The organism is Streptomyces viridochromogenes DSM 40736 (assembly GCF_000158955.1).
GTDB classification, from domain to species: Bacteria; Actinomycetota; Actinomycetes; order Streptomycetales; family Streptomycetaceae; genus Streptomyces; species Streptomyces venetus.
This window is the reverse complement of sequence record NZ_GG657757.1, coordinates 2,280,891-2,337,922: the sequence shown is the minus strand read 5'-3', so window position 1 is coordinate 2,337,922 and position 57,032 is coordinate 2,280,891. Positions and strand designations below refer to the sequence as shown.

Here is a 57,032-nt window from a genome sequence, read left to right as displayed (position 1 = left end):
GGTGTGGTTCGGGGCGGCGGCGCCGCTCGGCCTCATGGCACCGGCGCTGCGCGACGCGGGCGCCGAGCGGCTGGTGGCCACCACGCACGGGCACGAGGCCGGCTGGGCCCAGCTCCCCGCGGCCCGGCAGCTGCTGCGCCGCATTGGGGACTCCACGGACACGATCACCTACCTCGGCGAGTACACCCGCTCGCGGATCGCCACCGCGCTGACGCCTCAGGCGGCCTCGCGCATGGTGCAGCTGCCGCCGGGCGTGGACGAGAAGACGTTCCACCCCGGGTCGGGCGGTGACGAGGTGCGGGCGCGGCTGGGGCTGACGGACCGCCCGGTGGTGGTGTGCGTGTCCCGGCTGGTACGGCGCAAGGGCCAGGACACCCTGATCCGGGCCATGCCCCGCATCCTGGCCGCCGAGCCGGACGCCGTGCTGCTGATCGTCGGGGGCGGCCCGTACGAGAAGGACCTCCGCAGGCTGGCCGAGGACACGGGCGTCGCGGGCTCCGTCCGCTTCACGGGCCCGGTGCCCTGGTCGGAGCTGCCCGCGCACTACGGCGCCGGTGACGTCTTCGCCATGCCGTGCCGCACCCGCCGGGGCGGCCTCGACGTCGAGGGCCTCGGCATCGTCTACCTGGAGGCGTCGGCGACCGGGCTGCCGGTGGTGGCCGGCGACTCGGGCGGGGCGCCGGACGCGGTCCTGGACGGGGAGACCGGCTGGGTGGTGCGGGGCGGCTCCCCAAAGGACGCGGCCGACCGCGTCGTCACGCTCCTCTCGGACCCCGAACTGCGGCGCCGGATGGGGGAGCGGGGGCGCGAGTGGGTGGAGGAGAAGTGGCGCTGGGACCTGCTGGCGGAGAAGTTGAAAACTTTGCTGTGAGCGGGGTTCCCGCACTCTAGGCGGAACGTGGAAATCCGCACATGCTGCGCGCATGACAGTAAAACTGATGCAGCGTCAGCTGACGAGACGTCAAATACTCGGAATGGTGGCCCTTCAAGGGGCAGCGGCGGCGGGCCTGACCCGTATCGGCCTCCAGGTCGCCTCGGCAGCCGAACCGGCCGCCGTGGACAACGCCCCCGCCATCGTCGTCGGTTCCGGCTACGGCGGCGCCGTCGCCGCCCTCCGCCTCGGCCAGGCCGGTATCCGCACCCTCGTCCTGGAGATGGGCCGCCTCTGGAACACCCCCGGCCCCGACGGCAAGGTGTTCTGTTCCACCCGTACCCCGGACCAGCGCTCCATGTGGTTCCGCACCCGCACCGAGGCCCCGCTCGCCACCTTCCTCTGGCTCGACCTGGTCAACCAGGACATCAGCTCCTACCCGGGCGTCCTGGACCGTGTGCACTACGACCACATGTCCGTGTACGTCGGCCGGGGCGTCGGCGGCGGCTCCCTGGTCAACGGCGGCATGGCGGTGACCCCGCTCCGGTCCTACTTCGCCGAGCAGTTCCCGACCGTGGACACCGCGGAGATGTACGACACCTACTTCCCGCGCGCCCGCTCCATGCTCGGCGTCAACACCGTCGACCCGGCCTGGTTCGAGTCCACCGAGTGGTACCGCTTCACCCGGATCTCCCGCAAACACGCGGACAACGCCGGGCTGAAGACCACCTTCGTGCCCAACGTCTACGACTTCGGCCACATGGAGCGCGAGGCGGCCGGTACGGCGACCAAGTCGGCTCTCGCGGGCGAGGTCATCTACGGCAACAACCAGGGCAAGCGCAGCCTCGACAAGACGTACCTCGCCTCCGCGCTCGGCACCGGGAACGTCACCCTGCACACGATGGAGCGGGTGACGTCGATCAGCAGGGCGGCCGACGGGACATACCTGCTGACCGCCGACCGCATCGACGACACCGGCACCGTCGTCGAGACCAAGGAGTACGCCTGCACCTACCTCTTCCTCGGCGGCGGCAGCATCGGCACGACCGAACTCCTCGTCCGCGCCCGGGAGTCGGGCACACTGCCCCGCCTGGACGCGAGCGTCGGCACCGGCTGGGGCACCAACGGCAACGTGATGCTCGGCCGGGCCAACCACGTGTGGGACACGGTCGGCGCCAACCAGTCGACCATGCCGGTCATGGGCATCGACGACTGGGCCAACACCGCCAACCCCGTCTTCGCCGAGATCGCGCCCCTGCCCATGGGACTCGAACACTGGGTCAGCCTCTATCTGGCGATCACCAAGAACCCTGAGCGGGCGTCCTTCACGTACGACCCGGCGAGCGGCGCCGTGCGGCTCGGGTGGAGCGCCGCGCAGAGTGCCGTGTCGGTGGGCATGGCGAAGAAACTGTTCGACCGGATCAACAAGGCGAACGCCACGATCTACCGCTACGACCTGTTCGGCTCGTCCAACAAGGTCTTCGCCGACGACTTCACCTACCACCCGCTGGGCGGCTGCGTCCTGGGCCGCTCGACGGACGCCTACGGCCGGGTGAAGGGGTACTCACGCCTGTACGTCACCGACGGCTCACTGGTGCCCGGCTCGATCGGCGTCAACCCCTTCGTCACCATCACGGCTCTCGCCGAACGCACGATGGCGCGGGTCCTGGCGGAGGACACGGCGCCCTGACCATGGCCGGACCATGCCTCACATGTACTGGAAGTACCGGTCCAACCAGACCGGCGGAAGATCATCCTCCTCTTCCTCCTCCTCCCCGTCCGCGGACGCGGCCGCCAGCGCCGCCATGGTGGTGCCCTTCGTGGTGTTCGCCGTAGCCCGGCACTCAAAAGGTCCGCGCTGAAGACGCCGACCGGTGCCGCATCGCCGTTCAACGCGGCCTTGCCGGCCTCCGCGCGCCCCTCAATCAGGGTGCCGAAGGGATTCCCGGAGCCGCCGAGGCGGGCGACCGCTCCGGCGCGGACGTCGGAGCGGGTGACTTCACCGGGACCTCGGTCACCGGCCTGGCGATCGGCGCGCCCGGGGAGAACTCCGGTGACGGCACCGTCGTACATCTCGGTGCCGACGGCACGGGCGTCTTCATCGGTCCGGCCGTCGTGGGCACCCCCAGACGCGGGCCTGGGCGCCGTCCTCGCACCGTAGTCGGCGGCGGGACGGCTCTCCCGCTACTTCGCGTAGATCGCCTCGATCTCCTGCGCGTAGTCCTTCACGACCAGGTTCCGCTTCAGCTTCAGTGAGGGGGTCAGGTGGCCCGACTCCTCCGTGAACTGGGAGGACAGAATGCGGAACTTCCGCACCGATTCCGCCTTGGACACCGCGGCGTTGCCGTCGTCGATCGCCGCCTGGATCGCGGCCAGCAGGTCCGGGTCCTCGCACAGCGACGCCGCGGTGGAGCCCGCCGGCTTGCCGTGGTCCGCGCACCAACGGCCCAGGAACTCCTCGTCGATGGTGACCAGCGCGCCCACGAACGGCCGCCCGTCGCCCACCACCATGCACTCCGCGACCAGTGCGTGCGCCCGGATGCGGTCCTCGATCACGGCCGGGGCGACGTTCTTGCCGCCCGCTGTGACGATGATCTCCTTCTTGCGACCGGTGATCCGGAGGTAGCCGTCCTCGTCGAGGGTGCCGATGTCACCGGTGTGGAACCAGCCGTCGGCCAGCGCCTCGGCGGTCGCGCCGGGGTTGTTCCAGTACTCCTTGAACAGGTGCTCGCCGTGCAGCAGCACCTCGCCGTCGTCCGCGATCCGCACGACGGAGCCCGGCAGCGGCTGGCCGACCGTGCCGATCTTCTGGCGGTCCCACGGGTTGAACGCGGTGGCCGCGCAGGACTCGGTCAGGCCGTAGCCCTCCAGGACCGTGAAGCCGATGCCGCGGAAGAAGTGGCCCAGGCGCTCGCCCAGCGGGGCGCCACCGGAGATGGCGTACTCGCCCCGGCCGCCGAGGACCGCGCGGAGCTTGCTGTAGACGAGCTTGTCGAACGCCTTGTGCTTGATCCGAAGGCCGAAGGACGGACCCGACGGGGAGTCCAGCGCCTTGCTGTAGGCGATCGCGGTGTCGGCGGCCTTGTCGAAGATCTTGCCCTTGCCGTCGGCCTGCGCCTTCGCGCGCGCCGAGTTGTAGACCTTCTCGAACACGCGCGGGACGCCGAGGACCAGCGTGGGGCGGAACGATGCCAGCTCGTCGGTGAGGTTCTTGATGTCCGGGACGCAGCCGAGCTTGATCGGCGCCATCATCGGCGCGATCTGCACCAGCCGGCCGAAGACGTGCGCGAGCGGAAGGAAGAGGAGCACCGAGCACTCGCCCGTGCGGAACAGCGGACGCAGCCGCTCCACGATGTTGCCGCACTCGGCGAAGAAACTGCGGTGGGTCAGCACACAGCCCTTGGGGCGGCCGGTCGTGCCCGAGGTGTAGACGATGGTCGCCGGGTCGTCGGCCCGGGCGATCGAGCTGCGCTCCTCGATCGTCTCGTCCGTGACGTCCTGGCCGAGCCGGCTCAGCTCGTCGAGGGCGCCGCCCTCGATCTGCCAGACGTGCTTGAGCGCCGGCAGCCCGTCGCGCACCGACTCGACGGCGGTCGTGTGGGCGTCCGTCTCCACGATGCAGGCGGTGGCGCCCGAGTCGCCGAGTATCCACTGCACCTGCTCCGAGGAACTGGTCTCGTAGACCGGCACGGTCACCGCGCCCGCGCTCCAGATCGCGAAGTCCAGCAGCGTCCACTCGTAACGGGTGCGGGACATCAGGCCCACCCGGTCCCCCGGCTGGACACCGGCGGCGATCAGGCCCTTCGCCGCCGTGTGCACCTCGGCGAGGAAGGCGGTGGCCGTGACGTCCTGCCAGCTGCCGCCGACCTTGCGGGCGATGACGGCGACGTCCGGGTGCTGCGCGGCGTTTCTGCGGACGATGTCGGTCAGGTTTCCGTCCGCAGGGACCTCGTACAAAGCCGGAAGGCTGAACTCGCGCAAGACTGCTGCTCCTCATAGGGCGCCGGCGCCACGACGGTGTGTGCTGCGACGGTGCGGTCCAAGGCTCGGGCAGGTACTCAGACATTCACTTGTTGAAATGCAGAGCACGACTGGACTGCCCGGACGTTACCCGCCGGTATGGCTCTCCGACAGGGGGTCCCGTCGAGATGTTCGCTGCGTCACACAGTTGGGTATTCCTTCGCGCACAGTAGTCCAGGTGCTAAACGACGGGCCAGTAACCGCAGGTAGGGCCGCCACTGTTCACAAGTGTGGCGCTCCGCCTACCCTTGATCGTCATGGCACCCACACCAGCCGGAAACCGCAGGACGCGCGTGCACGTGGTGAGTGACGTGCACGGCAACGCCCGGGACCTGGCCAGGGCCGGCGAGGGCGCCGACGCCCTGATCTGCCTGGGCGACCTCGTCCTCTTCCTCGACTACGCGGACCACTCGCGCGGCATCTTCCCCGACCTGTTCGGCGTCGAGAACGCCGACCGCATCGTCGCGCTGCGCACCGCCCGCCGCTTCGAGGAAGCCCGGGAGCTCGGGGCGCGGCTGTGGGCCGGCGTCGGCGCGGACCGAGCCGCGGTGATCGAGAAAGCGGTGCGCAAGCAGTACGCGGAGCTGTTCGCCGCGTTCCCCACTCCGACGTACGCGACCTACGGCAACGTCGACATGCCACCCCTGTGGCAGGAGTACGCCGGCCCCGGCACCACCGTCCTCGACGGCGAGCGCGTCGAGATCGGCGGCCGGGTCTTCGGCTTCGTCGGCGGCGGCCTGCGGACGCCGATGCGGACGCCGTACGAGATCAGCGACGAGGAGTACGCGGCGAAGATCGAGGCCCTGGGCGAGGTCGACGTGCTGTGCACGCACATCCCGCCCGAGGTCCCGGAGCTGGTCTACGACACCGTCGCGCGCCGCTTCGAACGCGGCAGCCGTGCCCTGCTCGACGCCATCCGCCGCACCCGCCCCCGCTACTCCCTCTTCGGGCACGTGCACCAACCGCTGGTGCCGAGGATGCGGATCGGGGCCACCGAGTGCGTGAACGTGGGGCACTTCGCGGGGACCGGGACGCCCTGGGCACTGGAATGGTGAGGACGCCCCAGGGGACGCCCCAGGGGACGCCCCAGGTCGGGTGAGATCGGTGGGGCCCGTGCGCGGTAGCCTTCACGCTGCACACACGTGCGCACGACGACCTCATACCGGCCCTTATCTGGAGGAGCCACGGCGATGGCGGAACACACCAGCTCGAGCATCACCATCGAGGCGGCCCCGGCCGACGTCATGGCGGTCATCGCCGATTTCGCCCGCTACCCGGACTGGACCGGCGAGGTGAAGGAGGCGGAGGTCCTGAAGACCGACGCGCAGGGCCGCGCCGAGCAGGTCCGTCTCGTCATGGACGCCGGCGCGATCAAGGACGACCAGGTCCTCGGGTACACCTGGACCGGGGAGAACGAGGTGTCCTGGACGCTGGTGAAGTCCCAGATGCTGAGGTCCCTGGACGGCTCGTACATCCTCAAGCCGGCCGGGGCGGGGGGTACGGAGGTCACCTATGTGCTGACGGTCGACGTCAAGATCCCCATGCTCGGGATGATCAAGCGCAAGGCGGAGAAGGTCATCATCGACCGGGCGCTGGCGGGTCTGAAGAAGCGCGTGGAGTCGGCCTAGCCGCCCCAGGGGGCTCCTGCGGGAGCGTCGTGGCTGGTCGCGCCCACGCGGCGGAGCCGCATGTTCAGCACAGCCCCGCGCCCCTTCAGGGCGTCTCGGTTACCGTTCACTCCCATGCGCACCATCCTGATCATGGGCCCCGGCGGCAGCGGTCGTACCACCCTGGCGGCCGCGACCGCCCTGGCCGAAGCGGAGAAGGGCACCGACACCCTCGTTCTCAGCGCCGACCGCACCGACACCCTCGGTGCCGCCCTGGGTGTCGGCACCGGCCCCACCCCGGTCGAAGCCGCCCCGCGCCTCACCGCCTGGCGGCCCGATCCCGCCCGGGACTTCCGGAAGGACCTCGCCGCCCTCCAGGACCGCGCCTCCTCCGCCCTGGACCTCCTCGGCGCCTCCCGCCTCGACCCCGAGGAGCTCACCCCTCTGCCCGGAGCGGAGGAACTCGCCCTGCTGCGGGCCCTGCGTGACGCCGCGCTGGCGGAGCGGCACGACCTCCTCGTCGTCGACCTGCCGCCGCTCCCGCAGGCCCTCGCCCTCCTCGCCCTCCCCGAGGAACTCCGCCGCTACCTGCGCCGTCTGCTCCCGCCGGAACGCCAGGCGGCCCGCGCCCTGCGCCCCGTCCTGGGCCGGCTCGCCGGCGTCCCCATGCCCGCCGAGTGGCTGTACGACACGGCCGCCCGCTGGGACCTGGAACTCGCCGCCGTCGAGGCGGTCGTCGCCGACCGCGACACCGTCGTACGACTGGTCGCCGAGCCCGGTCCGGCCGGTGCCGACGCCCTGCGCACCGCCGGCCAGGGCCTCGCCCTGCGCGGTCTGCGCACCGACGCCGTCGTCGCCAACCGCGTCCTGCCCGAGGCGTCCCCGGACACCTGGCTGGCCGGTCCGGTCGCCCAGCAGCGCAAGGCGCTGGAGGAGTGGCGGGAGTCGTACCCGGTCCGGACCGTCGCCCACCTCGGCCGCGACCCGCGCGGCGCCGACGACCTCACCGCCCTGGAGGCACCCGGCGTCGACCGGGACACCCCCGTCGAGCCGGTCGAGTGGCCCGTGACCGACCGGCTCGGCGAGGACGGCGTGCTCGTCTGGCACATCCCGCTGCCCGGCGCCGTACGCGATGATCTCGACCTCGTCCGCCGCGGCGACGAACTCGTCGTCACGGTGGGGCGGTTCCGCCGCGTCGTCCCGCTGCCCTCCGCGCTGCGCCGCTGCACCGTCGACGGCGCAGCCCTGCGCGAGGGCGAGCTGCGCATTCGCTTCGCCCCCGACCCGAAGCTGTGGCCGCGGACGCGGTGACCGGTCCGTGAACCCGCGGGGCTCGTTCGGGTAACGTCGTAGAGACGAACCGTAGTCAGGAGTCCGTCATGAGCGAAGAGCTCCCCCCGCCGGACGAAGCCCGCGAAGAGGCCGTGGACGAGGTGCGGGCGACCGACGCCGACGCCTGGGCGACCGCGTGCGCCGAGGACCTCCAGGCGGAGAAGGCCCGCCGCCGTACCCAGTACGGCCCGCCCCCGGGCTCCGCGGCCGAGGAACTGAAGAAGCTCGTCGACGCCGTCTCCGACAAGCTGTCCGGGATCCAGTCACCGCTGTTCGGCGCGGTCGCCGGCCCCGCCGCGCAGCAGGCCGTACGGCAGGTCTTCCAGCAGGCGAAGGCCGCCGTGGAACCCGTCATCGAACGCAACCCGGACGTCTTCGACCACCTGGCCGCGGCCGGGAACGAACTGCTGGCCGCCTACCGCTCCGCCGTCGAGTCCCAGGAGCGCCGCTGGACCGGCCGCGACGACCAGGACGACCCGCGGGACCTGGACGAGCGCCGGGACCGGGGCGACGAATCCGGCCCCGGTGAACGCATCGACCTCGACTGAGTCCCCGGCCGGGTCCCCGGCCTCGCGAGAGCGGCGCCCTGCGTGAGCCCGCCGGGCCTGCCCACCGGTCGGACGAGCCGAACCCGGGGGCAGCGCCTCGGGTACCGTTGGCCGTAGCGGGGCTCGACCGAAACTGAGGGATTCATGGGACTCACCATCGGCGTCGACATCGGCGGCACGAAGATCGCGGCCGGCGTGGTCGATGAGGAAGGCAACATCCTCTCGACCCACAAGGTGCCGACCCCGGGCACGCCCGAGGGCATCGTGGACGCCATCGCCTCGGCGGTGGACGGCGCACGCGTCGGTCACGACATCGTCGGCGTGGGCATCGGCGCCGCCGGTTATGTCAACCGGCAGCGCTCCGAGGTCTACTTCGCGCCCAACATCCATTGGCGCAACGAGCCGCTCAAGGAGAAGGTGGAGGCCCGCGTGGGCCTCCCGGTGGTTGTGGAGAACGACGCGAACGCCGCGGCGTGGGGCGAGTACAAGTTCGGCGCCGGCAAGGGCCACCGCAATGTCATCTGCATCACGCTGGGCACCGGCCTCGGCGGCGGCATCATCATCGGCAACAAGCTGCGCCGCGGGCACTTCGGCGTGGCCGCCGAGTTCGGCCACATCCGCATGGTGCCGGACGGCCTGCTGTGCGGCTGCGGCTCGCAGGGCTGCTGGGAGCAGTACGCCTCCGGGCGCGCCCTCGTGCGGTACGCCAAGCAGCGCGCCAACGCCACCCCCGAGAACGCCGAGATCCTGCTCGGCCTCGGCGACGGCTCGCCCGAGGGCGTCGAGGGCAAGCACATCTCCGTGGCCGCCCGCCAGGGCGACCGGGTGGCGGTCGACTCCTACCGCGAACTGGCCCGCTGGGTCGGCGCGGGCCTCGCCGACCTCGCCTCCCTCTTCGACCCCTCCGCCTTCATCGTCGGCGGCGGCCTCTCCGACGAGGGCGAACTGGTCCTGGGCCCGATCCGCAAGTCCTACAAGCGCTGGCTGGTAGGCGGCAACTGGCGCCCGGTGGCGGAGGTCAGAGCGGCGGAACTGGGCAACAAGGCAGGCCTGGTAGGTGCGGCCGACCTGGCCCGCGAACCCGACCCGATCATGTAATCGCCTTTCTTTTTTGTTTTTGGGGGCACGGGGAACCGCGCGATCAGCCACGCACCACCGGCACTCGCGCACCATCCCCGTGCCCCGCCCTTTTGGGCGTAAATTGATCACATGTCGCTGCTCCCCAACTCGCGTACAGAACCCGACGGTTCCGCAGTCATCAGGGTCCTCAGCTACAACATCCGCTCGATGCGCGACGACACCGCCGCCCTGGCCCGCGTCATCAAGGCGTGCGAGCCCGACCTGGTCCTCGTCCAAGAAGCGCCCCGCTTCTTCCGCTGGCGCAAGAAACTCGCCCGCCTGGCCCGCGCGGCCGACCTGGTGATCGTCACCGGCGGCGCCACCACCACCGGACCGGCGATCCTCAGTTCGCTCCGGGCGGGTGTGGAACGCACCGAGGACATCCTCCTGCCCCCCACCCCCGGCCTGCACCGCCGCGGCTTCGCCACCGCCGTCGTCCGGTTCGCCGGCACCCGGCTCGGCGTCCTGAGCTGCCATCTGTCGCTCCAGAAGGACGAGCGCTACGAGCAGGGCGGCATGCTCCTGGACCGGCTCGCCGGCATGGGCGTGGAGCACGCGATCGCCGGCGGTGACCTGAACGAACGCCCCGACGGCCGCACCTTCCGCAGGCTGGCCGGCAGTCTGACCGACTGCCGGGTCGCCGCGCCCTGGGGCGGCGAGCACACCTGGACCCCCTCCGACCCCTACCAGCGCATCGACGCGATCTTCGTGACCGGGGGCATCGAGGTGCTGGGCTGCGGGGTGCCGGTCGGGCACCCCGGGGTGACCGGGACAGACTTGAGGGCGGCCACGGACCATCTGCCGGTCCTTGCCGCCCTCAGAGTGCCGGCAGTCCGCACGACCACCGTCTAGACACCACCGTCTAGACACCACCGTCTAGACACCGCCGTCTAGACACCGCCGTCTAGACACCGCCGTCTAGACGACCGCTCCGCGCCCCGGATCGTCGTCGTCCTCGTCATCCGTCCGCATCCGCACCACCAGCGTCGCGAACCCGCCGAGGAACCCGCCGATCCCCAGCGTCGCCAGCCACCAGGTCATCTCCCAGCCGAGCAGCACGGCCAGCAGGAGCAGCACCGGCCCGCCGAGCACGCCGAGCCAGGCGAACTTCGCGGTGACGTCGGCGGCCGGCAGCGGCGGCGGCTCCGGGGGGACGAAATGACCCTCGTCGTCCTCGTCGAAGTCACCCTCGGCGGGCTCGGGCGCGGAGTAGTCGCGCGGGCCGACGCCGGGGGCGAAGGAGACGGATCCGCCGAGAGGCCCGGCCGGCTTGGCACCGGCCCCCTTGGCCTCCGGCTTCTCCGGCTCAGCGGGCTTCGCGGCGTCACCGGCCGTGTCCACCCGGCCGTCGTTGGTCTCGGACTCCAGCAGCGCCAGGTCCTCGATGGACTTGAACGGCTTGGCGCCCGGCGGGTCCGGCGGCTCCTCGCCGTACCCGGCGACGATCGCCGCCCAGGCGGCCTCCTCGTCGAACGGGACACCCTTCTCGTCCGGCTCGCGGCCCTCGCGGTCGGAGTCGTGCTCAGCCACCTGCGGTCGTCCCTTCCTTGCCGAGACCGGGCTCCTCGCGGAGACCGGACGCGAGCCGGCCGATGAACGCGCTGCTCTCCTCGAAGATCCGGTCCGCGTCATGGTCCAACGTGGCGACGTGGTAGCTCTGTTCCAGCAGGACCTCTTTCACATCGGTCGACGAGATGCGGCTGAGGACACGGGCCGAGTCGGCGGGCGGCACCACATGGTCCTGCGGGCTGCGCAGCAGCAGCACCGGCTGGGTGACCTGCGGAAGCTCGCCGTCCACGATCCGGAAGAACTGGCGCAGGGAGTGCGCCGCGTGCAGCGGAACCCGGTCGTAGCCGAGCTCCCTGCTGTCCGGCTTGGCGATGTCACTGGCGATCCCCTTCGTCGCGGGGACCAAGTGGCGGAGCACCGGGAGGGCGTGCGCGGCCAGGCCGTGCACCTTGTTCGCCGGGTTGACGACCACCACGCCGCTGACGGCGTCGCCGTGCCGCGCGGCCAGCCGCAGGGCCAGGGCGCCGCCCATGGACAGACCGGCCACGAACACCTTCTCGCGGCGCTCGCACAGGGCACGCAGCTCGCGGTCCACCTCCGCGTACCAGTCCTGCCAGCCCGTGATCCGCAGGTCCTCCCAGCGCGTGCCGTGCCCGGGCAGCAGCGGCAGCGAGACGGTCAGACCTTGGTCGGCGAGATGCTCCGCCCAGGGGCGCAGCGACTGCGGTGAACCGGTGAAGCCGTGGCAGAGGAGGACGGCCGCCTCCCCGCCCTCGTGGCGAAACGGCTCGGCTCCGGCAAGGACCGGCACCTTCGGCCTCCTGGTCGTGAGAAGGGACTGACACGATCACCGAATGTCACGGAACGTCATGGAAGGGGTCGCACGTCGTTCGCGGGACCTTCACCGTACGCGACCGCACTGACACCGACCAGGGCCGTCGGCGCCTTTGACGGCGGTCCGGGTTATGGTCTGATCGACACATACAGGAGGCACTCGGTTGTTGTACGGCGCGATGAAGGTCGCTGTTGGGGGGCCGCTGAAGGTCGCCTTCAGGCCCTGGGTGGAAGGCCTGGAGAACGTTCCCGCCGAGGGCCCCGCGATCCTGGCGAGCAATCATCTGTCCTTCTCGGACTCGTTCTTCCTGCCTGCCGTCCTGGACCGCAAGGTCACGTTCATCGCGAAGGCCGAGTACTTCACCACGCCCGGAGTGAAGGGCCGGCTGACGGCCGCCTTCTTCAAGGGCGTCGGCCAGCTGCCCGTGGACCGCTCCGGTGCGCGTGGCGCGGGTGAGGCCGCCATCAAGAGCGGCATCGAGGTGCTGGAGCGCGGCGAGCTGTTCGGCATCTACCCGGAGGGGACGCGCTCGCCCGACGGGCGGCTCTACCGCGGCAAGCCGGGCGGCCTCGCGCGCGTGGCGCTCGCGACGGGCGCGCCCGTCATCCCGGTCGCCATGATCGACACGGAGAAGATCCAGCCGCCCGGGAAGGTGATGCCGAAGCTGATGCGGCCCGGCATCCGGATCGGCAAGCCCCTGGACTTCAGCCGCTACCAGGGCATGGAGCACGACCGGTTCGTGCTGCGCGCCGTGACCGACGAGGTCATGTACGAGATCATGAAGCTCTCCGGCCAGGAGTACGTCGACATGTACGCGACGGCCATGAAGCGGCAGCTCGCGGAGGCGGCGAAGGCGGAGAAGGAAGCCGAGAAGACGGCGAAGGCCGCGCTCGCCCGGGCGGAGAAGGAACAGGCCGCGAAGGAGAAGGCCGAGCAGGACCGGACGGACGAGCGGCGGACCGAGCCCTAGACGGGCCTGCGATCGGGGGGTGGGGCATGGCCAAGCGCGAGCGTGTCATGAGGATGTCGGTCGAGCAGCCGCTGTGGCGTGCGCTGACCGCCTACCGGGTGCTCACGATGCTCTACGCGGTCGGCCTGTTCGCCACCGCCTACGACGAGTTCGCCCGTCCCTGGATCGCCGTCGCCTACTACGCGGTGCTGGGCGGATGGACCCTGGCCACCCTGCCGCGGGTCGCGAGCGCCGTCCGCTGCACCAAGCGGTTCCTCACCGCCGACCTCACCATCGCCGTCACCGGCATCCTGCTCACGCCCGTGGCCGACGCGCACGAGCGGGTGCAGGCGGGCGGTCCGACGCTGCCGTCGATATGGACCGCCGGTTCCGTGCTGGCGTTCGCCCTCAAGGGCGGCTGGCGCTGGGCGGCCCTCGCCTCCAGCCTGGTGGCCGCCGCCAACCTGGTCGAGCGCGGCACCCCGGCCCGCGACACCGTCCACAACGTCATCCTGGTCTGCATCGCCTCCATCGCCATCGGCTACGTCGTCGAGGTCGCCCGCGCCTCCGAGCGCACCCTCGCCCGCGCCCTGGAGATCGAGGCCGCGACGCGGGAGCGGGAGCGCCTCGCCCGGGACATCCACGACAGCGTGCTCCAGGTGCTGGCGATGGTGCAGCGCCGGGGTGCGGTGATCGGCGGGGAGGCGGCCGAGCTGGGCCGGATGGCCGGCGAGCAGGAGGTCGCGCTGCGCACCCTGGTCTCCGGCGGACTGATCCCCGTCTCCAGGGTCTCGGAGGACGCCGCCGAGGGAGCGCTCGTCCGGGCCGTCGACGAGGACCCGGAGCAGAGCGGCCCCGTCGACCTGCGCGCCCTGCTCGCGCCGTACGCCGGGGCCATGGTCAGCCTCGCCGAGCCCGGCGCGCCCGTGCCGCTGACGCCGGTCGCCGCCCGCGAGGTGGCCGCCGCCGTCGGGGCCGCCCTGGACAACGTCCGCAGACACGCCGGAGAACAGGCGCGCGCGTGGATCCTGGTCGAGGACGAGCCGGACGAGGTGATCGTCACCGTGCGGGACGACGGACCCGGCATCCCCGAGGGGCGGCTCGCGCAGGCCGAGGGCGAGGGGCGGCTCGGTGTCGCCCTGTCGATCCGCGGCCGGCTGCGCGAGCTCGGCGGCAGCGCGGAGCTGATCTCGGTGCCGGGGCTGGTTTTTTTTTGTCGAGTTGAAGGTACCGAAGGACGTGACAGAGACACGGGGGAAGGCGGAGCGGCGATGACGGAGACCACGGAGAACCAGCGGGACCCCGTCAAGGACCCGATCAAGGTCATGGTGGTCGACGACCACCCCATGTGGCGCGACGCCGTCGCCCGTGACCTGGCCGAGTCGGGTTTCGAGGTGGTCGCCACCGCGGGCGACGGCGAGCAGGCCGTGCGCCGCGCCAAGGCCGCCGTGCCCGAGGTTCTCGTGCTCGACCTGAACCTGCCCGGCAAGCCCGGCGTCCAGGTCTGCAAGGAGGTCGTCGCCGCCGACCCCGCGCTGCGCGTCCTCGTGCTGTCCGCGAGCGGTGAGCACGCCGACGTCCTGGAGGCGGTGAAGTCCGGCGCGACCGGCTACCTGCTGAAGTCCGCCTCCACCGAGGAGCTCCGGGACGCGGTCCGCAGCACGGCCGTCGGCGACCCGGTCTTCACCCCCGGGCTCGCCGGGCTGGTCCTCGGCGAGTACCGCCGCCTGGCCTCCGAGCCCGCCCCGGCTCCCGACGCCGACGAACCGAAGGCGCCCCGGCTCACCGACCGCGAGACCGAGGTGCTGCGCCTGGTCGCCAAGGGCCTGAGCTACAAGCAGATCGCCGAGCGCCTGGTCATCTCCCACCGCACGGTGCAGAACCACGTCCAGAACACCCTCGGCAAGCTCCAGCTCCACAACCGCGTGGAGCTCGTCAGGTACGCGATCGAGCGCGGCCTCGACGACGAGTGAGGCGCACGTCACACTGACCCTTCGTCAGGCACCTGCGGCGAAGGGACTTTTCCATGCGCGTCGGAGTACTGACCGGAGGCGGCGACTGCCCCGGGCTCAACGCCGTCATCCGGGCCATCGTCCGCAAGGGCGTGCAGGAGTACGGCTACGACTTCACCGGCTTCCGGGACGGCTGGCGCGGTCCCCTGGAGGGCGACACCGTCCGTCTCGACATCCCCGCCGTGCGCGGCATCCTGCCCCGGGGCGGCACCGTCCTCGGCTCGTCGCGGACCAATCCCCTGAAGGTGGAGAACGGCATCCGCCGCATCAAGGACAACCTCGCCCGGCTGGAGGTCGAGGCGCTCATCGCCATCGGCGGCGAGGACACGCTGGGCGTGGCCGCCCGGCTGTCCGACGAGCACGGCGTGCCCTGTGTCGGCGTCCCGAAGACGATCGACAACGACCTGTCCGCCACCGACTACACCTTCGGCTTCGACACCGCGGTCGGCATCGCGACCGAGGCCATCGACCGGCTGCACACCACCGCCGAGTCCCACATGCGGGTCCTGGTCGTCGAGGTGATGGGCCGGCACGCCGGCTGGATCGCCCTGCACTCGGGCCTGGCCGGCGGCGCCAACGTCATCCTCATCCCCGAGCAGCGCTTCGACGTCGAGCAGGTGTGCGCCTGGGTGACCTCCCGCTTCCGGGCGTCGTACGCGCCGATCGTGGTCGTCGCCGAGGGGGCGATGCCGAAGGACGGCGACATGGTCCTCAAGGACCAGACGCTGGACTCCTTCGGGCACGTCCGGCTGTCCGGGGTCGGGGAGTGGCTGGCCAAGGAGATCGAGAAGCGCACGGGCAAGGAGGCCCGCACGACCGTCCTGGGGCACGTCCAGCGCGGCGGCACCCCCAGCGCCTTCGACCGCTGGCTCGCCACCCGCTTCGGCCTGCACGCCATCGACTGCGTCCGCGACGGCGCCTTCGGCACGATGGTCGCCCTGCGCGGCACGGACATCGTCCGCGTCCCCATCGCGGACGCGACGGCCCGCCTGAAGACGGTGGACCCGGCGCTGTACGAGGAGGTCGGGGTGTTCTTCGGCTGACCGGGAGCGGCTGACCGGGCGCGGATGCCCCGGGTGCGGATGCCCCGGGTGCGGCCGTCCGGAGGTGGCAACCCCCGGACGGCCACCCGGTCGGCTACACGGTCGTGTTGCGCAACTGCCCCACCAACTCCCGTATGACCGCTGCGCCGTTCAGCGTCAGGATCGACTCCGGATGGAACTGCACGCCGGCGAACCCGGGCCCGCGCATCGCGTGCACTTCCCCGTTCGCGGCCCGGCTGATCTCCACGCCGTGCGCGGCCAGCTCCTGGTGGGCCTCTTCGTCGCAGCGCGCCACGAAGCTGTTGTAGAAGCCGACGGTCTCCTGCCGCCCGAAGAGGTCGACCGTGGTCTGCTCCCCCTGGTACGGCACGTCCCTCCGGACGATGTCCAGCCCCAGTTCGGCCGCGATCAGCTCGTGCCCGAGGCAGACGCCGAGCACGCCGTGCGGGTGGCTGCGGATGACCTCGGCGGTGAGGTCCCGCAGGATCCGCATCTTGGGGTCGGTGAGATCGGCGGGGTCCCCGGGGCCCGGGCCGAGCACGACCGGCCCCTGGTGCGCGAGCACCACCTCCCGGAGCGCGTCCTCGTCGTACCGCCGGACGGTCACCTCCAGACCGCTCGACCGCAGCACGTGCGCGAGCATCGCCGTGAAGGTGTCCTCGCCGTCGACCACCAGCGCGTGCCCGCTCAGCTCCTCCGACCGCTCCTGCATCCGCAGCCAGAACGGCGCCAGGGACGCCCGGCGCCCGTCGAGGGCGGCCCGCACGCGCGGGTCGTCGGCCAGCCGGGGCCGGTTGGACTCCGCGCGCGGCCTTCCCGGCCGTACGCCCAGGGCCGCCAGGACACCCGCCGCCTTCGCATGCGTCTCCGCGACCTCGCTCTCCGGGTCGGACCCGCGCACCAGCGTGGCGCCGACCGGTACGCGCAGGTGCCCGCCGGAGGAGATGTCGGCGGTGCGGATGAGGATGGGGGAGTCGAGGGTCTGGGCTCCGCCGGAGTCCCGGCCGATCAGGGCCAGCGCACCCGCGTAGTACCCCCGCCCCCCGGCCTCGTGCCGCTCGATGACCCGGCAGGCGTTCTGCACCGGCGAGCCGGTGACGGTCGCCGCGAACATCGTCTCCCTCAGCACGTCCCGCACGTCCAGCGAGGACTTCCCGCGCAGCTCGTACTCGGTGTGCGCGAGGTGTGCCATCTCCTTCAGCCGGGGCCCGACCACGACCCCGCCCATGTCACCGACGGTGCACATCATCTTGAGCTCCTCGTCGACGACCATCGACAGCTCCTCGATCTCCTTGCCGTCGGCGAGGAAGCCGAGCAGGTGCTCGGGGGTGGGCCCGTCCGTGGGGTAGCGGTAGGTGCCGCTGATCGGGTTCATGACGACCGTGCCGCCGGACATCCGCACGTGCACCTCGGGGCTGGCCCCGACCAGGGTCCGGTCGCCGGTGTGCACGACGAACGTCCAGTACGCGCCCCGCTCGCCCTCCAGCAGCCGCCGGAACAGCGCCAGCGCGTCGGCCCGGCCGAACCCGCGGATTTCGCCCTCGTACGTCCGGCGGATCACGAAGTTCGCGCCCTCGCCCCGGCCGATCTCCTCCCGCAGCACGCGGCCGACGGTCTGCGCGTACTCCTCGTCCGGGACGTCGAAGCCGCCGTCCTCGACCCGCACCTCGTGCGCCGGGAGCTGCGCCAGGGCGTCGGCCAGCGGGACGCCGTAGGACTCCTCGGGGGTGAGGGCCACCAGGGGCGTGCCGTCGTCGCGGACGTCGAAGCCGCGCTCGCGGATCTGCCGGAAGGGGACGAGTGCCAGGCTCTCGTCGGGGAGGTCGGAGAGCCGGTCGTACGTCGCGGCCGGGCCGATCAGGACCTCGACCAGCTCGTGGTCGTGGCCCGGCGTGCGGCGGCGCAGCAGGGCGAACGGACGGGGATCGTCCAGCAAGCCGAGCAGGTTCATGGGTCCGTGCTCCTTCTCCGAGGATCCGGGGGATCCGGTGGGATGCAGTGGGAGAGGAACGACCCGGGAAACACCGAAGGCCGCCCCTCGGGCGGCCTTCGCGAAGTCTGTCGTACGCGCAGTCAGTGGGCCGCCGGATGAGCGGTCCACCACCAGTTCTGGGTCGAGTGCGCGAACATGCGACGCACCCTACCCCATGTCCGCAGGGCGTACGCGGTGTCTCAATTGCTGGGCATCGGTCGGGACGCCCTACACGACCCCGTAATGTTGAGGTCGTGACCGTGAACGCTAAGACCAGCGCGAGTGCTGGCAACACCTGGCGAAACCTGCCCGCGGCGCAGCAGCCCGAGTACCCCGACACCGAGGCTCTGCGCGCAGTCGTTGCGGAGCTGGAGTCGTATCCGCCGCTCGTCTTCGCGGGCGAGTGCGACCAGCTGCGCGCCCGGATGGCGGCCGTCGCCAAGGGAGAGGCGTTCCTCCTCCAGGGCGGCGACTGCGCCGAGGCGTTCGACGGGGTGTCCGCCGACCACATCCGCAACAAGCTCAAGACGCTGCTCCAGATGGGCGCCGTACTGACGTACGCCGCGTCCGTGCCGGTCGTGAAGGTCGGCCGGATCGCCGGCCAGTACTCCAAGCCGCGCTCCAAGCCGACCGAGACCCGCGACGGCGTCACGCTGCCGACGTACCGGGGCGACTCCGTCAACGGCTTCGACTTCACCGAAGAGGCCCGTATCCCGGACCCCGAGCGGCTGAAGCGGATGTACCACGCCTCGGCCTCCACGCTGAACCTGGTGCGCGCCTTCACCACCGGCGGCTACGCCGACCTGCGTCAGGTGCACGCCTGGAACCAGGACTTCGTGAAGTCGTCCCCGTCCGGCCAGCGCTACGAGCAGCTCGCCCGCGAGATCGACCAGGCGCTGAACTTCATGCACGCCTGCGGGGCCGACCCGGAGGAGTTCAAGACGGTCGAGTTCTACGCCTCGCACGAGGCGCTGCTGCTCGACTACGAGTCCGCGCTGACCAGGGTCGACTCGCGCACCGGGCAGCTGTACGACGTCTCCGGGCACATGGTGTGGATCGGTGAGCGCACCCGGCAGCTGGACCACGCGCACATCGAGTTCGCCTCGAAGATCCGCAACCCGATCGGCATCAAGCTGGGTCCGACGACGACGGCCGAGGACGCGCTGCAGTACATCGACCGCCTCGACCCGGAGCGTGAGCCGGGCCGGCTGACCTTCATCGTCCGCATGGGCGCAGACAAGGTCCGTGACAAGCTCCCCGAGCTGGTCGAGAAGGTCACCGCATCGGGCGCCACCGTCGCCTGGGTGACCGACCCGATGCACGGCAACACCTTCGAGGCGGCCTCCGGGCACAAGACCCGCCGCTTCGACGACGTGCTCGACGAGGTCAAGGGCTTCTTCGAGGTCCACAAGGCGCTGGGCACGCACCCGGGCGGTATCCACGTGGAGCTGACCGGTGACGACGTCACCGAGTGCGTGGGCGGCGGCGACGAGATCTTCGTCGACGATCTGCACCAGCGCTACGAGACGGCCTGCGACCCGCGGCTCAACCGCAGCCAGTCGCTGGACCTGGCGTTCCTCGTGGCCGAGATGTACCGGGACCAGTAAGAGTCCGCCCGACACCAGGGCATCGACTGGGGCGCGGATCACATACGATCCGCGCCCCTCTCGACTTTTCTGCCTCCCACCCGGCGGGTAAGGTTAGGTTAGCCTCACCGATCAACGGGGACGGCGCCAAGGAACGAACCCGCCGGGAGGTGAACCGCGTGTACATCTGCAGTTGCTTCGGGATCACCGAGCAGCAGGTCAAGCAGCACGCGGACAGCGGCGCCTGCACCCCTCGCCAGATAGCCTCCGCCTGCAAGGCGGGCACGGACTGCGGGTCGTGCGTACGCCGGATCCAGGCACTCCTCGGCAGGGGCTCGTGCCCGCGCCGTGAGCTGGCCGACCGGGGCGAGCCGGTGCTCGCGGAACTGGAAGACGCCGCCTAGACCCGTCTAGCTCGGCTGCTCGATCTGCTGCGCGATGTACAGCGCCTCGCCGAGCTTCTCGATCAGCTCCAGCTGTGTGTCCAGGTAGTCGATGTGGTGCTCCTCGTCCTCGAGGATCGACTCGAAGAGGTTCGCGGACGTGATGTCGCCCTTGGTGCGCATCACCTCGATACCGCGCTTGAGGCGGTCGATCGCCTCGACCTCGACCTGCCGGTCCGCCTGGAACATCTCGGTGACCGTCTGGCCGACCCGTACGTGGAAGAGCCGCTGGTAGTTGGGCAGGCCGTCCAGCATGAGGATGCGCTCGGTGATCTTGTCCGCGTGCTTCATCTCGTCGATGGACTCTTCACGCGTGTACTTGGCGAGCTTGGTCCAGCCGTTGTTGTCCTGGATCCGGTAGTGCAGCCAGTACTGGTTGACCGCCGTCAGCTCGCCGGTCAACTGCTCGTTCAGGAATTCGAGGACCTCGGGGTCGCCCTGCATCGCAGAGGCTCCTTCCACGCGGGGGAACTGGCAGGTTGCGCCGCATGATTCCACCGGCGGAGAAGATCGTCCAGTAAGTCTTCACTTAGTAAGTAAGGGCATGCTTAGTTCTAGTTGTCCCGATTTGATGTCGACCCTGTCAGGGGCATCACCCGGGGTCTGTCAGGATGGAGTCATGGGTCAGCCGGTGGGACGCGAATCGGGAGAAGGGCACGATTCAGCAGGAGCGACGCAGCCCGGGCTGCCGCCGGGACAGCGGTTGCAACGCGGCTGGCCGGTCACGCACTACGGACCCGTCCCCAAGTTCCGGCCCGAGCGCTGGGAGTTCCGGGTCTTCGGCGCCACCGCCGGCGGCGGCAAGCACTGCTGGACCCACGAGGAGTTCACGGCCCTGCCGTACACCACCGTCGTGGCCGATCTGCACTGCGTCACGAAGTTCAGCATGCTGGGCGCCGAATGGGGCGGCATCCCGGCCCGCACGATCCTCGACCTCGCCCCGCCCGCCGACGACGTCACCCATGTGATGGTGTGGGCCGAGTACGGATTCAGCTCCAACCTCCGGCTGTCCGACTTCGCCTCCGAGCAGGTCCTGTTCGCCACCCACAAGGACGGCGAGCTGCTCACCGCCGAGCACGGCTTCCCGCTGCGCCTGATCGTGCCCCACCTCTATGCCTGGAAGGGCCCCAAGTGGGTGCGCGGCGTGGAGTACATGACCGCCGACCGGCGCGGCTTCTGGGAGGAGCGCGGCTACCACAACATCGGCGACCCGTGGCAGGAGCAGCGCTACTCGTACCAGGAGGAGGCCGGGGACGGCCCCGGCCTCTGAGCCGTCAGCCGTCGCGCAGCTTCTTCAGCCGCTCCACGTCCGCCGCGTGCCCCTCCTTGCCGCCCGGTGTCTCGATCACCAGCGGCACGCCCTCGGTCGCGGGATGCGTCATCAGCGCCCGGAACGGGTCCTCGCCGATGTGGCCCACCCCGATGTTCTCGTGCCGGTCCTTGTGGGTGCCCGCCACGTCCTTGGAATCGTTGGCGTGGATCAGCTTCAGACGGCCCTCGCCGACCGTGTCCACCAGCAGGTCCAGCGTCTGGTGCATACCGGTGGGGCCGGTCAGGTCGTGCCCGGCGGCGAAGACATGGCAGGTGTCCAGGCACACGCCGAGCATCGGGTGGGAGTCCAGCGCCTCGAAGTACGGGCCGAAGTCCCACGTCCGTGAGCACAGGGAGGCGCCCTGGCCGGCGGTCGACTCCAGCAGCAGGTACGGGTCGTCGTCGTGGGTCAGCTCGTCGAGCAGCGGCAGCAGGTGCTCCCGTACCTGCTTCAGCGCCACGGACCGCTCCCGGCCGCCGGTCGCGCTGCCGGTGTGCACGACCACGCCCAGCGCCCCGATCTCCCGGCCCCGCCGCAGCGAGTGCCGCAGCGACTCCACCGACCGCTCCACGGTCGCCTCGGTGTGCGAGCCGAAGTTGATCAGGTAGGGGGCGTGCACGTACGCCGGGATCGACTCGGCCTCGCACGCCGCCCGGAACGCCTCGTCCTGCTTGGGGTTCCCGGGCGGGGTGGCCCAGCCGCGCGGGTTGGCGACGAAGACCTGGACCGTCTCGGCCTTCAGGTCACGGGCGTAGGACAGGCCGACGGAGTGGAGCCCGCCGGCCACGGGAACGTGGCCGCCCACCGGGTTGCGGGAGGGGCCGGACAGCTGATTGTTCACCCGTTCAGGGTGTCATGCGTCCGGCCCCGCTCCGTCCACGGGCTCCCTGCCGGCCGTCCTCACCTGATCTTGATGGTGATCGTCGAGCCCTTGGGCGCGGTCTGGCCGCCCTCGACGGACTGGCTCTTGACCTCGTCGCCGAACAGGCCGAGCAGACCGCGGTCCTCGTCGACCTGGAACCCGGCGCCCTCCAGCGTCCGCGTGGCGTCCTCGACGCTGTCGCCGACCACGTCCGGTACCTCGATCATCTCGGGGCCCTTGGACACCGTCAGCGTCACGGTGTCGCCCTCGGCCGCCCGGCCGCCGGGGTTCGGGCTCTGCTTGACGATCTGCCCCTTGTCGAACTCGGAGGAGTTGACCTGCTCGGCGGCGACCTTCACCTTCAGACCGGCGCCCTCCAGCTCGGAACGCGCGTCGGCCAGGTCCGCACCGGTGACATCCGGGATGTCGATCGGACTGCCCTTGCTGACGACGAGCGCGACGGCCGTACCCGCGCGCACCTTCGTGCCGTCGGCCGGCCGCGCGGAGATCACCGAGCCCTTCGGCACGTCCTCGCTGAACTCCCGGGTGACCATGCCCGGCTCGAGACCGTCGTCCTTCAGCAGGGACCGCGCCTCGTCCAGCTTCTGGCCGGCGAGGGCGGGCACCCGCACGTTCCGGGGGCCGTCGGAGATGGTGAGGGACACGGAGTCGTTGCCCCGGATGCGGGTCCCGGTCTTCGGGTCGCTGCTGATGACGGTGCCGCGGTCGACGGTGTCGCTGTAGGCGTGCTCCACCTTGCCGAGGTCCAGCCCGGCGTCCTCCAGCCGGTCCTCGGCCTGGGCCTGGGTCTTCGCCAGCAGCGGGGGCACCTCGGTGAACTGGCCCGAGTTGATGTACCAGACACCGGCGCCGAGGCCCAGCACGAGCAGGACGGCGACGACGATCGCCAACGGGCCGCGCCGGGGCCCCGAGCGACGCCGGGGCGGCGGGGGCGGCGGGGACTGGAAACGGCTGGTGCGGTGGTCCGCCGCCTCGCCCTCCTCGTCCTCGTTGACGGGCAGCGGGCGCAGCGTGGTGAGCGCGCGCGGGATCACGCTCGTACGGTCGTCGGCGTTGTCGTGGTCCGCCGTGAGCGCCTGCGGCGGCACGACGTCCAGCTGCTCCGCGGTCAGCCGGCCGCGCCCGTCACGGACCTGCGCCAGCAGCGCCACCGCGTCGTGCGGGCGGATCTCCGGGGCGCGGGCGGTCGCCGAGGCCACCATCTCGTCCAGCTCGTACGCCAGACCGGGCACGGCGGCCGAGGGCGGCGGGACGTCCTCGTGCAGGTGCTTGTAGAGGATCACGGCGGGCGAGTCCCCGTCGTGCGGCTTGTCGCCGGTCAGCATCTCGTACAGCATCACGCCGCACGCGTACACGTCGACGCGGGGGTCCGCGGTGCCGTTCTCTATCTGCTCCGGCGCGAGGTACGAGACCGTGCCGAGGACGGTGCCGGTGGTGTTCGTCACGGTGTCGACGGCCCGCACCAGGCCGAAGTCGGCGACCTTGACCCGGCCGTCGTCCCCTATCAAAACGTTCTCGGGCTTCATGTCGCGGTGCACGAACCCGGCGCGGTGCGCGGCGCCCAGCGCGGCCAGCACCGGCTCCAGGATGTCCAGGGCCGCACGCGGCTGCAGGGCCCCGCGCTCGCGCAGCACGTCCCGCAGGGTGCAGCCCGCGACGTACTCCATCGCCAGGTAGACGTACGAGCCGTCGTTGCCCTGGTCGAAGACCTGCACCACGTTCGGGTGGGCCAGCCGGGCCACGGACTTCGCCTCGCGGATGAACCGCTCGACGAACGAGGCGTCGACCGCCAGGGACGGGTGCATCACCTTGAGCGCGAGGATCCGGTCGAGCCGGGTGTCCACGGCCCGGTAGACCGTGGCCATCCCGCCGACCGCGATCCGCGCGTCGACGCGATACCGGCCGTCGAGCACCTGCCCGACCAAGGGGTCCTGAAGGGTCGTGTCCACGCAGGCGAGTGTACGAGCCACAACTGACACCCACTCGCCGCGCCCACTTTCGGGTCACGACTGAAGCGGACCTGTGACGTGTGTCCCACCCTGCCTGCGGGCAGTGGTGTCGCTGGGGCGGCACGGGTGGGCGATGGGGGTCCCCCTGCTCGAGCGAAGCCGAGAGCTTGGGGTGGGGGAGGCACCCCGCTACGCCGGGTTGCGGCCCCACCCCCACCCCAGCACAAGCGCCGGGTCACTGAAAAGCAGGCCGCTCCGGATCAAGCACGGCGACGCCCTCCGTCGGCGAAGACGCCTCCGCGAAATGCCGCCGAGGGATACGCCCGGCCCGATAAGCCAGCCGTCCCGCCTCCACCCCGTTCCTCATGGCGGAAGCCATCAGCACCGGCTCCTGCGCCCGCGTCACCGCCGAGGCGAGCATCACACCCGCACACCCCAGCTCCATCGCCAACGCCGCATCCGACGCCGTACCGGCCCCCGCGTCCAGAATCACCGGCACCCCCGCCCGCTCCACGATCAGCTGGAAGTTGTGCGGATTGCGAATCCCCAGCCCGGACCCGATCGGCGACCCCAGCGGCATGATCGCCGCACACCCGACGTCCTCCAGCTTCCGCGCCAGCACCGGATCGTCGTTGGTGTACGGCAGCACCGTGAACCCGTCGTCGACCAGCGTCTCGGCCGCGTCCAGCAGCTCGATCGGATCCGGCAGCAGCGTCCGCTCGTCGGCGATGACCTCCAGCTTGATCAGGTCCGTGCCGAGCGCCTCGCGCGCGAGACGGGCCGTGAGGACGGCCTCTCCGGCCGTGAAGCAGCCCGCGGTGTTGGGCAGCACCCGGATGCCGAGCCGCTCCAGGACGGACAGCACCGAGCCGTGCACGGAAGGGTTCACCCGGCGCATCGCGACGGTCGTCAGCTCCGTCCCGGAGGCGACCAGCGACCGCTCCAGCACGTCGAGGCTGGGCGCGCCGCCCGTACCCATGATCAGGCGGGACGTGAAGGACGTGCCACCGAGGACAAACGGATCGTCGGCCATGGTCAGCCTCCTTGGACGGCGGTGAGGACTTCCACGCGGTCTCCCTCGGCCAGGGGAGTGGACGGCCACTGCGCGCGCGGGACGACGGTCTCGTTGAGGGCGGCGGCCACACCGGAGGGTGACGTGGTGAGCGAGCTCACGACGGTGGCGAGAGCCGTGCCGGGCCGGACGTCCCGGGGCTCTCCGTTGACGGAGATGTTCATGCGGGCTGCTCCGTGAGTGCGGTGACGGTGCTGAAGCGCTTCGGTGTGAAGGGGCGGGCCTCCTCGGGCAGTTCACCCGTCGTCAGGGCGTGCGCCAGGGCGTCGCCGGTGACCGGCGTGAGCAGGACGCCGTTGCGGTAGTGCCCGGTTGCCAGCAGCAGTCCCTCAAGGCCGGTGGGACCGAGCAGTGGCGCGTTGTCGGGGGAGCCGGGCCGCAGCCCGGCCCGGGTCTCGGTGAGCGGCAGCTCGGTGATGCCGGGGACCAGCTCGTGCGCGTCACGCAGCAGCTCGTACACGCCGCCCGCGGTCACGGTGGTGTCCCAGCCCGTTTCCTCACTGGTCGCCCCGACGACCAGCTCGCCGCTCGCGCGCGGCACCAGGTAGACGTGGCTGCCGCGGACGACCGCGCGCACCGTCCGGCTCAGGAACGGCCCGTGCCGCTCGGGCATGGTCAGCCGTACGACCTGCCCCTTCACGGGCCGCACCGGTGGCAGCACGTCCTTGGGCACGCCCGCGAGCCGGCCGCTCAGGCTGCCCCCGGCCAGCACGACCTGACCGGCTCCCAGCTCGGTGCCGTCGGCGGTGACGACGCCCGTGGCCCGGTCCCCGGCGACGGTGAGCCGCTCGGCCAGGACCCGGTGGAAGACCACCCCCGACCGCTCGCACGCGGCGACCAGCGCCCCGGCCAGCCGCCGTGGGTCGATCTGGTGGTCGCCGTCGACCCGCAGCCCGCCGCGCACGCCCGGCGCGAGCATCGGCTCCAGGCGACGGCACTCCCGCCCCGACAGCCACTGCGAGTCCAGGCCCGACTGCTGTTGCAGGGCGTGCAGTTCGCGCAGGTGGGCCCGGTCGTCGGCGTCCAGGGCGACGGCGAGTGTGCCGCACCGGCGGTAGCCGAGGTCGTGGCCGGTCAGCTCGGTGAGCTCGGCCGCGAAGGCCGGATAGCGCCGGGCGGAGGCGAGGTTCAGGCCGAGCAGGGTCTGCTCGCCGTAGTGCAGTTCCGTGACGGCGGCCAGCATCCCGGCGGCGACCTGGGCGGCCCCGCCGCCCGGCTCGGGGTCCACCACGGCCGTGGTGAGGCCCCGCCCCGCGGCCCGCCAGGCCGTGACCAGGCCGATGATCCCGCCCCCGATGACGAGGACGTCTGACGTTCGCGTACGCGACATGGGCGTCCAGCCCCTCCCTTCGCCGGCATGACCCGGATCAGGTTCGTACGGTCGGAGGCCGCCAGCCTCCCTCTCAGCCCGGTGCGTCCGGGCTCCCGCGAGTGCCTTACGTTGGCCACCAACCCTAGCCCGACGCCCAGTGCCGCAGTAAGGGAGCCTTCGCCCATGGCCCGATCCCTCGACGGTCTCGTCCTCGCCCCGGTGGCCGATCAGGCCCCTGGTCAGGTGGGGACCCGCACCCGGTTCACGTACCACGAGCGGGACGGTGAGATCTGGGCCGAGTACACAGGCGGCGACGTCGTACGCGGCCGTCTCGTGGGTACCAGGGAGGGAGACAGGCTGGACTTCCGGTACGTACAGCTCAAGGAGGACGGGACCACGTCCTCCGGGCACTGTGTCTCGACGGTCGTGGATCTGCCCGACGGGCGGGTGCGGCTGGAGGAGACCTGGGAGTGGGAGTCCCAGCAGGGCAGCGGGACGAGCGTTGTGGAGCAGGTCACTGCGCCCGAGCACTGACTGACAGAACGTCAGTTGTCTATGGTGATCAGGTGAGCGAGCAGACGCAGGAAGCAGGGTCCGCACAGCCGTGGCGCGTGGTCGTGGCGGGCGCGGGCATGGCCGGTGTCCAGACCGCCGTCGCCCTGCGGGAGAAGGGCTTCACCGGCAGCGTCCTCCTGGTCGGCGCCGAGCCCCACCAGCCGTACGACCGGCCGCCGTTGTCCAAGGCCGTCCTGCTCGGCAAATCCGAGGGCTCCGCGTTCGACGTCGACTTCGAGGCCCTCGGCATCGAGCTGCGGCTCGGCTGCGAGGTGACCGGCCTGCGCCCGGGCGACCGGGAGCTGGACACCGAGGACGGGCCCGTGCCGTACGACGTCCTGGTCGTCGCGACCGGTGCCGAACCGATCCGGCTGCCCGGGGCGGAGGGCGTGCCGGGCGTGCATCTGCTGCGCACCCTGGACGACGCCGAGCGGCTGCGGCCGGTGCTGGCCCGCCAGCACGACATCGTGGTCGTCGGCGCGGGCTGGATCGGCGCGGAGTTCGCCAACGCCCGCGCCGCGAGGGCCGGCTGCGCGGTGACCGTCGTGAAGGCCGCCGAGCGGCCGCTCGCCGGGGCGCTGCCCGCCGAGGTCGCCGCGCCCATGGCCGACTGGTACGCCGACGCGGGGGCCGAGCTGCGGACGCACGCGCGCGTGGAGCGCGTCGAGCCCGGCGCGGTGCTCCTCGACGACGGCACGCGGCTGCCCTCGGGCGCCGTCGTCGTCGGCATCGGCGCCCGCCCCGCCACGGCCTGGCTGTCCGGCTCCGGGGTCGAGCTCGGCGCGCACGGCGAGGTCGTGGCCGACGAGCACCTGCGCACGACCGCGCCGGACGTGTACGCGGTCGGCGACTGCGCCTCCTTCCCCTCGGGGCGGTACGACGACCGCCTGCTGGTGCACCACTGGGACAACGCCCTGCAGGGGCCCCGCACCGTGGCCCTGAACATCGTCGGCCGGGCCTCGGGGGAGCCGCCGGCGGTGTACGACCCGGTGCCCTACTTCTGGTCCGAGCAGTTCGGGCGGTTCGTGCAGTACGCCGGGCACCACGCGGCCGCCGACACGACCCTGTGGCGGGGCGACCCGGCCGGGCCGGCCTGGACGGTCTGCTGGCTGCGCGATGACCGGCTGGTCGCGCTGCTGGCGGTGGGCCGTCCCCGGGACCTGGCCCAGGGGCGCCGCCTGATCGAGTCGGGCACGCCGATGAATCCGACGCTGCTGGCGGATCCGGCGAGGCCGCTCAAAGCGGCGACGGCATAGCGCCGGGGAGGTGGACCGGGCGCCGTGGGCCCGCCCGGCCGGACCGGTCCGACTTCCTCCTGTCAGTGGTGGATGGCAGGCTTGTTTCCGTGACCGAGATTGACGCAAAGATCGATGCTCTCGTCCCTGCCTGGCTCACCCTCCCCGACATCGCCGAACAGTTCGGCGTCGAGGTGACGCGTGTACGGCAGCTGGTCAAGGAGGGCCAGCTCATCGCCGTGCGCCGCGGTGAGAACCGCGCGCTGCACGTTCCCGCCGCCTTCATCGACGGGGACAAGGTCGTCAAGGGCCTGTCCGGCACCCTGACGCTCCTGCGGGACGACGGCTTCACGGACGAGGAGATGCTGGAGTGGCTCTTCACCCCCGACCCGAGCCTGCCCGGCACCCCGGCGCAGGCGCTGAGTGAGAATCGCGGCACGGAGGTGAAGCGCCGCGCCCAGGCGCTCGCGGTCTGACCGACCCCGACCGGAACAACGTCCGGCCCTGCCGTGAGCGGGGCCGGGCCCGAACAACCGCCCGGTGTGGGCCGGGGCCCGCAGGGGTCACGGCCCGGGGGGCTCGCGCCTTTCAGGGTCGCGCCTTTTCGGGGTGGCCCGCCGGGCCGCTCCCGGCTGGGCGGGCGGCAGCGGCCCCGGCCCGCCGGGGTCGCCCCCGCCGGGTGCGCGGCAGCGGCCCGGACCCGGGTGAGAGACTTGGGACCCGCCGGGGGCTTGCCGTGGGCCCGGTCGGCGGCCACCAGCTGGGTCCGGCCGTACCCACCCACCGGCCGACGGCGTGCGCCTTGCCGCACCCCCGCCACCGGCGGGAAGCTTGCCGCCCGCCGCGAGCGCACCCCGCACTCCGAGCGGCACAGCGCGCTCCGCGCCCGGCGACAGCACCGGCCCGGGTCGCACCCCGCGCCCGCACGCCACCGACGAACCAGGGGGACACATGCCCGGCTCCGCCGCAACCGCCACCACCGCCCGCGCCCGGCTCGCCGACGCCCGGGTCTACCTCTGCACCGACGCCCGCAGGCGGCAGGGTGATCTCCCGGAGTTCCTGGACGCCGTGCTGGCGGGCGGCGTGGACATCGTGCAGCTGCGGGACAAGGGCATGAAGGCGGCCGAGGAGCTGGAGCACCTGGCGGTCCTCGCCGAGGGCCTGCGCCCGGCACCGCCAAACTGCTCGCGGTCAACGACCGCGCGGACATCGCCCACGCCGCCGGCTCCGACGTCCTGCACCTCGGCCAGGGCGATCTTCCCCGTCCCGGCGGCCCGCGCGATCCTCGGCGACGCCGTCCTGATCCGGCCGCTCCACCCCACGCTGAGTCCGAGGCCGCCGCGGCAGCCGCACAGGACGGCGTGGACTACTTCTGCACGGGCCCGTGCTGGCCCACCCCCACCAAGCCCGGCCGCACGCCCCCGGCCTGGACCTCGTCCGGTACACCGCCGCCCTCGGCACCGACCGTCCCTGGTTCGCCATCGGCGGCATCGACCTCGCCAACCTCGATCAGGTCCTGGAGGCGGGAGCCCGGCGCGTCGTCGTCGTACGGGCGATCACCGAGGCCGACGACCCGGGTGCGGCGGCGGCAGAGTTCGCGAAGCGGCTGCGGGAGCAGTAGGAGTGCGCCCGTTTGTCCAAGGATGTGTCCAAGGAGTGGACAAGAGGGCGACAATTCGGGCAAATGTCCGGGGTCCGGTTGGGGGACCGACCGCCCCTGGCTAACCTGCGGGTATGGCCCTCGGCACCGCATCCATCAGGTCGGACCACGCACGCACCGTCCGCGACATGCTCGCGACCGGCAAGGCGACGTACTCGTTCGAGTTCTACGCACCGAAGACCGCGAAGGGCGAGCGGAACCTGTGGAACGCGCTGCGCAGGGTCGAGGCCGTGGCGCCCGACTTCGTCTCCGTGACCTACGGCGCGGGCGGCTCCACCCGCGCGGGCACGGTCAAGGCGACCGAGGCGATCGCCTCGGACACCACCCTCACGCCGATCGCGCACCTCACGGCGGTCGACCACTCGGTGGCCGACCTGCGCAACATCATCGGCCAGTACGCCGACGCCGGGATCCGCAACATGCTCGCCCTGCGCGGCGACCCGCCCGGCGACCCGATGGGTGACTGGGTGCCGCACCCCCGGGGCCTCGCCTACGCCGCCGAGCTCGTCGAGCTGATCAAGGCGTCCGGTGACTTCTGCGTGGGCGTGGCCGCCTTCCCGGCGATGCACCCGCGTTCCGCCGACTGGGACACCGACGTCCGCCACTTCGTCGACAAGTGCCGGGCGGGCGCGGACTACGCCATCACCCAGATGTTCTTCCACCCGGAGGACTACCTCCGCCTGCGCGACCGCGTCTCGGCCGCCGGCTGCGACACCCCGATCATCCCCGAGGTCATGCCGATCGCCAGTGTGAAGACACTGGGGCGGATCGGGTCCCTCACCAACGCCGCGTTCCCGGCCGCCCTTAAAGAGCGGATCCTCGCAGCCAAAGACGATCCGGCCGCTGTACGCTCCATTGGTATCGAATACGCCACGGAGTTCTGTGCGCGGCTGCTCGCCGAGGGAGTGCCGGGTCTGCACTTCATCACGCTCAACAATTCCACGGCGACGCTTGAAATCTACGAGAACCTGGGCCTGCACCACCCACCGCAGGCCTAGACCGTTCGCACCGGTATACGACACACTGCGTAGCGGCCACTGGGAGAGGGGCGTACATGGGCTGGGCGGTCCTCTACATCGCGTTCGGCATCGTCGCGCTGTGGCTGCTGGGCGAGGTGCTGCTGCAGTACAAGGCGCGGCTGCGCTGGCGGCTGCTCGCGTTCGCCGGCTTCCTCGGCGTCGTCGTCGGTGTCCTGATCCCGTCTGTCCCCGTGATCGGAGTGGGTGCGGCCGCCTTCGCGGTCGGGCAGACCTTCGTCACCCTGTCGTTCCGCAGCGGCTTCTCGGCCGGCTGGGCCGTGAACGCGCCGGCGCTGGGCGGCGGCAAGGGCCGCCGCGGTGAGCGCGGCCGCCAGGAGCCCACCCTCGAGGTCTCCGGCATGGAGGCGGCCGACAGCGGCTACGGCGACGAGGGCGCCGCCTACCGCCGCGACACCGCCGCCTACGGCCGGGACGACGACTACGACCGCGACGACGTCTTCACCCCCGCGCGCCCGGGCCGGCCGGAGGACGCCGAGACCACCGCCGTCTACGAGCCGCAGCCCATGCCCGAGGACACCGGCTCCTACGGCGTCTACGGCGACACCGGATACCAGCCGGGCCCCTCCCACGACCAGTACGCCGCCACGGCCCAGGGCACCGACCAGTCCTACGCCTACGACTACTCGGGCTACGGCCAGCAGCAGGGCTACGACGCCGGCGGCCAGCAGCAGTACGCCGCCTACTCCGACCCGTACATCGGCACCGGGACCTACGGCTCGGGTTCGTACGACACCGGCTACGGCGACCAGCAGTACTACGGCCAGCAGGCCTACGGCCAGGAGCAGTACGCCGGCACCTACGGCGGCGAGAACCCGCCCGGCGGTGTGTGGGTGCCGCAGCAGCGCAACACCGACGAGTACGGTCAGGAGCTGCCGCCGGAGCAGCCGTACCCGTACCAGGGCAACGGGCAGCAGGCGCACGGGAACGGCTACGACGAGCAGTACCGTTTCTGAAGCCGGCGGTTCCCCCGTCGGTTACTGCGAGCCCCGGAAGTCCGGCCCCTCCACGATCAGTCCAGCGACCAGCGCGCCCGACATGCCCGCGTGCGGCAGGCCGCCGCCGGGATGCGCCCAGCCGCCGACCCTGAACAGGCCCGGTACGCGCGTGCTGTTGGACGGATGCAACAGCCGCCCGTCGCCCGCCGCCAGGGCCGGCACCGGTACCGCCCCGCCCTCCGCGCCCGTCGCGTCCGCGATGTCGGCCGGGGTGCGGACCTCCTGCCAGAGGAGGCGGTCGCGGAGCCCGGGTACGACGCGTTCGGCGACAGTGATCATGTTCTCGGCGAGGTCGCTCCAGGATTCGCCCGGTCGGGCGGGCACCACCGTCGTGAGGGTGACCGCCTCGTGGCCCGGGCCCGGGACCAGGGCCGGGTCGTCGGGCCGAAGGACCGTGACCGTGGGGCGCGGGCGCCGCGCCGCCGGGCCGAACAGGGCCTCCAACTCCGCCTCGCGGTCCGCCGCGTGCACCACCGTGCGGTGCGCCGTGCCCTCGGGGCGGTCGCCGCGCAGGGCCAGCAGCACCGTGAGCCGGCTGGCCGTCGCGGGCCGCGGCGGCACCTCGCCCTCACCCCGCAGCACCGTCCCCGCGGTGAGCCGGTCCAGCACGCCGGGGGCGACACCGGCGAGCACGAAGTCCGCCTCCGCCACCGTCCCGTCGGCGAGTTCCACGCCCGACGCCCTGCCGTCCTTCTCCAGGACCCCGGTCACCTCGGCGCCGAAGCGGAACTCGACCCGGCGGGCCACGCACCGCTCGTACACCGCGCGGGCCAGCTCGCGCAGGCCGCCGCGCACGTACCAGGTGCCGAAGGCGTGCTCCATGTAGGGCAGTACGGCCGCGCTCGCCGGGGTGGTCCGCGGATCGAGTCCCTGCTCGACGGCGTGACTCTCCAGGAGGGCGGCGAGCCGGGGTTCCCGCAGTTCCCAGGCGCCGACCTCGGCGAGCGTGCCCGCCCGGCGGGTGCGCAGCAGCCGCTTGTGGGGCACCGCCGGGTACGGTTCACGCTCGGCCAGCACCTGCCAGTTCGGCCACAGCGGCTCCTCCAGCAGCGGCCGGCGGGTCCGGTCCCAGGCCTCGCGGGCCCGGACCAGGAAGTCGCCCCACCGCTCGCCGGCCCCGGAGCCGAGCGCCTCGTCCAGGGCCGCCACGACGCCGGCGCGCGAGGCGTTCGGCAGGGCCACCTCGGTGCCGTCCGCGAACACGTGCCGGGACGACGGGTCGACCTGGACCAGGTCGACGCACGCCTCCAGGGGCTCCTTGCCGGTCTTGACGAACAGGTCGCGGTGGACGGCGGGCAGCGGGAGCAGGCCGGGGCCGGTGTCGAAGGCGAACCCGTCGCGCTCGAAGCGGCGCAGCGCTCCGCCGTACGTGTCCGTCCGCTCGTACACCACCACCCGGTGGCCCGCGACGGCCAGCCGGGCGGCCGCCGCCAGCGCGCCCATCCCGGCGCCGATCACCGCAATCCGTGCCATGCCAGGGACTTTATCGGCCGCCACTGACAGCCCCCACTGACAGCCCCCACAGCCCCACCGACAGCGCCCGCCCACGACCTCCGAGTACGCGCGCGGAGGCGCTCGTGACCAGCCGGCGACGGAGCGCTCTGGGGCCGGGTGCGCACCCCTGAGTACCAGTACCTAGCCCGGGAGTTGAGTACCCGCGCGGATGGGGGACGACCTGCGAGGACGAGAGAGTGGAGACACGGAGAGGGGCACGGCTCCGGCACCGGCGACACGGGGCGCCGGAACGGGGCCGGGCCCGCGATCCGCTCCTTCCGCCGACGACGTCGGCGGGAGCGAGGCACGGGGGAGCGGAGGGGGACGACCGAACGGGGGTCCTGCCGGGGGGACGTACGGGGGAGCAGGAGAAACCGGGGGAGCAGGGAAGGCGCCGGTTCGAGGTGGCCCGCGGGGGACGCGGCCACACCGGACCGGCGCTTTCACATGTTCACGTGGTGGTGCCCGGTCAGCGGCAGCCGCTGACCCGCCCCTGGAGCAGCCGGGACAGGGCCGCGTGGACGTCGTCCAGGGAGCGTTCCGCCTGGAAGGACTTCCAGTCGAGCGCGGCCACCAGGACCATGCCGACCAGCGCGGACGCCGTCAGCGGGACATCGATCTCGTCGCTGAACTCGCCGGCCGCCACGCCCTCGCGCAGGACGCCCTCCACGACCGCGACGGCCTGCTGCCGGACCACCATCAGCGTGGACTGCCAGGCCCGGTTGGTGCGCCACAGCTCGGCCACGTACAGCTGGGTGAAGGCCGGGTAGCGGTCGATGAAGACCAGCCCCGCGCGGATCATGGCGTCCAGGGCGTCGACCCGGGTGCCGCCCTCACGGGCGGTCCGCTCCGCCGCTTCCCGCAGGGAGGCGGTGAGGAGGCCCACTCCGTGTCGCAGCAGTTCCTCGAAGAGGACGGACTTGCTCGCGAAGTTGTAGTAGACCGTGCCCTTCGCGACCCCGGCACGCTCGGCGATCTCGTCCACGGTAGTGGCGGAGAAGCCCTGCTCGGCGATGAGCGTGACGGCCGCCTCGTAGAGCTTCTGCCGGGTGGCCTCGCGGCGCGTGCTGCCGCCCGACGTTGCACTGCTGCTTTCCATGGCCCTGATTGTCACAGGAACCTCTCCGGGAGAGGTGACGGAAGGGCTCACAGGCTCAGCTCCGGGTGCAGCCGGTCCAGCGTCCACACCTGGCGGCGGCGGGCCGCCACGGCGGTCAGCGCGAGGGCGCCCGCGGTGAACGCCGTCAGCACCACGCACGCGTGCCACACCGGTTCGAGACCGCCGCCCGTGATGAGCCGCCTGAGGGCCTCCACGACATAGCTCATCGGCAGGAAGGGGTGGAGCGCGTTGAAGAAGCCGGGGCTGGTCTGTACGGGGTACGTGCCGCCCGCCGAGGTCAGCTGGAGCATCAGCAGGGCGAGGACGAGGATCCGGCCCGCCGCCCCGAAGCGTGCGTTCAGCCACTGCACGATCGCCGCGAAGCACGCCGTCACCAGGAACAGGAAGCCCACCGTCCCGGCCGCCCGTGCCATCTCCAGACCGACCGCCCAGTGCAGCACCGACATCAGGGCCACCGTCTGGAGCACCCCGATCGCCACCACCGGCAGCCAGCCCGCCAGCGCGATCCGCCACGCCGAGGCGCCCGCGGCGAGCGCACGCCGGTTCATCGGTGTGATCAGCATGTACGCCACCATCGCCCCCACCCACAGCGAGAGCGGGATGAAGTACGGCGCGAACCCGGTGCCGTAGTTGGGCGCGTCGTGCAGGTCCTGGGAGGCGAGCCGCACGGGGTCGGCCATGACCTCGGTGCGCCGGTCACGGTCCTGCTTGTCGTAGTCGGGGATCTTCTCCGCCCCGTCGTGCAGCCCGCCGGCGAGCTTGCCCGAGCCGCCGACCAGCTTGTAGATGCCGCCGTTGAGGTCGTCCGCGCCGGTCTTCAGCTTGCCGACGCCCTCGTCCAGGTCGACGGCACCGGTCTTGGCCTTGCCGAGCCCCGTGTGCAGCGTCTTCGCACCGGCCGCGACCTTCGCCGCGCCGTCGTTCAGCTTGTTGATCTTCGTGACGGCGTCGTCGAGGTCCTCGGAGAGGTGCGGCGCGCGGTCGGCGAGGGCCTGGGACTGCTTCTGCAGGGTGGCGAGGTTCTTGTCGAGCTGGTCCAGGTCGCCGTCCTGGTCCGCGATCAGGGTGTTGAGGTCGTCCGCGATGACGGTGACGTCGGCGGCGGCGTCCTTGGCCTTCTTCAGGTCGGCGCAGGCGGGGTCGGGCAGCACAGGGTCGTCACAGCGCCTGGCGTAGACGTCGTTCAGCGTGCCGGACGCCGCGTGGGCGCCCTTGGCGGCGGTCGGGGCCGTCCTCACCAGAGTGCCGAGGTGCTTGCGGATCACCCCGGAGGAGTCGGCGACCAGCTGGGCCGTGTCGCCGATGGTCTTCTCGTTGCCCTTGAGGAAGGGACCCACCTTCCCGGCCGTGCCGTTGACCCGGTCGGCGAGCTTCTGCGTGCCGTCCGCGACTCCCCGGGTGCCGTCCTCCACGGCGCCCGCGCCCTTGGTGAGCTTCTTCAGGGCCGTGGAGAGCTCGCCGCTGCCGTCCTCGGCGTCCTTCAGGCCGTCGGCCAGGTCCTTGGAGCCCTTCTCGGCCTTCCCGATGCCGCCGTTGAGCTTGTCGGCCCCTTTCGCCGCCTGCACGGTCTTGCCGTGGATGTCGGAGAACGACACGAAGATCTTGTCCAGGAAGGACCGCGAGGTCTTGGTGGACGCGGCCTGCCGCACCTCGCCGAACACCGTCCGGGAGATCTGCCCGACGATGTAGTTGTTCGCGTCGTTGGTGTGCACCTGGAGGGCGCCGGTCTCCGGGGAGCTCCCGGAGCTGGAGGCGATCCGCTCACTGAAGTCGGCGGGCATGGTGAGCGACAGGTAGTAGGTGCCGTCCTCGACGCCCCTGCGGGCCTCGGCGGCGCTCACCTCCCGCCAGTCGAAGGTCTTGCTGTCCCGCAGCCCCTTCGTGATGTCGTCCCCCGCCGTGATCTTCTTCCCGCCGGCGGTCGCCCCCTTGTCGTCGTTCACGAGCGCCACGGGGATACGGTCCAGACGCCCGTACGGGTCCCAGAACGACCAGAGGTACAGCGCGCCGTACAGCAGCGGCAGCACCAGCAGCGCGACCAGCGCGGCGCGCGGCAGCTTCCCCCGGCCGAAGCGGCGGAGCTCAAGCGCGGCCAGTTTCGGTGAGCGCATCGGCCTTCTCCTCTCCCTGGTCGGCATCGGTGTTCTCGGTGTTCTCGGCGTGCTCGGGGTTCTCGGCGCCCGGGTCGGGCTCGTCGCCCCGGCCCTCCTGTGTGGACACCCTGAGGGCGCCTTCGGGGGCCTCGGCGCACACCGCCACGACCGTCGTACCGGCGTCGGCGAGGGACCTGAGCAGGGCCCAGACCTCCTCCCGCTCGCCGTCCGCGAGCTTGAGGTCGGTGTCGTCGACCCCGAGCAGCAGCGGTCGGCCGACCAGGGCGAGCGCGACCGACAGCCGCAGCGCCTCCAGGCGCTCCAGATCGCGTACGGCGGTACGCCGCCCCTTGGGCAGCGTCTCCAGGTCGAGTCCGGCGGCGGCCAGTGCCTCGTCGATGCGCAGCCCGGCCTCGGCCGCCCGCTCGCTCCGGGGCCGCAGCAGCCCGCGCAGCGAGCCGCCGAACCGCCGCTGGAGCAGGGCGCGTTCCTTCAGGTGCTCGCCGACGGTCAGGGCCGGGTCCAGCTCGGTGACCCCGGGCACGTGGGCCAGGCCGCTGACGCGGCGCACCGCTGAGATCTGTTTGGGCAGCCGGGCCTCGCCCACGGCCGCCGCGCCCTCCGTGAGCTTCATCCGCCCCGTCAGCGCAAGCAACAGACACGTACGGCCGGACCCGGACGGACCCTCGATCGCGACGAGCGATCCGCGCTCGGCGTCGAAGGACACCCCGCGGAACGCCCAGCCGCGTGGCCCCTTGATCCCCAGGGCCTCGGCGGCGACCCGGACCCCTCCTGCTCGTTCCCCCACGAGTCTCCCTCGATCGTGAAACAGAATTTGAACTGACTGGTCAGTGCAAAAACTACTCCGAACCTACGATCGAGGCAAAACAGCAGGTCAGAACGGATTGTCAGTGCCATACCTCACGATGGGTCACATACGGCACCTCCGTGTGCAGGACGTGCCGTCACGCAGACGACAGGAGGTTCGTCATGGCCAGCGACCACGCAGCAGCCGCCCGCCGGCGCCGTGCCACCGGCCCTGCCCCCTCACTGACCGGCCCGGCGAGCGACGTGCACCCCGTGCTGCGCCGGGCCACGGCCCCGCCCGCGGCCCTCGACCTGCTCGCCCAGGCCCGCGCGGGCCTCGACGAGGCCACCGCCCTCGAAACGCCGAACGAGCGCTACGCGACGGCCCACCTCGCCGCCCTGCGCGCCGCGGCGGCCGTGCTCGCCGCCCGGGGCCGGCCGGAGACCTCGTCCCGGGCCCGGGTCAAGATCAGGAGCGCTTGGGAAGTGCTCCCCGAGATCGCGCCCGAACTGACCGAGTGGAGCGCGCTGTTCGCCTCCGGGGCCCGGCGCCGCGCCCGGGCCGAGGCGGGCATCCAGGGCGCGGCCACCAGCCGGGACGCCGACGACCTCATACGTGACGTGGCGATGTTCCTGCGCATCGTCGAACGCATGCTGGTCCTCCAGCCGGTCCTCCCGCAGCCGCGCCAGGACCGGGACCGGCCGGAGGGACCGGGGGCGGGGAGGGACATGCCGGACGCGGGCTGACGAGGGCCGGCGGCACGCTGCCTCACGGGGTCCGGCCCCGCGCCGGCCGCCGGGGTCCGGCCCCGCGCCGGCCGCCGGGGTCCGGCCCCGCGCCGGCCGCCGGGGCCCGGTCATGCCGGCCGCCCTGCCGGAGGCAATAGGGTGGGGGACGCCTGAAGTCTTCCCTCCCCTTCGCCGGGGCCGGGGAAGGCGCCCCGTTCGCTCCGCCGCGCAAGAGGCGGTGCCGCGCCGAGGAGTCAACTGACGTGTCGGACCCGATGCGCCCCCGCGCCTCACTCCGTACCGCCGTGGTCTGGGAGGTCCTCCAGGACGCCCTGGACCGCCGGGTCAAGGCCACGGGTCGGGAGTCGCTGGACGTCCTCGACACCGGAGGCGGCAGCGGCAACTTCGCGGTGCCCGTGGCCCGCCTCGGTCACCGGGTCACCGTCGTCGACCCCAGCCCCAACGCGCTGTTCGCCCTGGAGCGCCGCGCCGCCGAGGCCGGGGTCGCCGACCGCGTGAAGGGCGTGCAGGGCGACGCCCACGGCCTCTTCGACGTGGCCGAGCGCGGTGCCTACGACGTGGTGCTGTGCCACGGCGTCCTGGAGTACGTGGACGACCCGGCCGAAGGCGTGCGCAACGCGGTGGCCGCCCTGCGCCCGGAGGGCGTCCTCAGCCTGCTCGCCGCCGGACTCGGTGGCGCCGTGCTCTCCCGCGCCCTCGCCGGTCACTTCAAGGAGGCCAAGCAGGCGCTCGACGACCCGAACGGACGATGGGGCACGGGTGACCCCGTCCCGCGCCGCTTCACCGCCGACCAGCTCACCGGCCTGGTCGAGGCCGCGGGCCTGCGGGTCGGCGCCGTGCACGGCGTGCGCGTCTTCGCTGACCTCGTGCCCGGCGTCCTCGTGGACACCGAGCCCGGAGCCGTGGAAGCGCTGCTGAAGCTGGAGGAGGCCGCGGCCGAGCTTCCCGCGTTCCGCTCGGTGGCCACGCAGCTTCATGTGCTCGGCGAGACCGGCGAGGCTGCTGAGACCAGTGGGGCCAGCGAGACCGATGGGGCCGCCGAGGCCTGAGTCCCTTCCTGAGGCACCGCCGCTGATCAGCGCGTTGGCTGTGCATGGAGTACGCCACAGGCCCCCCGAACGGGGGCTTGGCGCCGTATGATCGAGGGAGACCGTTCCGGCATGACGGGTCGGCCGCCGGGGAATGGAAGCCTCAGCGAGCCGGGACGTCCATGGCGGGTTCCGGTTGGCCAGTTGGCGCAGAGGGGCGGGTTTCACGGGGGCGATTCCCTGCCTATCCTGAAGGGACCCCCGGGTCGCCCCGGCGACTGCACGATGAGGAGGACTCCGTGCCGCTCTCGGAGCACGAGCAGCGCATGCTCGAGCAGATGGAGCGAGCGCTGTACGCCGAAGATCCCAAGTTCGCGACGGCGCTCGAGGGAAGCGGGCTGCGTACGTACACCCGGCGACGGGTCTACCAGGCGGTCGCGGGCTTCCTCGTAGGTATTGCGCTCCTCATGGCCGGTATGGTCGCCAAGCAGGTCTGGCTCAGCGTCGTGGGCTTCCTCGTCATGCTGGGCTGTGCGGTGCTCGCCGTGACCGGCTGGCGCAAGGCTCCCAAGCCGGGGGAACAGGCGACCGGGGCCGGAGGACAGCAGGCCCGCCGGCAGGGCCGGCAGCGGCGCTCCGTGATGGACCGCATCGAGCAGCGCTGGCAGAGGCGCCGCGACGAGCAGGGCGGCCATTAGCCCCGTCAGCCCCGGAGCACAGCTCTCCAGGACTACGTGAAGACGTAAGTCAGGGGGGTGACCACCGAGTCGGTGGTCACCCCCCTGACGTGTTCCCGTGCACCGCGTGCCGGGGCTGCCCGCGCCCTCAGCGCGCCCTCAGCCTTGCTGCCCCGACGCCTTCCGCCACGTCGGCCTCGCCGCCAGGACCCGCGCCCGCACGCTCGACCACCAGGCCGACACCGCCCACACCACACGCACCGTGGAGCGGGGGGCGAGCACCGCACGAAGCCGCGCCCCGCGGCCGACCGCCGCGCTCAGGCCCGCTGCCGCACGGCGCACGTCCTCCGTGAGGCCCGCCGTCGGGCGGGGTCGCGGTGCGTACAGGACCTGCTCCACCGCGTTCGCCACCCGGTGCACCGAGGCCGCGGCCGTCTCGTCGAGCTCGCCCAGCCGGACGATCCGGGCGGCTGCCTTGCGCGGGGTCAGGGACTCGTCCGGCGGGATGCCGAAGTCCCACGCGGTGTCCGTCAGCTCCTGCCAGAGGGTCAGCGTGCGCGGCGCCGCGTCCGCTTCGCCGCGGCCGTGCGCCCCCAGCCGTACCGCGCGGGTCCGCGTGCGCCACAGCATCGGGGCCAGCGGGAGCGCCAGCACGGCGAGGCCGGCCAGGGCCCAGCCCAGCAGCGCGTACCACCTCGGGCCGTCGTCGTCCGTGGGCAGCGCCGCCTGCGGGGACTCGCTGCCGCACCCGCCGTCCAGCTTCTTCTGCTCCGGTGTGCAGCTCTCGCTCGCCGAGGGCGCCGCGGAGGGCGCGGCGGACGACGTCTCGGTCGGGCGCGCCGCGTCCGGCACCGAACTGCCGGAGTCCTCCGGCAGGGTGTAGGGCGGCATCGACCCACGGTTCGGAGTCGGCTCGAAGCGCGTCCAGCCCACGCCCTCGAAGTACAGCTCGGGCCAGGCGTGCGCGTCGCGCAGCCCCACCGACACCGAGCCGTCCGCCTGCGGGGAGCCCGGCGCGAAACCCACCGCGACCCGAGCCGGTATGCCCAGGGAGCGTGCCATCGCGGCCATCGTGAAGGAGAAGTGCACGCAGAAGCCCTGCTTGTCCTTCAGGAAGCGGGCGATCCCCTCCGAGCCGCTGCCGACCTGCACCTGGGTGTCGTACTCGAAGCCGCCGGTCACGGTGAACCAGTCCTGGAGCTTGACCGCCTGGTCGTACGGGTTGCCGGCGCCCGCGGTGACCTGACGGGCGGTGCGGCCCACCACCGCCGGCAACGAGTCGGGCAGCTTGGTGAAGTCGCGCTCGAGGGACGCCGGCGGGGGCCCCGCCGAGGCCAGCTGCTCCGCCGTCGGCTGCACGTCCAGGCTCTTGACCTGGTAGGTCAGACCGCGGGTGTTCTGGCCGTGGTCGCCGACCAGGGTCATGCCCAGCGGTTCGTAGCGCCAGTTGCCCTTGATGTCCACACCGCTCGGCGGGTACGGCATGGGCAGCCAGTCCTGGGCGTACCAATCGGCCGCCGTGACGGTGCTGTCGACCTCCGTGCGCTTGACGTCGGGGCCGAGGCCGACCGGGGTCGGGAACGTGCCGTCGGGGACGGCGGTGATGGACCGCCGGGACGGCTTCCAGGTGGTGCCGTCGAAGTCGTCCAGGGACACGATCCGCAGATACAGGTCCGAGACGTCGGCCATCTTCGTCTTCACGGAGAGGACCTGCCGGTCCTCGTCCACATTCAGACTGTCGCGCAGTGACACCAGCGGGTTCACGGCCGAGATCGTGCCGCCGCCGCCCGTGCCGGCGCCCGCGCCCGTGCCCACCGAGTCCAGCAGTCCGCCGTTCATCGCGGGCAGGCCGAGCGGCACCACCAGGGCGATACCCAGCGCGACCACGCCGATGCGCCGACCGGTGCGGACCGGGGCGAGTGCGCTGCTCGGCTCCTCGCCGGCCGTGCGCGGGGCCCCGCCGAAGACCCGGCCCCACTGGGAGAGCCGGTCCCGCCCCTCGGCCAGGAGCAGCATCAGATAGCCGGCCGCCGCCACCAGGAACCACAGCCAGTCCGCGTCCCCGTCGGAGAGCCCCGCGGCCACCGAGTACAGCGCGAGCAGCGGCAGCCCGGCCGGGGCGGCGCTGCGGAAGGTCACCGCGAGGGTGTCCACCAGCAACCCGATGATCAGGACCCCGCCGACGAGCATCAGCCGGATGCCGTCGGACTCCAGCGGCGCCGGTATCGCGTACCGCGCGATGTCGTCCCCGCCCTGGCGGAGCAGGATCGCGAAGCGGTCGAGGGCCTCGGGCCCGGGCACCAGCCCGGCGAGGGCCTGCTCGCGGGCGAACACGAAGGTCAGCAGCGCCACCGTGACCACGGCCTGTGCCGCCACCGTCAGGGGACGCGCCAACGGCACCCGGCGGGCCGCGGCGCCCACGCCCGACTGCACGGCCAGCAGGAAGGCCGCCTGCACGATCCATGTGGCCGGCCTGACGAGGGGCAGCAGGGCGCATGCGGCCATCAGCGTGGCCGCCCACGCGCCCAGCGTCAGTCGAACCCGCCCGCTCATCACGGTCCCTCCCCGCCCGCGGCGGCCACGCCCCTGCGCTCCCGGTCCGCGTGCCGCCACAGCTCGTCCAGGGAAGCCCCCCGCGGCACGCCCACGGCTGTCCAGCCCGCCTCGCGCAGCATGCGCAGCCGCTCCTCGCTCCCGTCCAACGGACCGGGCACGTCGCTCGGTTCCCGCACCCAGGCCTCGCTGTCCAGCACGAAGGCCACCGCACCGGAGCTGCGCTGCCGCATCCGGGCCACCACGGCCGCCTGCTCCTCGTCCAGATCGCCGAGGAACGCCACCAGGAGCCCCTCGTTCCCGCCGCGCAGCACGTCGTAGGCCCGGGACAGACCCGCGCCGTCGGAGTGGTCGATCACCGCGAGGGTGTCCATCATCAGCCCGGCCGCGTCCGCCGATCCCTGGCTCGCGCCCGCGAAACCGTCACCGCCCTCGCCGGGCACCGCGTTGCCGGTGTCCGTCAACAGCCGCACCGAGAAGCCCTGTTCGAGCATGTGCACCAGCACCGAAGCGGCGCCCGACACCGCCCATTCGAAGGCCGAGTCCGGGCCCGCGCCCGCGAAGGCGATGCCCCGGGTGTCGAGCAGCACCGTGCACCGGGCGCGTTGCGGCTGTTCCTCGCGGCGCACCATCAACTCGCCGTAGCGGGCGGTGGAGCGCCAGTGCACGCGCCGTAGGTCGTCGCCGTAGCGGTAGCCGCGCGGGATCACGTCGTCCTCGCCGGCCAGCGCCAGCGACCGCTGCCGCCCGTCGCCGTATCCCTTCGCCTCGCCGCTGAGCCGCACCGGCGCCAGCGGTTCCACGCGCGGGATCACCGTGAGGTTGTCGTACGTCGAGAAGGACCGGGTCAGCTCGCACATGCCGAACGGGTCGGTCAGGCGCAGCTGGAGCGGCCCCAGCGGGTAGCGGCCCCGCAGGTCGGAACGGACCCGGTAGGACACCTCGCGCCGGCCGCCCGCCTCCACCCGGTCGAGCACGAAGCGGGGCCGCGGGCCGAGCACGTACGGCACCCGGTCCTGGAGCATCAGCAGGCCCGTGGGCAGGCGCGAGACGTTGTCCATCCGCAGATGGACGCGGGCCTCGCTGCCGGCGGGCACGCGCGCGGGGGAGAGGCGGCGGCTGCCCGCGACCCGGTAGCGCGTGCGGTACAGCACCGTCGCGCATACCAGCGGCAGCACCGCTAGCAGCAGGCCCACGCGCAGCAGGTCGCTCTGGCCGAGCACGTACGAACAGGCGGCGGCCGCGACTCCGGCGGCCAGGAAGGAGCGTCCGCGGGTGGTCAGACCGGCGAGGGCGGTGCGGATGCCGCCCTTCTCGCCCCGGTCGGCCTCCGCGGGTCCCGTCCCCGCGGTCGTCATCACAGCGTCCGCGGCGGCTGCTGGGGATACGCGGGCACGCCCCGGCCCAGGCCGCCGAAGCCGCTCTGCTGCTGGGGCGCCGCGGGCACCGGGGTGCGCTGCAGGATCTCCTCGACGACCTGCTCGGAGGTGCGGCGGCTCAGCTGAGCCTGCGCGGTGGGCAGCAGCCGGTGGGCCAGGACGGCGACGGCGAGCGCCTGCACGTCGTCCGGCAGTGCGTACTCCCGGCCGCTCAGGGCCGCCGACGCCTTCGCCGCGCGCAGCAGGTGCAGCGTCGCGCGCGGGGAGGCGCCCAGTCTCAGGTCGGGGTGCGTGCGGGTGGCACCGACCAGGTCCACCACGTAGCGCCGGACCGGCTCGGCGACGTGGACGCCGCGCACCGCCTCGATCAGCTTGAGGATCTCGTCCGCGTGCGCCACGGGCTGGAGGTCCTCCAGCGGGGAGACCCCGCCGTGCACGTCCAGCATCTGCAGTTCGGCCTCCGCGCTGGGGTAGCCGACCGAGACCCGGGCCATGAAGCGGTCGCGCTGGGCCTCCGGCAGCGGGTAGGTGCCCTCCATCTCGACCGGGTTCTGCGTCGCCACCACCATGAAGGGGCTGGGCAGCTCGTAGGTCTTGCCGTCGATGGTGACCTGGCGCTCCTCCATCGACTCCAGGAGCGCGGACTGCGTCTTGGGGGAGGCGCGGTTGATCTCGTCGCCGATCACGACCTGCGCGAAGATCGCGCCGGGCTTGAACTCGAAGTCGCGGCGCTGCTGGTCCCAGATGGACACACCGGTGATGTCCGACGGCAGCAGGTCGGGCGTGAACTGGATGCGCCGCACCGAGCAGTCGATGGACCGCGCCAGCGCCTTGGCCAGCATCGTCTTTCCGACTCCCGGGACATCCTCGATCAGCAGATGTCCCTCGGCGAGCAGCACGGTCAGCGAGAGCCGAACGACCTCGGGCTTGCCCTCGATCACGCCTTCCACCGAATCCCGCACGCGCTCCACCACGGCGGTCAGATCATCCCCCACCCTCGAGAAATCCCGGGCGGGGGGACCACCATGCCCAGCTCGATCGTCATAGGTCGTCACCCGGCGCTCCTCGGCCTTTCCCGTACTCCCAGGGAGCACGGAATACCCCATTTTCCGGAGCCGACGCCGCATGACGCGGACCGGCCCACCCCGAACCACGGGCACCACGCGCGAAACGTTCCGCGTGACGCCACTCCCGCATTCTTGCTGCCGTTACCGATTCGTGTCACTCGACTGTGGACAACTGACCGCGATATGTCGGTCTTGCGGCCTTTCGAACGTGTGACTGACAGACTTTCGACAGCTACAGCAGGTGGCCTTCCGGGGTGGGCGGGCCCGGCGCCCAGGTCAGGAGGCGGGGTCGACCTCGCGCAGAAGGCCCGTCCGCACGTCGAAGACGAATCCGCGGACGTCGTCGGTGTGCTGCAGGAACGGCGAGGTACGCACCCGCTGCATCGACTGTCGCACGTCCTGGTCGACATCGCTGAAGGACTCGACGGCCCAGGCCGGACGCTGTCCCACCTCCAGCTCCAGCTCGGTACGGAAGTCCTCGGTGAGCGATTCCAGGCCGCATCCCGTGTGGTGGATGAGCACGACGCTGCGCGTCCCGAGCTTGCGCTGGCTGATGGTCAGCGAGCGGATCACGTCGTCGGTGACGACACCGCCCGCGTTGCGGATGGTGTGGCAGTCGCCGAGCTCCAGGCCGAGTGCGGCGTGCAGGTCGAGGCGGGCGTCCATGCAGGCCACGACGGCGACGCGCAGAACGGGTCGGGCGTCCATGCCGGGATCGGTGAAGGCTGCCGCGTAGCGCTGGTTCGCCTCCACGAGCCGGTCGGTGACGGTGCCGCCGGTGGTCGCGCCGTCGGGGTCAGTGGGAACCGATGCAGAAGTCGTCATATCCATGACGGTACTGGTCACGAGTGTTCTCGGCCTGCTGTGAGAGGGGACAAAGAACGTCATCGGGCGTTGTAGTGAGGTAACCCACAAGGGGGCTGTGCCGACCGTCGCGACGCGCAGGCCGGTTGATTGACCGGCAGACAGGGTGGACTAAAGTGACGCGAAGCGGGAGGCGAGACCCCTCGCTGGATTGTTCTTCCCGGAGACCCGGCGACGCCCGGAGTTCTCCCCACGTGCGCGGCGCGTACGTACGGCTCGGCCTCCTCCCGCTCCCGGTCGGCTGACGCTTCCGGCGCCGGCAGGCCTCCCCTTCACGAGCGGGCGGGGACCCGGCGGTGCGTACGGCCGCGCCGGATCTGAGAGGGCCCCTTGAGCCAGAGTCGACACGTCCCGGTGATGCTCCAGCGGTGCCTGGACCTGCTGGCACCCGCGCTGGAGGGTCCGGGCCCGGTGGTCGTCGACTGCACCCTCGGCCTCGGCGGCCACAGCGAGGCGCTCCTCGAGAGGTTCCCCGAGGCCCGGCTCGTCGCCCTCGACCGCGACAAGGAGGCACTGCGCCTGGCGGGCGAGCGGCTCGCGCCCTACGGCGAGCGCGCCACCCTCGTCCACGCGGTGTACGACGAACTCCCCGAGGTGCTGGACAAGCTCGGCATCCGGCGCGTTCAGGGCGTGCTGTTCGACCTCGGTGTCTCCTCCATGCAGCTCGACGAGGCCGACCGCGGCTTCGCCTACGCGCAGGACGCGCCGCTCGACATGCGCATGGACCAGACGACCGGCGTCAGCGCCGCCGAGGTCCTCAACACCTACCCGCCGGGCGAACTCGTGCGCATCCTGCGCGCGTACGGCGAGGAGAAGCAGGCCAAGCGGATCGTGGCCGCGATCGTGCGGGAGCGGGAGAAGGAGCCGTTCAGCAACAGCGCGCGACTGGTCGAGCTGATCCGGGACGCGCTGCCGCAGGCCGCCAAGCGCACCGGCGGCAACCCGGCCAAGCGTACGTTCCAGGCCCTGCGTATCGAGGTCAACGGCGAACTCGCCGTCCTGGAACGGGCCGTCCCGGCCGCCGTGGAGGCACTCGACGTGGGCGGGCGGATCGCGGTGCTGTCGTACCACTCGCTGGAGGACCGGCTGGTCAAGCAGGTGTTCGCGGCGGGCGCCGCCACCACCGCGCCGCCCGGCCTGCCCGTCGTGCCCGAGCGGTACCAGCCCCGGCTCAAGCTGCTCACGCGTGGTGCCGAACTCCCCACCGAGGAGGAGATCGCCGAGAACCGGCGCGCGGCACCGGCGCGGCTGCGCGGGGCGCAGCGCATCAGGGAGTCCGTCGAATGAGGGCCGTGAGCCACGTGCAGGGCGGGCAGGTGTCCAAGACCGAGGGAGCGTGAGTGAGCAGTAAACCCGAACTGAAGGGGAGGGCGGCACGTCTCGCGCGGCTCTTCCCGACCGGCCCCGGGCAGGCGGCCCGCACGCCCTTCGTCTTCCTGGTGGTCCTCCTGCTCGGCGGCGGGCTCATCTGCCTCCTGGTGCTGAACTCGGCCCTCAGCGAAGGCGCGTTCAAGCTCGACGACCTCCAGCGCGAGACCAAGAGCCTCACCGACGAGGAGCAGGCCCTCCAGCGGGACATCGACGCCTACTCCGCTCCCGAGGCACTCCAGCGCCGCGCCGGTGAACTCGGCATGGTCCCCGGCGGCGACCCCGCCTTCCTCGACCCCGACGGCACCGTCAAGGGCGTCCCCAGCGCCGCCCCGGGCGTCTCGCTGACCACCGCGCACATCCCCCTGGTGCTCGCCCCCGAGGCCATGACCAACGGCCCCGCCCCGGCTCCCGGCATGTGACGGACGTGGATGACCCACCACGCCAGGCGGACCGCTCCGACCCCGACCCCCGGCAGGTGACGGAAGTGGATGACCACCACGGCAGGCAACCCCCGCGCCGCCGCGTACCCGGCCCCGCGAGGCCCGTCCGCCCCGACGGGCGACGCCGGCCCGGACCCGGTGCCCGGCCCGCACGGCGCCCGGCGCAGGGACGACCCGGGGCGCCCCGGCCCCTCCGGCTCGGCAGCCCCCGGCCCCGGCTGCGCCTGGTCGGGCTCGCGCTGACGCTGGTGCTGATCGCCTTCGTTGTACGGCTCTTCCAGGTGCAGGCCGTCGACGCGAGCACCTACGCCGCCAAGGCCGAGCAGAACCGGTACGTCGGGCAGGTGCTCGCCGCGGACCGGGGCGAGATCACCGACCGGTCCGGCGTGGCCCTCGCGACCAGCGAGGACGCCTACGACATCACGGCCGACCCCACGATGTTCGCCCCCGACATGCTGAAGATCGGGGACGGGCCCGAGCAGGCGGCCGCGCTGCTCGCGCCGATCCTCGGCCAGGACCAGGAGACGCTGGTCAAGAAGCTGCGGCCGAAGAACACCGCCCTGCGGTACGTCAAACTGGCCTCCCGGCAGACCCCGCAGGTCTGGAAGCAGATCAAGGACCTGAAGTCCGCGCTCGCCAAGAAGGCGGAGACGGACAAGTCCACGCACAACGTCCTCTCGGGCGTCTTCTCCGTGGCCACCAGCAAGCGTGTGTACCCGAACGGCGATCTCGCCGCCGGGATACTGGGCTGGGTCAACGGCGAGGGCAAGCCGGGCGGCGGCATCGAGCTGCAGCTGAACAAGCAGCTCGCCGGCAAGGACGGCAAGATCCGCTACGCCCAGTCCGGCGGCCGGCTCGTGCCCACCGCGGGCTCCACCGAGACGCCCGCCGTGCCCGGCAGCGACGTCGAGCTCACCATCGACCGCGACATCCAGTGGGCCGCCCAGAAGGCCATCACCGACCAGGTGCGGGAGTCCGCGGCCGACCGCGGCTACGTCATCGTCCAGGACACCCGCACCGGTCAGATCCTGGCGATGGCCAACTCGCCCGGCTTCGACCCGAACGACCTGTCCGACGCCGACCCGGCCGCCCTCGGCAACGCCGCCGTCCAGGACGCCTTCGAACCCGGCTCCACCGCCAAGGTCATGTCGATGGCCGCCGTCCTGGAGGAGAACGCCGCCACCCCGATGACCCACGTCGTCGTGCCCAACCGGCTGCACCGCGGCGACCGGCTCTTCAAGGACGACATCGACCACCCGACCTGGTACCTGACCCTCAACGGCGTCCTCGCCAAGTCCAGCAACATCGGCACCATCCTCGCCACCGGCCAGCTCGGCACGACCCAGGCCCAGGCCAACCAGGTCCTCTACCGCTACCTGCGCGCGTTCGGCCTCGGCAGCGAGAGCGGCCTCGGCTTCCCCGGCGAGACCAAGGGCATCCTGGCCCCGCCGGACAAGTGGTCGACCTCGCAGCAGTACACGATCCCTTTCGGCCAGGGTGTCTCGCTCAACGCCATGCAGGCGGCGTCCGTGTACTCGACCATCGCCAACGGCGGCGTCCGCGTCGAACCCACCCTCGTCCGCGGCACCACGGGCTCCGACGGCCGTTTCACCCCGGCCCCCAAGCCCGGGAAGAAGCGGATCGTCAGTGCGAAGACGGCGAAGACGCTCGCCCGGATGCTGGAGTCCGTCGTGGACGACGAGGAGGGCACCGGCACCAAGGCGCGCATCCCCGGCTACCGCGTGGCGGGCAAGACGGGCACGGCGAACCGCGTGGATCCGGCCACCGGCAAGTACCACGGCTACACCTCGTCGTTCGCCGGGTTCGCGCCCGCCGACCAACCCCGCATCACCGTCTACTGCGCCATCCAGAACGCCACCAGCGGCAGCTACTTCGGCGGCCAGATCTGCGGCCCCGTCTACAAGCGGGTCATGGAGTTCGCGCTGAAGTCCCTCCAGGTCCCGCCGACCGGGGCCAAGCCCGCGAAGCTGCCGGTCACCTTCGGCCGCTGATCGGCCACAGCCCCCGATCAGCACGGAACCAGCCAGGAACCACCTCGTGACAACGATCACCCCCGACCCCGGGAACCAGAGCGCTGCCCGCCCCTCACTTCGCCCGGAGGCGGGTACGCCCGGTACGCTCACCGCCGTGCCACACGCTGATCAGTCCCAAACCACCCAGAAGGGCCATCCCGTGACATACCCCGGGCCGCCCAGGCCGGTACAGGTCTCCGCCACACCCCTCGCGGAGCTCGCCGATCAGCTGGGCTCTTCCGCGCCGGAGAGTGCCGCCGAGGTCACGGGCATCACCCATGACTCCCGTGCCGTGCGCCCCGGCGACCTGTACGCCGCCCTCCCGGGCGCCCGGCTGCACGGCGCCGACTTCGTCAACCAGGCCGCGGGCCTCGGCGCCGCCGCCGTGCTGACCGACCCGACCGGTGCCGAGCGCGCCGCCGCGTCCGGACTTCCGGTCCTGGTCGTCGACGACCCGCGTGCGCGGATGGGCGAGCTGGCCGCCACGATCTACGGCCACCCCGGCCGGGACCTGCTCCAGATCGGGATCACCGGCACCTCCGGCAAGACCACCACCGCCTACCTGGTCGAGGGCGGCCTGAAGACGGTCAGGTCCACCGGCCTGATCGGCACGGTCGAGATGCGCATCGGCGACGAACGCATCAAGTCCGAGCGCACCACCCCCGAAGCCACCGACCTCCAGGCCCTGTTCGCCGTCATGCGCGAACGCGGGGTGGAGGCGGTCGCCATGGAGGTCTCCAGCCACGCCCTGGTGCTCGGCCGCGTCGACGGCTGCGTCTTCGACATCGGCGTCTTCACCAACCTCAGCCCGGAACACATGGAGTTCCACTCGGGCATGGAGGACTACTTCCAGGCCAAGGCGCAGCTGTTCACGCCGAAACGCGGCAAGCTGGGCGTGGTCAACGTCGACGACGAGTACGGGCGCAGGCTGGTGAACGAGGCCACCGTCCCGGTCGTCACGTACTCCGCCGAGGGCCACCCCGACGCCGACTGGCGCGCCGAGGACGTCGAGGTCGGCCAGCTGGACTCGACGTTCACCGTCGTCGGCCCCAAGGGCGAGCGGATCAGCGCCAAGTCGCCGCTGCCGGGGCCCTTCAACGTGGCCAACACCCTGGCCGCGATCGTCGCCCTCGCCGTCGCCGGTCTCGACCCGCAGGCCGCCGCCGACGGCGTGGCCGCCGTACCCGGGGTGCCGGGCCGCCTGGAGCGCGTGGACGCCGGGCAGCCGTACCTCGCGGTCGTCGACTACGCCCACAAGACCGACGCCGTCGAGTCCGTGCTGCGGGCCCTGCGCAAGGTCACCGAGGGCAAGCTGCACATCGTCCTCGGCTGCGGCGGTGACCGGGACACGACCAAGCGCGAGCCCATGGGCGCCGCCGCGGCCCGGCTCGCCGACACCGCCGTACTGACCTCCGACAACCCCCGCTCCGAGGATCCCCTCGCGATCCTCGCCACGATGCTCCAGGGCGCGGCCTCCGTGCCCGCGTACGAGCGCGGCGAGGTGCAGGTCTTCGAGGACCGGGCCGCCGCGATCGCCGCCGCCGTCGCCCGCGCCGAGCCCGGCGACACCGTCCTGGTCGCGGGCAAGGGCCACGAGCAGGGCCAGGACATCGCCGGGGTGGTCCGTCCCTTCGACGACCGCCAGGTGCTTCGCGAAGCCATCCAGAAGACCCAGGGATGAAATCCCGCATGATCCAGGGGATGAACTTGTGATCGCCCTCTCCCTCGCCGAGATCGCAGAAGTCGTCGGCGGGCAGACACACGACATACCGGATCCGTCCGTCCAGGTCACCGGCCCGGTCGTCCGGGACTCCCGCGAGGCGGGGCCGGGCAGCCTGTTCGTCGCCTTCGCCGGTGAGCGCGTGGACGGCCACGACTTCGCGGCGGCGGTCGTCGGGGCGGGAGCGGTGGCCGTGCTCGGCACCCGGCCCGTCGGTGTGCCCGCCATCGTCGTGGACGACGTCCAGACGGCCCTCGGCGCCCTCGCGCGGCACGTCGTACGACGGCTCGGTGCCACCCTCGTCGCCCTCACCGGCTCGGCGGGCAAGACCAGCACCAAGGACCTCATCGCGCAGGTACTCCAGCGCAAGGCCCCGACGGTGTTCACGCCCGGCTCGCTCAACAACGAGATCGGACTGCCGCTGACCGCGCTCAGCGCCACCGAGGAGACCCGCTTCCTGGTCCTGGAGATGGGCGCCCGCGGCATCGGGCACATCCGCTACCTCGCCGGGCTGACGCCCCCCAAGATCGGCCTCGTCCTCAACGTCGGCAGCGCCCACATCGGCGAGTTCGGCGGCCGGGAGCAGATCGCCCAGGCCAAGGGCGAACTCGTCGAGGCCCTGCCGTCCGAGGCCGAGGGCGGCACCGCGATCCTCAACGCGGACGACCCCTACGTACGGGCCATGGCCTCCCGAACGAAGGCGAAGGTGATCCTTTTCGGAGAGTCCGGCGAAGCGGACGTCTCCGCCGAGAACGTGCGACTCACGGACACCGGACAGCCCGCTTTCAGGCTTCACACACCCTCCGGTGCAAGCGATGTGACCATGCGCCTGTACGGTGAGCACCACGTGTCGAACGCGCTCGCCGCGGCCGCCGTCGCCCACGAGTTGGGCATGTCCGCAGACGAGATCGCCGTTGCGCTCTCCGAGGCGGGCTCCCTCTCCCGCTGGCGGATGGAGGTCACCGAGCGCCCGGACGGCGTGACGGTCGTCAACGACGCCTACAACGCGAACCCCGAGTCCATGCGAGCCGCTCTGCGCGCGCTCGCGGCGATGGGCAAGGGGCGGCGGACGTGGGCGGTGCTCGGCAAGATGGCCGAGCTCGGGGACGAGGCTCTCGCCGAGCACGACGCGGTCGGACGGCTTGCCGTCCGGCTCAACGTCAGCAAGCTCGTCGCGGTCGGTGGCAGGGAAGCCGCCTGGCTGCAACTGGGCGCATATAACGAGGGTTCGTGGGGTGAGGAGTCGGTGCACGTGTCCGACGCACAGGCGGCGGTCGACCTGTTGCGCAGCGAGTTGCGCCCGGGAGACGTCGTACTCGTGAAGGCGTCCCGTTCGGTCGGCCTCGAAGGCGTGGCGCAGGCGCTGCTCGAGTCCGGTGCCGAGGGTGAGGTTTCCGCCCGATGATGAAGCAGATCCTGTTCGCAGGAGTCATTGGTCTCTTCCTCACACTGATCGGCACCCCGCTGCTGATCAAGCTGCTCGCCCGCAAGGGCTACGGCCAGTACATCCGCGACGACGGCCCGCGCGAGCACGCCAGCAAGCGCGGCACGCCGACCATGGGCGGTATCGCCTTCATCCTGGCGACGGTCGCCGCGTACTTCCTGGCCAAGGTCATCACGGGTTATCTGGACCCGGAGGCCGACGCGGCGCCGACCTTCTCAGGACTGCTGGTGCTCGGCCTGATGGTCGGCATGGGCCTGGTCGGTTTCCTCGACGACTACATCAAGATCGTCAAGCGGCGTTCGCTGGGTCTGCGGGCCAAGGCGAAGATGGCCGGCCAGCTGATCGTCGGCATCGGCTTCGCGGTGCTGTCGCTGCAGTTCGCGGACAACCGCGGCAACACCCCGGCCTCCACGAAGCTGTCCTTCATCACGGACTTCGGCTGGACCATCGGACCCGTGCTCTTCGTGGTCTGGGCGCTGTTCATGATCCTCGCGATGTCGAACGGCGTGAACCTGACCGACGGTCTGGACGGTCTGGCCACCGGCGCCTCGGTGCTGGTCTTCGGCGCCTACACCTTCATCGGCGTCTGGCAGTTCCAGGAGTCCTGCGCCAACGCGCAGACCCTGACCAACCCGGGCGCGTGCTACGAGGTGAGAGATCCGCTCGACCTCGCGGTGGTCGCCTCGGCGCTGATGGGCGCCTGCCTCGGCTTCCTGTGGTGGAACACCTCGCCGGCCAAGATCTTCATGGGTGACACCGGTTCGCTGGCGCTCGGCGGTGTGCTCGCCGGCCTCGCGATCTGCTCCCGCACCGAGCTGCTGATGGCCATCCTCGGCGGTCTCTTCGTCCTGATCACCATGTCCGTGGTGATCCAGGTCGGTTCCTTCCGCCTCACCGGCAAGCGCGTCTTCCGGATGGCACCACTCCAGCACCACTTCGAACTCAAGGGCTGGTCCGAAGTTCTTGTCGTGGTCCGCTTCTGGATCATTCAGGGCATTTGTGTGATCGTCGGACTTGGACTCTTCTACGCAGGATGGGCAGCGGACAAGTGACCTCCTCGGAGCCCTACGAGTTTCAGGGCAAGCACGTCACCGTCGCCGGGCTCGGCGTCTCCGGCGTCCCGGCGGCCAAGGTGCTGCACGGCCGCGGCGCGATCGTCACGGTCGTCAACGACGGCGCCGACGAGCGCGCGCGGGCGCAGGCGGACGAGCTGGAGGCGCTCGGCATCACCGTGCGCCTCGGTGACGGCGACACCCTGCCCGAGGGCTCCGAACTGATCGTCACCGCGCCCGGCTGGAAGCCGGACAAGCCGCTGTTCGCGGCGGCGGACCGAGCGGGCGTCCCCGTCTGGGGCGACGTCGAACTGGCCTGGCGCCTGCGCGGCCCCGACGCCGCCCCCTGGCTGGCCGTCACGGGCACCAACGGCAAGACCACCACCGTCCAGATGCTGGCGTCGATCCTGACGGCGGCCGGGCTGCGCACCGCCGCCGTCGGCAACATCGGCGTCTCCCTGCTGGACGCGGTGCTCGGCGAGGAGCCGTACGACGTCCTGGCGGTGGAGCTGTCCAGCTACCAGCTGCACTGGGCGCCGTCGCTGCGCGCCCACTCCGCGGCGGTGCTCAACCTCGCCCCCGACCACCTCGACTGGCACGGCTCCATGGAGGCGTACGCCGCCGACAAGGGCCGGATCTACGAGGGCAATCGCGTCGCCTGCGTCTACAACGTCGCCGACAAGGCCACCGAGGACCTGGTCCGTGAGGCCGACGTCGAGGAGGGCTGCCGGGCGATCGGCTTCACCCTCGGCACGCCCGCGCCCTCCCAACTCGGCATCGTGGAGGGCATCCTGGTCGACCGCGCCTTCGTCGAGAACCGGCAGAAGAACGCCCAGGAGCTCGCCGAGGTCGCGGACGTCGACCCGCCGGCCCCGCACAACATCGCCAACGCCCTCGCGGCGGCGGCCCTCGCACGCGCCTTCGGCGTACCCGCCCAGGCCGTACGGGACGGCCTGCGGGCCTTCACCCCGGACGCCCACCGCATCGCGCACGTGGCCGACGTGGACGGGGTCGCGTACGTCGACGACTCCAAGGCCACCAACACGCACGCGGCGGAAGCCTCGTTGGCGGCGTACGAGTCGATCGTGTGGATCGCGGGCGGGCTGGCGAAGGGCGCGACCTTCGACGAACTGGTCGCCAAGTCGGCGCCTCGGCTGCGCGGGGCCGTGCTGATCGGCGCGGACCGCGAGCTCATCCGCGAAGCGCTGGCGCGACACGCCCCGGAAGTACCCGTCGTCGACCTCGACCGGACCGACACTGGGGCGATGCGCGCGGCGGTTCAGGAGGCGCGCAGGCTCGCTCGCACCGGTGACACGGTACTGCTGGCTCCCGCCTGTGCCTCCATGGACATGTTCGCCAACTACAACAAGCGCGGGGACGCTTTCGCGGACGCCGTTCGTGAACTCGGCTCCGCCGAGGGCTGACCCGGGTCCGCCTTGCCCGGCGGCGGTGCCGGGCGAACCTGGGAGGGACGCGTGAGACGGATGTGGCTGGTGCCCGAGCGGCCGGGGGACGTCCGCCGCACAACGTTCCCCACCGGCACGGAGAGGTGAGCGGCGATGCCCACCAGCCGTACCGGACGGCCTCCGGCTCCACGCGTTCCCAAGCGCCCCGCCGCGACCCGGCTCCCGCGCCAGACCGGCGTCCTCGCCTTCTACCACCGTGCGCGCAGGGGCTGGGACCGGCCACTGACCGCCTACTACCTCATCTTCGGCGGCAGTCTGCTGATCACCGTGCTGGGGCTGGTGATGGTCTACTCGGCCTCGCAGATCACCGCGCTCCAGATGTCGCTGCCGGGCTCGTACTTCTTCCGCAAGCAGCTCCTCGCGGCGGTCATCGGCGCCGGTCTGCTGTTCGCGGCCTCCCGGATGCCGGTGCGGCTGCACCGGGCACTGGCCTACCCGATCCTCGCGGGCGCCGTCTTCCTCATGATCCTGGTCCAGATCCCGGGGATAGGAGTGTCGGTCAACGGCAACCAGAACTGGATCTCGCTCGGCGGCTCCTTCCAGATCCAGCCCAGTGAGTTCGGCAAGCTGGCCCTCGTCCTGTGGGGCGCCGACCTGCTCGCCCGCAAGCAGGACAAGAGGCTGCTGACCCAGTGGAAGCACATGCTCGTGCCGCTGGTGCCGGCCGCCTTCATGCTGCTCGGCCTGATCATGATCGGCGGCGACATGGGCACCGCGATCATCCTCACAGCCATCCTCTTCGGCCTGCTCTGGCTGGCCGGCGCGCCCACGCGGCTGTTCGCCGGGGTCCTGTCGGTCGCCGCCGTGCTCGGCCTGATCCTCATCAAGACCAGCGCCAACCGCATGGCCCGCCTCCAGTGCCTCGGCGCCACCGAACCCCAGTCGGGCCCCGTCGACTGCTGGCAGGCCGTGCACGGGATCTACGCCCTCGCCTCCGGCGGAATCTTCGGTTCCGGGCTGGGCGCGAGTGTGGAGAAATGGGGCCAACTCCCCGAAGCCCACACCGACTTCATCTTCGCCGTCACAGGTGAGGAACTGGGCCTGGCGGGGACGCTGTCGGTACTCGCCCTCTTCGCGGCTCTAGGCTATGCGGGTATCCGCGTGGCCGGACGCACGGAGGACCCCTTCGTCAGGTACGCCGCGGGAGGCGTGACCACCTGGATCACGGCCCAGGCCGTGATCAACATCGGTGCGGTGCTCGGTCTGCTGCCGATCGCCGGTGTCCCCCTCCCGCTGTTCTCCTACGGAGGATCCGCCCTGCTGCCGACCATGTTCGCCATCGGGTTGCTGATCGCCTTCGCGCGCGACGAGCCCGCTGCGCGGGCGGCGCTTGCGATGCGGCAACCCCGCTTTGGTAGAAAGCGGGGGGCTGGGGGCACCGGTTCCAAACGGAGTCCCCGGAGATGGAACACGATGCGACGGCGTGCCTCGGTGGCGCGCTCGTCCGGAGAGCGGTGAATTTCGGTGCATGTCGTACTCGCCGGCGGAGGAACCGCGGGCCACATCGAGCCCGCGCTCGCCCTCGCGGACGCCCTGCGCAGGCAGGATCCGAGCGTGGGCATCACGGCCCTGGGCACGGAGCGCGGCCTCGAGACACGTCTCGTACCCGAGCGTGGGTACGAACTCGCGCTGATCCCCGCCGTGCCGCTGCCGCGCAAGCCCACCCCCGAGCTGATCACCGTCCCGGGCCGGCTGCGCGGCACCATCAAGGCGACCGAGCAGATCCTGGAGCGCACCAAGGCGGACGCGGTGGTCGGCTTCGGCGGTTACGTCGCCCTGCCCGGTTACCTCGCGGCCAAGCGCCTGGGCGTGCCG

The 57,032-nt window shown here is 71.9% G+C and carries 51 protein-coding genes, 2 pseudogenes and 1 riboswitch (2 of these 54 cut by a window edge); of the genes and pseudogenes, 34 read left to right on the top strand and 19 right to left on the bottom strand.

The window, feature by feature from the left end:
* On the top strand, positions 1–871 hold the 3' portion of the coding sequence (locus SSQG_RS10240) for a glycosyltransferase family 4 protein (RefSeq protein WP_039934934.1). The gene continues 272 nt to the left of window position 1, outside the view; 871 of the gene's 1,143 nt are visible here — the last part of the coding sequence; its start codon lies off the left edge, out of view; the stop codon is at positions 869–871.
* A gap of 103 nt (positions 872–974) precedes the next feature.
* A complete protein-coding gene (locus SSQG_RS10235; protein WP_039932299.1) occupies positions 975–2,561 on the top strand; it encodes a GMC oxidoreductase in 1,587 nt (528 codons plus the stop codon).
* Between the two features lie 494 nt (positions 2,562–3,055).
* Here the strand turns inward: SSQG_RS10235 and SSQG_RS10230 are convergent, their stop codons facing one another.
* Positions 3,056–4,852 carry an AMP-dependent synthetase/ligase gene (locus SSQG_RS10230; RefSeq protein WP_003989667.1) on the bottom strand — a complete coding sequence of 599 codons (1,797 nt, stop codon included), beginning with the start codon at positions 4,850–4,852 and terminating at the stop codon, positions 3,056–3,058.
* Between the two features lie 296 nt (positions 4,853–5,148).
* Here SSQG_RS10230 and SSQG_RS10225 point away from each other — a divergent pair, with 296 nt between their 5' ends.
* The 6 genes from SSQG_RS10225 (at position 5,149) to SSQG_RS10200 (ending at position 10,349) form a co-directional block, all read left to right on the top strand.
* Entirely contained in the window at positions 5,149–5,946 is a 798-nt protein-coding gene (locus SSQG_RS10225) for a metallophosphoesterase family protein (protein ID WP_003989666.1), read from the top strand.
* Positions 5,947–6,081: 135 nt separating this feature from the next.
* Complete coding sequence (locus tag SSQG_RS10220; RefSeq protein ID WP_003989665.1) at positions 6,082–6,519, top strand: SRPBCC family protein; 438 nt, start codon at positions 6,082–6,084, stop codon at positions 6,517–6,519.
* 114 nt (positions 6,520–6,633) lie between these two features.
* Positions 6,634–7,809, top strand: coding sequence for an ArsA family ATPase (locus tag SSQG_RS10215; protein WP_039932297.1), 1,176 nt, complete (start codon positions 6,634–6,636; stop codon positions 7,807–7,809).
* A gap of 68 nt (positions 7,810–7,877) precedes the next feature.
* Positions 7,878–8,378 (top strand): DUF5304 domain-containing protein, encoded by a 501-nt coding sequence (locus SSQG_RS10210; RefSeq protein WP_003989663.1) that lies wholly within the window; start codon positions 7,878–7,880, stop codon positions 8,376–8,378.
* Positions 8,379–8,522: 144 nt separating this feature from the next.
* Positions 8,523–9,476, top strand: coding sequence for an ROK family glucokinase (locus SSQG_RS10205; RefSeq protein WP_003989662.1), 954 nt, complete (start codon positions 8,523–8,525; stop codon positions 9,474–9,476).
* Between the two features lie 111 nt (positions 9,477–9,587).
* Positions 9,588–10,349: an endonuclease/exonuclease/phosphatase family protein gene (locus SSQG_RS10200; RefSeq protein WP_003989661.1), complete on the top strand. Its 762-nt coding sequence runs from the start codon at positions 9,588–9,590 to the stop codon at positions 10,347–10,349.
* A 66-nt stretch (positions 10,350–10,415) separates the two neighbouring features.
* Here the strand turns inward: SSQG_RS10200 and SSQG_RS10195 are convergent, their stop codons facing one another.
* Complete coding sequence (locus SSQG_RS10195; protein WP_003989660.1) at positions 10,416–11,027, bottom strand: hypothetical protein; 612 nt, start codon at positions 11,025–11,027, stop codon at positions 10,416–10,418.
* Positions 11,020–11,817 carry an alpha/beta hydrolase gene (locus tag SSQG_RS10190; protein ID WP_003989659.1) on the bottom strand — a complete coding sequence of 266 codons (798 nt, stop codon included), beginning with the start codon at positions 11,815–11,817 and terminating at the stop codon, positions 11,020–11,022. The genes SSQG_RS10195 and SSQG_RS10190 overlap by 8 nt, the downstream gene beginning before the upstream one ends.
* 202 nt (positions 11,818–12,019) lie before the next feature.
* Between SSQG_RS10190 and SSQG_RS10185 the strand changes: the two genes are divergently transcribed.
* The 4 genes and pseudogenes from SSQG_RS10185 (at position 12,020) to SSQG_RS10170 (ending at position 15,845) form a co-directional block, all read left to right on the top strand.
* Positions 12,020–12,811, top strand: a complete 792-nt coding sequence (locus SSQG_RS10185) for a lysophospholipid acyltransferase family protein (protein ID WP_003989658.1) — start codon at positions 12,020–12,022, stop codon at positions 12,809–12,811.
* Positions 12,812–12,837: 26 nt separating this feature from the next.
* Positions 12,838–14,065 (top strand): annotated as a pseudogene (gene macS / locus SSQG_RS42565) (MacS family sensor histidine kinase).
* Positions 14,062–14,763 (top strand): response regulator, encoded by a 702-nt coding sequence (locus tag SSQG_RS42560; protein WP_039932296.1) that lies wholly within the window; start codon positions 14,062–14,064, stop codon positions 14,761–14,763. Before macS ends, SSQG_RS42560 begins: the two are co-directional and overlap by 4 nt.
* A gap of 53 nt (positions 14,764–14,816) precedes the next feature.
* Positions 14,817–15,845 carry a 6-phosphofructokinase gene (locus SSQG_RS10170; RefSeq protein WP_003989655.1) on the top strand — a complete coding sequence of 343 codons (1,029 nt, stop codon included), beginning with the start codon at positions 14,817–14,819 and terminating at the stop codon, positions 15,843–15,845.
* 94 nt (positions 15,846–15,939) lie between these two features.
* On the opposite strand, the gene SSQG_RS10165 is transcribed toward SSQG_RS10170, so the two are convergent.
* Positions 15,940–17,796, bottom strand: coding sequence for an anthranilate synthase family protein (locus SSQG_RS10165; protein ID WP_039932294.1), 1,857 nt, complete (start codon positions 17,794–17,796; stop codon positions 15,940–15,942).
* 122 nt (positions 17,797–17,918) lie between these two features.
* Complete coding sequence (locus SSQG_RS43960; RefSeq protein ID WP_071528813.1) at positions 17,919–17,975, bottom strand: trp operon leader peptide; 57 nt, start codon at positions 17,973–17,975, stop codon at positions 17,919–17,921.
* A 96-nt stretch (positions 17,976–18,071) separates the two neighbouring features.
* Here SSQG_RS43960 and SSQG_RS10160 point away from each other — a divergent pair, with 96 nt between their 5' ends.
* Together SSQG_RS10160 and SSQG_RS10155 are read left to right on the top strand one after the other, a co-directional pair.
* Entirely contained in the window at positions 18,072–19,424 is a 1,353-nt protein-coding gene (locus SSQG_RS10160; RefSeq protein ID WP_003989653.1) for a class II 3-deoxy-7-phosphoheptulonate synthase, read from the top strand.
* Between the two features lie 149 nt (positions 19,425–19,573).
* Positions 19,574–19,807 carry a (2Fe-2S)-binding protein gene (locus SSQG_RS10155; protein ID WP_003989652.1) on the top strand — a complete coding sequence of 78 codons (234 nt, stop codon included), beginning with the start codon at positions 19,574–19,576 and terminating at the stop codon, positions 19,805–19,807.
* Positions 19,808–19,813: 6 nt separating this feature from the next.
* On the opposite strand, the gene bfr is transcribed toward SSQG_RS10155, so the two are convergent.
* A complete protein-coding gene (gene bfr, locus SSQG_RS10150; RefSeq protein WP_039932292.1) occupies positions 19,814–20,290 on the bottom strand; it encodes a bacterioferritin in 477 nt (158 codons plus the stop codon).
* 175 nt (positions 20,291–20,465) lie between these two features.
* On the opposite strand from bfr, the gene SSQG_RS10145 reads away from it, so the two are divergent.
* Positions 20,466–21,116 carry a sulfite oxidase-like oxidoreductase gene (locus SSQG_RS10145; RefSeq protein WP_003989650.1) on the top strand — a complete coding sequence of 217 codons (651 nt, stop codon included), beginning with the start codon at positions 20,466–20,468 and terminating at the stop codon, positions 21,114–21,116.
* Between the two features lie 4 nt (positions 21,117–21,120).
* On the opposite strand, the gene SSQG_RS10140 is transcribed toward SSQG_RS10145, so the two are convergent.
* From SSQG_RS10140 to thiO, 5 genes are all read right to left on the bottom strand, one after another.
* Positions 21,121–21,999, bottom strand: coding sequence for a deoxyribonuclease IV (locus tag SSQG_RS10140; RefSeq protein WP_003989649.1), 879 nt, complete (start codon positions 21,997–21,999; stop codon positions 21,121–21,123).
* Positions 22,000–22,058: 59 nt separating this feature from the next.
* Positions 22,059–23,990, bottom strand: coding sequence for a Stk1 family PASTA domain-containing Ser/Thr kinase (gene pknB, locus SSQG_RS10135; protein WP_039932290.1), 1,932 nt, complete (start codon positions 23,988–23,990; stop codon positions 22,059–22,061).
* Positions 23,991–24,225: 235 nt separating this feature from the next.
* The gene (locus SSQG_RS10130) at positions 24,226–25,023 is read right to left on the bottom strand and encodes a thiazole synthase (RefSeq protein ID WP_003989647.1); all 798 of its coding nucleotides are present in this window, start codon (positions 25,021–25,023) and stop codon (positions 24,226–24,228) included.
* Positions 25,024–25,025: 2 nt separating this feature from the next.
* Complete coding sequence (thiS, locus tag SSQG_RS10125) at positions 25,026–25,226, bottom strand: sulfur carrier protein ThiS (RefSeq protein WP_003989646.1); 201 nt, start codon at positions 25,224–25,226, stop codon at positions 25,026–25,028.
* Positions 25,223–26,392, bottom strand: coding sequence for a glycine oxidase ThiO (thiO, locus tag SSQG_RS10120; RefSeq protein ID WP_003989645.1), 1,170 nt, complete (start codon positions 26,390–26,392; stop codon positions 25,223–25,225). The genes thiS and thiO overlap by 4 nt, the downstream gene beginning before the upstream one ends.
* Positions 26,390–26,501: riboswitch (TPP riboswitch) on the bottom strand. Its footprint overlaps the gene before it by 3 nt.
* A gap of 56 nt (positions 26,502–26,557) precedes the next feature.
* On the opposite strand from thiO, the gene SSQG_RS10115 reads away from it, so the two are divergent.
* The 6 genes and pseudogenes from SSQG_RS10115 (at position 26,558) to SSQG_RS10090 (ending at position 31,817) form a co-directional block, all read left to right on the top strand.
* Positions 26,558–26,908, top strand: a complete 351-nt coding sequence (locus SSQG_RS10115) for a hypothetical protein (protein ID WP_003989644.1) — start codon at positions 26,558–26,560, stop codon at positions 26,906–26,908.
* Positions 26,909–26,940: 32 nt separating this feature from the next.
* Positions 26,941–28,185: an NAD(P)/FAD-dependent oxidoreductase gene (locus tag SSQG_RS10110; RefSeq protein WP_003989643.1), complete on the top strand. Its 1,245-nt coding sequence runs from the start codon at positions 26,941–26,943 to the stop codon at positions 28,183–28,185.
* 89 nt (positions 28,186–28,274) lie between these two features.
* Positions 28,275–28,640 (top strand): Rv2175c family DNA-binding protein, encoded by a 366-nt coding sequence (locus SSQG_RS10105; RefSeq protein ID WP_039932287.1) that lies wholly within the window; start codon positions 28,275–28,277, stop codon positions 28,638–28,640.
* A gap of 705 nt (positions 28,641–29,345) precedes the next feature.
* Positions 29,346–29,785, top strand: a pseudogene (locus SSQG_RS43955) (thiamine phosphate synthase).
* A gap of 113 nt (positions 29,786–29,898) precedes the next feature.
* Positions 29,899–30,822, top strand: a complete 924-nt coding sequence (metF, locus tag SSQG_RS10095) for a methylenetetrahydrofolate reductase [NAD(P)H] (protein WP_003989640.1) — start codon at positions 29,899–29,901, stop codon at positions 30,820–30,822.
* A gap of 56 nt (positions 30,823–30,878) precedes the next feature.
* Positions 30,879–31,817, top strand: a complete 939-nt coding sequence (locus SSQG_RS10090; RefSeq protein ID WP_003989639.1) for a hypothetical protein — start codon at positions 30,879–30,881, stop codon at positions 31,815–31,817.
* Between the two features lie 21 nt (positions 31,818–31,838).
* Here the strand turns inward: SSQG_RS10090 and SSQG_RS10085 are convergent, their stop codons facing one another.
* The 4 genes from SSQG_RS10085 to SSQG_RS10070 all read right to left on the bottom strand — a co-directional run bounded on the left by SSQG_RS10085 (position 31,839) and on the right by SSQG_RS10070 (position 37,374).
* Positions 31,839–33,332 carry a phytoene desaturase family protein gene (locus tag SSQG_RS10085; RefSeq protein WP_039932286.1) on the bottom strand — a complete coding sequence of 498 codons (1,494 nt, stop codon included), beginning with the start codon at positions 33,330–33,332 and terminating at the stop codon, positions 31,839–31,841.
* A 490-nt stretch (positions 33,333–33,822) separates the two neighbouring features.
* Positions 33,823–34,452, bottom strand: coding sequence for a TetR/AcrR family transcriptional regulator (locus tag SSQG_RS10080; protein WP_039932285.1), 630 nt, complete (start codon positions 34,450–34,452; stop codon positions 33,823–33,825).
* 47 nt (positions 34,453–34,499) lie between these two features.
* On the bottom strand, positions 34,500–36,584 hold the full coding sequence (locus tag SSQG_RS10075) for a YhgE/Pip family protein (RefSeq protein ID WP_039932283.1): 2,085 nt from the start codon (positions 36,582–36,584) through the stop codon (positions 34,500–34,502).
* Positions 36,556–37,374: an ATP-binding cassette domain-containing protein gene (locus SSQG_RS10070; RefSeq protein ID WP_039932281.1), complete on the bottom strand. Its 819-nt coding sequence runs from the start codon at positions 37,372–37,374 to the stop codon at positions 36,556–36,558. Before SSQG_RS10070 ends, SSQG_RS10075 begins: the two co-directional genes overlap by 29 nt.
* A gap of 182 nt (positions 37,375–37,556) precedes the next feature.
* On the opposite strand from SSQG_RS10070, the gene SSQG_RS10065 reads away from it, so the two are divergent.
* The 3 genes from SSQG_RS10065 (at position 37,557) to SSQG_RS10055 (ending at position 39,849) form a co-directional block, all read left to right on the top strand.
* On the top strand, positions 37,557–38,120 hold the full coding sequence (locus tag SSQG_RS10065) for an SAV_6107 family HEPN domain-containing protein (protein ID WP_003989634.1): 564 nt from the start codon (positions 37,557–37,559) through the stop codon (positions 38,118–38,120).
* A gap of 245 nt (positions 38,121–38,365) precedes the next feature.
* Positions 38,366–39,172: a methyltransferase gene (locus SSQG_RS10060; RefSeq protein WP_003989633.1), complete on the top strand. Its 807-nt coding sequence runs from the start codon at positions 38,366–38,368 to the stop codon at positions 39,170–39,172.
* Between the two features lie 278 nt (positions 39,173–39,450).
* On the top strand, positions 39,451–39,849 hold the full coding sequence (locus SSQG_RS10055) for a DUF3040 domain-containing protein (RefSeq protein ID WP_003989632.1): 399 nt from the start codon (positions 39,451–39,453) through the stop codon (positions 39,847–39,849).
* A 138-nt stretch (positions 39,850–39,987) separates the two neighbouring features.
* Here SSQG_RS10055 and SSQG_RS10050 read toward each other — a convergent pair whose 3' ends face one another.
* The 4 genes from SSQG_RS10050 to SSQG_RS10035 all read right to left on the bottom strand — a co-directional run bounded on the left by SSQG_RS10050 (position 39,988) and on the right by SSQG_RS10035 (position 45,715).
* Positions 39,988–42,381, bottom strand: coding sequence for a transglutaminase TgpA family protein (locus SSQG_RS10050; RefSeq protein ID WP_003989631.1), 2,394 nt, complete (start codon positions 42,379–42,381; stop codon positions 39,988–39,990).
* Complete coding sequence (locus SSQG_RS10045; RefSeq protein ID WP_003989630.1) at positions 42,381–43,739, bottom strand: DUF58 domain-containing protein; 1,359 nt, start codon at positions 43,737–43,739, stop codon at positions 42,381–42,383. The genes SSQG_RS10050 and SSQG_RS10045 overlap by 1 nt, the downstream gene beginning before the upstream one ends.
* Positions 43,739–44,815 carry an AAA family ATPase gene (locus SSQG_RS10040; RefSeq protein WP_425314988.1) on the bottom strand — a complete coding sequence of 359 codons (1,077 nt, stop codon included), beginning with the start codon at positions 44,813–44,815 and terminating at the stop codon, positions 43,739–43,741. The genes SSQG_RS10045 and SSQG_RS10040 overlap by 1 nt, the downstream gene beginning before the upstream one ends.
* 288 nt (positions 44,816–45,103) lie before the next feature.
* Positions 45,104–45,715, bottom strand: a complete 612-nt coding sequence (locus SSQG_RS10035) for a beta-class carbonic anhydrase (RefSeq protein WP_208865632.1) — start codon at positions 45,713–45,715, stop codon at positions 45,104–45,106.
* A 306-nt stretch (positions 45,716–46,021) separates the two neighbouring features.
* Between SSQG_RS10035 and rsmH the strand changes: the two genes are divergently transcribed.
* The 10 genes from rsmH to murG all read left to right on the top strand — a co-directional run.
* Positions 46,022–46,978, top strand: a complete 957-nt coding sequence (gene rsmH, locus SSQG_RS10030) for a 16S rRNA (cytosine(1402)-N(4))-methyltransferase RsmH (RefSeq protein WP_003989627.1) — start codon at positions 46,022–46,024, stop codon at positions 46,976–46,978.
* Positions 46,979–47,031: 53 nt separating this feature from the next.
* The gene (locus SSQG_RS10025) at positions 47,032–47,481 is read left to right on the top strand and encodes a hypothetical protein (RefSeq protein WP_003989626.1); all 450 of its coding nucleotides are present in this window, start codon (positions 47,032–47,034) and stop codon (positions 47,479–47,481) included.
* Between the two features lie 69 nt (positions 47,482–47,550).
* Positions 47,551–47,745, top strand: a complete 195-nt coding sequence (locus SSQG_RS43950; protein ID WP_425314987.1) for a hypothetical protein — start codon at positions 47,551–47,553, stop codon at positions 47,743–47,745.
* Positions 47,746–47,750: 5 nt separating this feature from the next.
* Positions 47,751–49,514 (top strand): peptidoglycan D,D-transpeptidase FtsI family protein, encoded by a 1,764-nt coding sequence (locus tag SSQG_RS10020; RefSeq protein ID WP_425314986.1) that lies wholly within the window; start codon positions 47,751–47,753, stop codon positions 49,512–49,514.
* Positions 49,515–49,695: 181 nt separating this feature from the next.
* The gene (locus tag SSQG_RS10015; protein ID WP_003989624.1) at positions 49,696–51,216 is read left to right on the top strand and encodes a UDP-N-acetylmuramoyl-L-alanyl-D-glutamate--2,6-diaminopimelate ligase; all 1,521 of its coding nucleotides are present in this window, start codon (positions 49,696–49,698) and stop codon (positions 51,214–51,216) included.
* 28 nt (positions 51,217–51,244) lie between these two features.
* Positions 51,245–52,660, top strand: coding sequence for a UDP-N-acetylmuramoyl-tripeptide--D-alanyl-D-alanine ligase (locus SSQG_RS10010; RefSeq protein ID WP_003989623.1), 1,416 nt, complete (start codon positions 51,245–51,247; stop codon positions 52,658–52,660).
* Positions 52,660–53,751, top strand: coding sequence for a phospho-N-acetylmuramoyl-pentapeptide-transferase (gene mraY, locus SSQG_RS10005; protein ID WP_003989622.1), 1,092 nt, complete (start codon positions 52,660–52,662; stop codon positions 53,749–53,751). Before SSQG_RS10010 ends, mraY begins: the two co-directional genes overlap by 1 nt.
* A complete protein-coding gene (murD, locus tag SSQG_RS10000) occupies positions 53,733–55,175 on the top strand; it encodes a UDP-N-acetylmuramoyl-L-alanine--D-glutamate ligase (RefSeq protein WP_208865631.1) in 1,443 nt (480 codons plus the stop codon). Before mraY ends, murD begins: the two co-directional genes overlap by 19 nt.
* 135 nt (positions 55,176–55,310) lie before the next feature.
* Positions 55,311–56,675 carry a putative lipid II flippase FtsW gene (ftsW, locus tag SSQG_RS09995; protein ID WP_003989620.1) on the top strand — a complete coding sequence of 455 codons (1,365 nt, stop codon included), beginning with the start codon at positions 55,311–55,313 and terminating at the stop codon, positions 56,673–56,675.
* A gap of 6 nt (positions 56,676–56,681) precedes the next feature.
* Positions 56,682–57,032, top strand: the start of a protein-coding gene (gene murG, locus SSQG_RS09990) for an undecaprenyldiphospho-muramoylpentapeptide beta-N-acetylglucosaminyltransferase (protein WP_003989619.1). It continues 747 nt past the right edge of the window; the window shows 351 of its 1,098 coding nt (coding positions 1–351); it begins with the start codon at positions 56,682–56,684; its stop codon lies beyond the right edge, outside the window.

Coding starts and splice junctions, on each gene's coding strand:
- SSQG_RS10235 (WP_039932299.1), top strand. CDS start 975: ATGGTGGCCCTTCAAGGGGCAGCGGCGGCGGGCCTGACCCGTATCGGC.
- SSQG_RS10225 (WP_003989666.1), top strand. CDS start 5,149: ATGGCACCCACACCAGCCGGAAACCGCAGGACGCGCGTGCACGTGGTG.
- SSQG_RS10220 (WP_003989665.1), top strand. CDS start 6,082: ATGGCGGAACACACCAGCTCGAGCATCACCATCGAGGCGGCCCCGGCC.
- SSQG_RS10215 (WP_039932297.1), top strand. CDS start 6,634: ATGCGCACCATCCTGATCATGGGCCCCGGCGGCAGCGGTCGTACCACC.
- SSQG_RS10210 (WP_003989663.1), top strand. CDS start 7,878: ATGAGCGAAGAGCTCCCCCCGCCGGACGAAGCCCGCGAAGAGGCCGTG.
- SSQG_RS10205 (WP_003989662.1), top strand. CDS start 8,523: ATGGGACTCACCATCGGCGTCGACATCGGCGGCACGAAGATCGCGGCC.
- SSQG_RS10200 (WP_003989661.1), top strand. CDS start 9,588: ATGTCGCTGCTCCCCAACTCGCGTACAGAACCCGACGGTTCCGCAGTC.
- SSQG_RS10185 (WP_003989658.1), top strand. CDS start 12,020: ATGAAGGTCGCTGTTGGGGGGCCGCTGAAGGTCGCCTTCAGGCCCTGG.
- SSQG_RS42560 (WP_039932296.1), top strand. CDS start 14,062: ATGACGGAGACCACGGAGAACCAGCGGGACCCCGTCAAGGACCCGATC.
- SSQG_RS10170 (WP_003989655.1), top strand. CDS start 14,817: ATGCGCGTCGGAGTACTGACCGGAGGCGGCGACTGCCCCGGGCTCAAC.
- SSQG_RS10165 (WP_039932294.1), bottom strand. CDS start 17,796: ATGAACCTGCTCGGCTTGCTGGACGATCCCCGTCCGTTCGCCCTGCTG.
- bfr (WP_039932292.1), bottom strand. CDS start 20,290: ATGCAGGGCGACCCCGAGGTCCTCGAATTCCTGAACGAGCAGTTGACC.
- SSQG_RS10145 (WP_003989650.1), top strand. CDS start 20,466: ATGGGTCAGCCGGTGGGACGCGAATCGGGAGAAGGGCACGATTCAGCA.
- SSQG_RS10130 (WP_003989647.1), bottom strand. CDS start 25,023: ATGGCCGACGATCCGTTTGTCCTCGGTGGCACGTCCTTCACGTCCCGC.
- thiS (WP_003989646.1), bottom strand. CDS start 25,226: ATGAACATCTCCGTCAACGGAGAGCCCCGGGACGTCCGGCCCGGCACG.
- thiO (WP_003989645.1), bottom strand. CDS start 26,392: ATGTCGCGTACGCGAACGTCAGACGTCCTCGTCATCGGGGGCGGGATC.
- SSQG_RS10115 (WP_003989644.1), top strand. CDS start 26,558: ATGGCCCGATCCCTCGACGGTCTCGTCCTCGCCCCGGTGGCCGATCAG.
- metF (WP_003989640.1), top strand. CDS start 29,899: ATGGCCCTCGGCACCGCATCCATCAGGTCGGACCACGCACGCACCGTC.
- SSQG_RS10090 (WP_003989639.1), top strand. CDS start 30,879: ATGGGCTGGGCGGTCCTCTACATCGCGTTCGGCATCGTCGCGCTGTGG.
- SSQG_RS10085 (WP_039932286.1), bottom strand. CDS start 33,332: ATGGCACGGATTGCGGTGATCGGCGCCGGGATGGGCGCGCTGGCGGCG.
- SSQG_RS10080 (WP_039932285.1), bottom strand. CDS start 34,452: ATGGAAAGCAGCAGTGCAACGTCGGGCGGCAGCACGCGCCGCGAGGCC.
- SSQG_RS10075 (WP_039932283.1), bottom strand. CDS start 36,584: ATGCGCTCACCGAAACTGGCCGCGCTTGAGCTCCGCCGCTTCGGCCGG.
- SSQG_RS10065 (WP_003989634.1), top strand. CDS start 37,557: ATGGCCAGCGACCACGCAGCAGCCGCCCGCCGGCGCCGTGCCACCGGC.
- SSQG_RS10050 (WP_003989631.1), bottom strand. CDS start 42,381: ATGAGCGGGCGGGTTCGACTGACGCTGGGCGCGTGGGCGGCCACGCTG.
- SSQG_RS10045 (WP_003989630.1), bottom strand. CDS start 43,739: ATGACGACCGCGGGGACGGGACCCGCGGAGGCCGACCGGGGCGAGAAG.
- SSQG_RS10035 (WP_208865632.1), bottom strand. CDS start 45,715: ATGACGTTCTTTGTCCCCTCTCACAGCAGGCCGAGAACACTCGTGACC.
- SSQG_RS43950 (WP_425314987.1), top strand. CDS start 47,551: ATGACCACCACGGCAGGCAACCCCCGCGCCGCCGCGTACCCGGCCCCG.
- mraY (WP_003989622.1), top strand. CDS start 52,660: ATGAAGCAGATCCTGTTCGCAGGAGTCATTGGTCTCTTCCTCACACTG.
- murD (WP_208865631.1), top strand. CDS start 53,733: ATGGGCAGCGGACAAGTGACCTCCTCGGAGCCCTACGAGTTTCAGGGC.
- ftsW (WP_003989620.1), top strand. CDS start 55,311: ATGCCCACCAGCCGTACCGGACGGCCTCCGGCTCCACGCGTTCCCAAG.